Annotated in this window: 59 protein-coding genes (2 of these 59 cut by a window edge); 38 read left to right on the forward strand and 21 right to left on the reverse strand. The window is 69.4% G+C overall.

Annotated features, from left to right (window positions below; translation table 11 throughout):
* The 4 genes from ABAZ39_RS18595 to ABAZ39_RS18610 all read left to right on the forward strand — a co-directional run.
* Nucleotides 1-871: the 3' portion of a methyl-accepting chemotaxis protein gene (locus ABAZ39_RS18595; protein ID WP_040134324.1), read on the forward strand. The gene continues 806 nt to the left of window position 1, outside the view; only the last 871 of its 1,677 coding nucleotides appear in the window; the start codon falls outside the window, past its left edge; its stop codon occupies nt 869-871.
* 63 nt (nt 872-934) lie between these two features.
* Nucleotides 935-1,498, forward strand: coding sequence for a Holliday junction resolvase RuvX (gene ruvX, locus ABAZ39_RS18600; protein ID WP_040135529.1), 564 nt, complete (start codon nt 935-937; stop codon nt 1,496-1,498).
* Between the two features lie 7 nt (nt 1,499-1,505).
* Nucleotides 1,506-2,435, forward strand: coding sequence for an AEC family transporter (locus tag ABAZ39_RS18605; protein ID WP_040134325.1), 930 nt, complete (start codon nt 1,506-1,508; stop codon nt 2,433-2,435).
* Between the two features lie 81 nt (nt 2,436-2,516).
* Nucleotides 2,517-3,392 (forward strand): hypothetical protein, encoded by an 876-nt coding sequence (locus ABAZ39_RS18610; protein WP_144243593.1) that lies wholly within the window; start codon nt 2,517-2,519, stop codon nt 3,390-3,392.
* A 21-nt stretch (nt 3,393-3,413) separates the two neighbouring features.
* Here the strand turns inward: ABAZ39_RS18610 and ABAZ39_RS18615 are convergent, their stop codons facing one another.
* The 3 genes from ABAZ39_RS18615 to ABAZ39_RS18625 form a co-directional block, all read right to left on the reverse strand.
* Nucleotides 3,414-4,160 (reverse strand): SAM-dependent methyltransferase, encoded by a 747-nt coding sequence (locus tag ABAZ39_RS18615; RefSeq protein ID WP_040134327.1) that lies wholly within the window; start codon nt 4,158-4,160, stop codon nt 3,414-3,416.
* A 154-nt stretch (nt 4,161-4,314) separates the two neighbouring features.
* The gene (locus ABAZ39_RS18620; protein WP_040134328.1) at nt 4,315-4,731 is read right to left on the reverse strand and encodes a GFA family protein; all 417 of its coding nucleotides are present in this window, start codon (nt 4,729-4,731) and stop codon (nt 4,315-4,317) included.
* A 36-nt stretch (nt 4,732-4,767) separates the two neighbouring features.
* Nucleotides 4,768-5,013, reverse strand: a complete 246-nt coding sequence (locus ABAZ39_RS18625; RefSeq protein WP_040134329.1) for a DUF1127 domain-containing protein — start codon at nt 5,011-5,013, stop codon at nt 4,768-4,770.
* Nucleotides 5,014-5,180: 167 nt separating this feature from the next.
* Between ABAZ39_RS18625 and ABAZ39_RS18630 the strand changes: the two genes are divergently transcribed.
* Genes ABAZ39_RS18630 through plsY form a run of 6 tightly spaced genes read left to right on the forward strand, consistent with a single transcriptional unit; the run spans nt 5,181 to nt 9,967 of the window.
* A complete protein-coding gene (locus tag ABAZ39_RS18630) occupies nt 5,181-6,134 on the forward strand; it encodes a transcriptional regulator GcvA (RefSeq protein WP_040134330.1) in 954 nt (317 codons plus the stop codon).
* A gap of 30 nt (nt 6,135-6,164) precedes the next feature.
* Nucleotides 6,165-6,521: a DUF6152 family protein gene (locus ABAZ39_RS18635; RefSeq protein ID WP_014198415.1), complete on the forward strand. Its 357-nt coding sequence runs from the start codon at nt 6,165-6,167 to the stop codon at nt 6,519-6,521.
* A gap of 26 nt (nt 6,522-6,547) precedes the next feature.
* Nucleotides 6,548-7,054: a DUF6644 family protein gene (locus ABAZ39_RS18640; RefSeq protein ID WP_040134331.1), complete on the forward strand. Its 507-nt coding sequence runs from the start codon at nt 6,548-6,550 to the stop codon at nt 7,052-7,054.
* 55 nt (nt 7,055-7,109) lie between these two features.
* Nucleotides 7,110-8,072: an aspartate carbamoyltransferase catalytic subunit gene (locus ABAZ39_RS18645; protein WP_040134332.1), complete on the forward strand. Its 963-nt coding sequence runs from the start codon at nt 7,110-7,112 to the stop codon at nt 8,070-8,072.
* The gene (locus ABAZ39_RS18650) at nt 8,065-9,369 is read left to right on the forward strand and encodes a dihydroorotase (protein ID WP_040134333.1); all 1,305 of its coding nucleotides are present in this window, start codon (nt 8,065-8,067) and stop codon (nt 9,367-9,369) included. Before ABAZ39_RS18645 ends, ABAZ39_RS18650 begins: the two co-directional genes overlap by 8 nt.
* Nucleotides 9,359-9,967, forward strand: a complete 609-nt coding sequence (gene plsY / locus ABAZ39_RS18655; protein ID WP_040134334.1) for a glycerol-3-phosphate 1-O-acyltransferase PlsY — start codon at nt 9,359-9,361, stop codon at nt 9,965-9,967. The genes ABAZ39_RS18650 and plsY overlap by 11 nt, the downstream gene beginning before the upstream one ends.
* An 11-nt stretch (nt 9,968-9,978) precedes the next feature.
* Here plsY and ABAZ39_RS18660 read toward each other — a convergent pair whose 3' ends face one another.
* Nucleotides 9,979-10,362: a response regulator gene (locus ABAZ39_RS18660; RefSeq protein ID WP_081863153.1), complete on the reverse strand. Its 384-nt coding sequence runs from the start codon at nt 10,360-10,362 to the stop codon at nt 9,979-9,981.
* Between the two features lie 90 nt (nt 10,363-10,452).
* The gene (locus ABAZ39_RS18665) at nt 10,453-12,345 is read right to left on the reverse strand and encodes a DEAD/DEAH box helicase (protein ID WP_081863154.1); all 1,893 of its coding nucleotides are present in this window, start codon (nt 12,343-12,345) and stop codon (nt 10,453-10,455) included.
* Nucleotides 12,346-12,589: 244 nt separating this feature from the next.
* Between ABAZ39_RS18665 and ABAZ39_RS18670 the strand changes: the two genes are divergently transcribed.
* The 7 genes from ABAZ39_RS18670 to ABAZ39_RS18700 all read left to right on the forward strand — a co-directional run bounded on the left by ABAZ39_RS18670 (nt 12,590) and on the right by ABAZ39_RS18700 (nt 20,033).
* On the forward strand, nt 12,590-12,889 hold the full coding sequence (locus ABAZ39_RS18670) for a cupin domain-containing protein (RefSeq protein ID WP_040134335.1): 300 nt from the start codon (nt 12,590-12,592) through the stop codon (nt 12,887-12,889).
* A gap of 40 nt (nt 12,890-12,929) precedes the next feature.
* Nucleotides 12,930-13,349, forward strand: coding sequence for a hypothetical protein (locus ABAZ39_RS18675; RefSeq protein ID WP_014198408.1), 420 nt, complete (start codon nt 12,930-12,932; stop codon nt 13,347-13,349).
* Nucleotides 13,350-13,564: 215 nt separating this feature from the next.
* Nucleotides 13,565-14,218, forward strand: coding sequence for a metal-dependent hydrolase (locus ABAZ39_RS18680; RefSeq protein WP_014198407.1), 654 nt, complete (start codon nt 13,565-13,567; stop codon nt 14,216-14,218).
* 216 nt (nt 14,219-14,434) lie between these two features.
* The gene (locus ABAZ39_RS18685) at nt 14,435-16,048 is read left to right on the forward strand and encodes a hypothetical protein (protein ID WP_081863155.1); all 1,614 of its coding nucleotides are present in this window, start codon (nt 14,435-14,437) and stop codon (nt 16,046-16,048) included.
* Between the two features lie 180 nt (nt 16,049-16,228).
* Nucleotides 16,229-16,765, forward strand: coding sequence for a (2Fe-2S)-binding protein (locus ABAZ39_RS18690; protein ID WP_051658248.1), 537 nt, complete (start codon nt 16,229-16,231; stop codon nt 16,763-16,765).
* Nucleotides 16,762-17,760 carry an FAD binding domain-containing protein gene (locus ABAZ39_RS18695; RefSeq protein WP_040134337.1) on the forward strand — a complete coding sequence of 333 codons (999 nt, stop codon included), beginning with the start codon at nt 16,762-16,764 and terminating at the stop codon, nt 17,758-17,760. Before ABAZ39_RS18690 ends, ABAZ39_RS18695 begins: the two co-directional genes overlap by 4 nt.
* The gene (locus ABAZ39_RS18700; protein ID WP_144243594.1) at nt 17,757-20,033 is read left to right on the forward strand and encodes a xanthine dehydrogenase family protein molybdopterin-binding subunit; all 2,277 of its coding nucleotides are present in this window, start codon (nt 17,757-17,759) and stop codon (nt 20,031-20,033) included. The genes ABAZ39_RS18695 and ABAZ39_RS18700 overlap by 4 nt, the downstream gene beginning before the upstream one ends.
* A gap of 134 nt (nt 20,034-20,167) precedes the next feature.
* Here ABAZ39_RS18700 and ahpF read toward each other — a convergent pair whose 3' ends face one another.
* Both ahpF and ahpC read right to left on the reverse strand, forming a co-directional pair.
* On the reverse strand, nt 20,168-21,748 hold the full coding sequence (gene ahpF / locus ABAZ39_RS18705) for an alkyl hydroperoxide reductase subunit F (protein ID WP_040134338.1): 1,581 nt from the start codon (nt 21,746-21,748) through the stop codon (nt 20,168-20,170).
* 248 nt (nt 21,749-21,996) lie between these two features.
* Nucleotides 21,997-22,560, reverse strand: a complete 564-nt coding sequence (gene ahpC / locus ABAZ39_RS18710; RefSeq protein ID WP_014198402.1) for an alkyl hydroperoxide reductase subunit C — start codon at nt 22,558-22,560, stop codon at nt 21,997-21,999.
* A 234-nt stretch (nt 22,561-22,794) separates the two neighbouring features.
* On the opposite strand from ahpC, the gene ABAZ39_RS18715 reads away from it, so the two are divergent.
* On the forward strand, nt 22,795-23,751 hold the full coding sequence (locus tag ABAZ39_RS18715) for a hydrogen peroxide-inducible genes activator (RefSeq protein WP_040134339.1): 957 nt from the start codon (nt 22,795-22,797) through the stop codon (nt 23,749-23,751).
* A gap of 23 nt (nt 23,752-23,774) precedes the next feature.
* Here ABAZ39_RS18715 and ABAZ39_RS18720 read toward each other — a convergent pair whose 3' ends face one another.
* The 5 genes from ABAZ39_RS18720 to ABAZ39_RS18740 all read right to left on the reverse strand — a co-directional run bounded on the left by ABAZ39_RS18720 (nt 23,775) and on the right by ABAZ39_RS18740 (nt 28,843).
* Nucleotides 23,775-24,386: a helix-turn-helix domain-containing protein gene (locus ABAZ39_RS18720; protein WP_063922678.1), complete on the reverse strand. Its 612-nt coding sequence runs from the start codon at nt 24,384-24,386 to the stop codon at nt 23,775-23,777.
* A 47-nt stretch (nt 24,387-24,433) separates the two neighbouring features.
* A complete protein-coding gene (locus tag ABAZ39_RS18725; protein ID WP_040134340.1) occupies nt 24,434-25,450 on the reverse strand; it encodes a sulfate ABC transporter substrate-binding protein in 1,017 nt (338 codons plus the stop codon).
* Nucleotides 25,451-25,643: 193 nt separating this feature from the next.
* Nucleotides 25,644-26,549, reverse strand: a complete 906-nt coding sequence (locus tag ABAZ39_RS18730; protein ID WP_040134341.1) for a prephenate/arogenate dehydrogenase family protein — start codon at nt 26,547-26,549, stop codon at nt 25,644-25,646.
* A gap of 276 nt (nt 26,550-26,825) precedes the next feature.
* Nucleotides 26,826-27,920: a histidinol-phosphate transaminase gene (gene hisC / locus ABAZ39_RS18735; protein WP_040134342.1), complete on the reverse strand. Its 1,095-nt coding sequence runs from the start codon at nt 27,918-27,920 to the stop codon at nt 26,826-26,828.
* Between the two features lie 8 nt (nt 27,921-27,928).
* Entirely contained in the window at nt 27,929-28,843 is a 915-nt protein-coding gene (locus ABAZ39_RS18740) for a chorismate mutase (protein WP_040134343.1), read from the reverse strand.
* A gap of 145 nt (nt 28,844-28,988) precedes the next feature.
* Between ABAZ39_RS18740 and metX the strand changes: the two genes are divergently transcribed.
* The 3 genes from metX (at nt 28,989) to ABAZ39_RS18755 (ending at nt 31,533) form a co-directional block, all read left to right on the forward strand.
* On the forward strand, nt 28,989-30,188 hold the full coding sequence (gene metX / locus ABAZ39_RS18745) for a homoserine O-acetyltransferase MetX (RefSeq protein WP_040134344.1): 1,200 nt from the start codon (nt 28,989-28,991) through the stop codon (nt 30,186-30,188).
* Complete coding sequence (metW, locus tag ABAZ39_RS18750) at nt 30,185-30,835, forward strand: methionine biosynthesis protein MetW (protein ID WP_051658249.1); 651 nt, start codon at nt 30,185-30,187, stop codon at nt 30,833-30,835. Before metX ends, metW begins: the two co-directional genes overlap by 4 nt.
* A 98-nt stretch (nt 30,836-30,933) precedes the next feature.
* On the forward strand, nt 30,934-31,533 hold the full coding sequence (locus tag ABAZ39_RS18755; RefSeq protein ID WP_040134345.1) for a PRC-barrel domain-containing protein: 600 nt from the start codon (nt 30,934-30,936) through the stop codon (nt 31,531-31,533).
* Between the two features lie 4 nt (nt 31,534-31,537).
* Here ABAZ39_RS18755 and ABAZ39_RS18760 read toward each other — a convergent pair whose 3' ends face one another.
* Both ABAZ39_RS18760 and ABAZ39_RS18765 read right to left on the reverse strand, forming a co-directional pair.
* Nucleotides 31,538-32,101 (reverse strand): RBBP9/YdeN family alpha/beta hydrolase, encoded by a 564-nt coding sequence (locus tag ABAZ39_RS18760; protein WP_040134346.1) that lies wholly within the window; start codon nt 32,099-32,101, stop codon nt 31,538-31,540.
* Between the two features lie 61 nt (nt 32,102-32,162).
* Nucleotides 32,163-32,939, reverse strand: a complete 777-nt coding sequence (locus ABAZ39_RS18765) for a class I SAM-dependent methyltransferase (protein WP_040134347.1) — start codon at nt 32,937-32,939, stop codon at nt 32,163-32,165.
* 61 nt (nt 32,940-33,000) lie between these two features.
* Between ABAZ39_RS18765 and gloB the strand changes: the two genes are divergently transcribed.
* The 3 genes from gloB to ABAZ39_RS18780 are packed head-to-tail and all read left to right on the forward strand — an operon-like array spanning nt 33,001 to nt 34,877.
* A complete protein-coding gene (gloB, locus tag ABAZ39_RS18770; protein ID WP_040135545.1) occupies nt 33,001-33,762 on the forward strand; it encodes a hydroxyacylglutathione hydrolase in 762 nt (253 codons plus the stop codon).
* A gap of 54 nt (nt 33,763-33,816) precedes the next feature.
* Nucleotides 33,817-34,422 carry a glutathione S-transferase N-terminal domain-containing protein gene (locus tag ABAZ39_RS18775; protein ID WP_040134348.1) on the forward strand — a complete coding sequence of 202 codons (606 nt, stop codon included), beginning with the start codon at nt 33,817-33,819 and terminating at the stop codon, nt 34,420-34,422.
* 8 nt (nt 34,423-34,430) lie between these two features.
* A complete protein-coding gene (locus tag ABAZ39_RS18780; RefSeq protein ID WP_247874948.1) occupies nt 34,431-34,877 on the forward strand; it encodes a cupin domain-containing protein in 447 nt (148 codons plus the stop codon).
* Between the two features lie 95 nt (nt 34,878-34,972).
* Here the strand turns inward: ABAZ39_RS18780 and dcd are convergent, their stop codons facing one another.
* On the reverse strand, nt 34,973-35,557 hold the full coding sequence (dcd, locus tag ABAZ39_RS18785; protein ID WP_040134349.1) for a dCTP deaminase: 585 nt from the start codon (nt 35,555-35,557) through the stop codon (nt 34,973-34,975).
* A 158-nt stretch (nt 35,558-35,715) separates the two neighbouring features.
* Here dcd and ABAZ39_RS33155 point away from each other — a divergent pair, with 158 nt between their 5' ends.
* Nucleotides 35,716-36,591 carry a hypothetical protein gene (locus ABAZ39_RS33155; protein WP_051658250.1) on the forward strand — a complete coding sequence of 292 codons (876 nt, stop codon included), beginning with the start codon at nt 35,716-35,718 and terminating at the stop codon, nt 36,589-36,591.
* Nucleotides 36,592-36,601: 10 nt separating this feature from the next.
* Here the strand turns inward: ABAZ39_RS33155 and ABAZ39_RS18795 are convergent, their stop codons facing one another.
* Nucleotides 36,602-37,006 carry a four-helix bundle copper-binding protein gene (locus ABAZ39_RS18795; RefSeq protein ID WP_040134350.1) on the reverse strand — a complete coding sequence of 135 codons (405 nt, stop codon included), beginning with the start codon at nt 37,004-37,006 and terminating at the stop codon, nt 36,602-36,604.
* 159 nt (nt 37,007-37,165) lie between these two features.
* On the opposite strand from ABAZ39_RS18795, the gene ABAZ39_RS18800 reads away from it, so the two are divergent.
* Nucleotides 37,166-37,915 (forward strand): sulfite exporter TauE/SafE family protein, encoded by a 750-nt coding sequence (locus ABAZ39_RS18800; protein ID WP_040134351.1) that lies wholly within the window; start codon nt 37,166-37,168, stop codon nt 37,913-37,915.
* On the opposite strand, the gene ABAZ39_RS18805 is transcribed toward ABAZ39_RS18800, so the two are convergent.
* The gene (locus ABAZ39_RS18805) at nt 37,905-38,945 is read right to left on the reverse strand and encodes an SDR family oxidoreductase (protein ID WP_040134352.1); all 1,041 of its coding nucleotides are present in this window, start codon (nt 38,943-38,945) and stop codon (nt 37,905-37,907) included. The genes ABAZ39_RS18800 and ABAZ39_RS18805 overlap by 11 nt on opposite strands.
* 189 nt (nt 38,946-39,134) lie before the next feature.
* On the opposite strand from ABAZ39_RS18805, the gene ABAZ39_RS18810 reads away from it, so the two are divergent.
* From ABAZ39_RS18810 to ABAZ39_RS18820, 3 genes are read left to right on the forward strand one after another with little or no spacing between them, the layout of a single operon-like run.
* Nucleotides 39,135-39,371: a sulfurtransferase TusA family protein gene (locus ABAZ39_RS18810; RefSeq protein ID WP_040134353.1), complete on the forward strand. Its 237-nt coding sequence runs from the start codon at nt 39,135-39,137 to the stop codon at nt 39,369-39,371.
* Nucleotides 39,372-39,403: 32 nt separating this feature from the next.
* Nucleotides 39,404-40,642, forward strand: a complete 1,239-nt coding sequence (locus tag ABAZ39_RS18815) for a DUF2478 domain-containing protein (RefSeq protein ID WP_040134354.1) — start codon at nt 39,404-39,406, stop codon at nt 40,640-40,642.
* A gap of 11 nt (nt 40,643-40,653) precedes the next feature.
* Nucleotides 40,654-40,980, forward strand: coding sequence for a DUF1244 domain-containing protein (locus tag ABAZ39_RS18820; RefSeq protein WP_040134355.1), 327 nt, complete (start codon nt 40,654-40,656; stop codon nt 40,978-40,980).
* Between the two features lie 138 nt (nt 40,981-41,118).
* On the opposite strand, the gene ABAZ39_RS18825 is transcribed toward ABAZ39_RS18820, so the two are convergent.
* Together ABAZ39_RS18825 and ABAZ39_RS18830 are read right to left on the reverse strand one after the other, a co-directional pair.
* A complete protein-coding gene (locus ABAZ39_RS18825) occupies nt 41,119-41,487 on the reverse strand; it encodes a hypothetical protein (RefSeq protein ID WP_051658251.1) in 369 nt (122 codons plus the stop codon).
* Between the two features lie 181 nt (nt 41,488-41,668).
* The gene (locus ABAZ39_RS18830; RefSeq protein ID WP_040134357.1) at nt 41,669-42,922 is read right to left on the reverse strand and encodes a molybdopterin molybdotransferase MoeA; all 1,254 of its coding nucleotides are present in this window, start codon (nt 42,920-42,922) and stop codon (nt 41,669-41,671) included.
* A gap of 396 nt (nt 42,923-43,318) precedes the next feature.
* Between ABAZ39_RS18830 and ABAZ39_RS18835 the strand changes: the two genes are divergently transcribed.
* The 7 genes from ABAZ39_RS18835 to ABAZ39_RS18865 all read left to right on the forward strand — a co-directional run bounded on the left by ABAZ39_RS18835 (nt 43,319) and on the right by ABAZ39_RS18865 (nt 49,274).
* Nucleotides 43,319-43,993: an amino acid ABC transporter permease gene (locus tag ABAZ39_RS18835; protein WP_040134358.1), complete on the forward strand. Its 675-nt coding sequence runs from the start codon at nt 43,319-43,321 to the stop codon at nt 43,991-43,993.
* Between the two features lie 14 nt (nt 43,994-44,007).
* The gene (locus tag ABAZ39_RS18840) at nt 44,008-44,661 is read left to right on the forward strand and encodes an amino acid ABC transporter permease (RefSeq protein ID WP_144243596.1); all 654 of its coding nucleotides are present in this window, start codon (nt 44,008-44,010) and stop codon (nt 44,659-44,661) included.
* A gap of 35 nt (nt 44,662-44,696) precedes the next feature.
* Entirely contained in the window at nt 44,697-45,509 is an 813-nt protein-coding gene (locus ABAZ39_RS18845; RefSeq protein WP_040134359.1) for a transporter substrate-binding domain-containing protein, read from the forward strand.
* A gap of 155 nt (nt 45,510-45,664) precedes the next feature.
* Entirely contained in the window at nt 45,665-46,453 is a 789-nt protein-coding gene (locus ABAZ39_RS18850; protein WP_014197340.1) for an amino acid ABC transporter ATP-binding protein, read from the forward strand.
* Nucleotides 46,454-46,478: 25 nt separating this feature from the next.
* Nucleotides 46,479-47,417 (forward strand): 2-hydroxyacid dehydrogenase, encoded by a 939-nt coding sequence (locus ABAZ39_RS18855; RefSeq protein WP_040134360.1) that lies wholly within the window; start codon nt 46,479-46,481, stop codon nt 47,415-47,417.
* Nucleotides 47,418-47,429: 12 nt separating this feature from the next.
* Nucleotides 47,430-48,482: a LacI family DNA-binding transcriptional regulator gene (locus tag ABAZ39_RS18860; RefSeq protein WP_040134361.1), complete on the forward strand. Its 1,053-nt coding sequence runs from the start codon at nt 47,430-47,432 to the stop codon at nt 48,480-48,482.
* A 39-nt stretch (nt 48,483-48,521) separates the two neighbouring features.
* Nucleotides 48,522-49,274 carry a 2-keto-4-pentenoate hydratase gene (locus tag ABAZ39_RS18865; RefSeq protein WP_247874950.1) on the forward strand — a complete coding sequence of 251 codons (753 nt, stop codon included), beginning with the start codon at nt 48,522-48,524 and terminating at the stop codon, nt 49,272-49,274.
* Nucleotides 49,275-49,459: 185 nt separating this feature from the next.
* On the opposite strand, the gene edd is transcribed toward ABAZ39_RS18865, so the two are convergent.
* Both edd and ABAZ39_RS18875 read right to left on the reverse strand, forming a co-directional pair.
* Nucleotides 49,460-51,259 carry a phosphogluconate dehydratase gene (gene edd, locus ABAZ39_RS18870; protein ID WP_040135554.1) on the reverse strand — a complete coding sequence of 600 codons (1,800 nt, stop codon included), beginning with the start codon at nt 51,257-51,259 and terminating at the stop codon, nt 49,460-49,462.
* Nucleotides 51,260-51,290: 31 nt separating this feature from the next.
* Nucleotides 51,291-51,842, reverse strand: a complete 552-nt coding sequence (locus ABAZ39_RS18875; RefSeq protein WP_051658252.1) for a gluconokinase — start codon at nt 51,840-51,842, stop codon at nt 51,291-51,293.
* Nucleotides 51,843-51,960: 118 nt separating this feature from the next.
* Between ABAZ39_RS18875 and gntR the strand changes: the two genes are divergently transcribed.
* Both gntR and gnd read left to right on the forward strand, forming a co-directional pair.
* Nucleotides 51,961-53,019 (forward strand): HTH-type transcriptional regulator GntR, encoded by a 1,059-nt coding sequence (gntR, locus tag ABAZ39_RS18880; protein WP_505436644.1) that lies wholly within the window; start codon nt 51,961-51,963, stop codon nt 53,017-53,019.
* A 65-nt stretch (nt 53,020-53,084) separates the two neighbouring features.
* Nucleotides 53,085-53,710, forward strand: the 5' end (the start) of a protein-coding gene (gene gnd / locus ABAZ39_RS18885; protein ID WP_051658253.1) for an NADP-dependent phosphogluconate dehydrogenase. 817 nt of this gene lie beyond the right edge of the window; only the first 626 of its 1,443 coding nucleotides appear in the window; the start codon lies at nt 53,085-53,087; the stop codon falls past the right edge of the window.

A 53,710-nucleotide genomic window follows, 5' to 3' on the forward strand; every position in this document is an offset into this window, starting at 1 on the left:
CGACCAGCGGGCCGCGGCGGAGAAGCGGCGGCTGATGAACGAGCTGGCCGACTCCTTCCAGACCGGCGTTCAGGACTTGGTCAGCGCCGTTGCCGCGGCGGCGGGCCAGCTCCAGGGCAGCGCGCGCAGCATGACGGCCATCGCCGAACGGACGACGGCCCAGGCGTCGTCCGTCGCCACGGTGACCGAACAGGCGTCCGGCAACGTCCAGACCGTCGCCGCCGCCACCGAGGAGCTGAGCGGCTCGATCGCCGAGATCGGCCAGCAGGTGGACAGCGCCGCCCGCACCAGCCGGGCCGCACTCGAGGAGGCGCAGCGCACCAACGCCACGGTGGAAAGCCTGTCCGGCACGGCGGAGCGCATCGGCAGCGTGGTTCAGCTCATCCAGCAGATTGCCTCGCAGACCAACCTGCTGGCGCTGAACGCCACCATCGAGGCCGCCCGCGCCGGGGAGGCCGGCAAGGGCTTCGCCGTCGTCGCCAACGAGGTGAAGGGCCTCGCCAACCAGACCGCCCACGCCACCGAGGAGATCGCGGCCCAGATCCAGGCGATCCAGGAGGAAACCCAGGACGCCGTGTCGGCGATCCGCGACATCGCCGACACGGTGCGGCGGGTGAACGACATCGCCGGGGCCATCGCCCTGTCCGTGGAACGCCAGTCCGCGGCGACCGGGGCGATCTCGCGCAACGTCCAGCAGGCCGCCGAGGGCACTGCCGACGCCTCGCGCAGCATCCTGCAGGTGAACGACGCCTCTCGCGAGGCCGGGCAGGCGGCGGCGGATGTGCTGGGGGCCGCCAACAGCCTGGGCGACCACGCCCAGGCGATGCGCCGATCGGTGGACGAGTTCGTTCAGCGCATCCGCAACGCCTGAGGCGCCCGGCTCCCCGCGCCGCCGGGCTTGCCGTCCGGGCTTGCGGCTTCTATGGTTCGCGACATGATCCACACGCTTCCCGAACTGGCCGCCCGCCTGGGCCGTGGCCAGCGCCTGCTCGGCCTCGACGTCGGCACCAAGACCGTCGGCATGGCCGTGTCCGACCCGAACTTCGTCGTCGCCTCGCCGATCGGCACGCTGAAGCGCACGAAGTTCACCCAGGACGCCCGCGAGCTGTCGCGGACGCTGCGCGATTACGGGATCGGCGGGCTGGTGATCGGGCTGCCGCTGAACATGGACGGGTCGGAGGGGCCGCGCGCCGAGTCCACCCGCGCCTTCGCCAAGAACCTGATGGAGCGGTCCGACCTGCTGGGTTGGGACGCCGAGATCGCCTTCTGGGACGAGCGGCTGTCGACCTCCGCCGTCGAGCGTTTCATGATCGGCGAGGCCGACATGACCCGCAAGCGCCGCGACGAGGTGGTGGACAAGATGGCCGCCGCCTACATCCTGCAAGGCGCGCTTGACGCGCTGGCCCACATCCGCCGCATGGAGCGGGAGCAGCGGGAGCGCGACGAGTACGACAACGACATCGGCGGCGGCGATAGCGGCGGCGACGGGGACGCCTGACGGCGCCATGCTGCCCATCGCCGGGGCGCTGGCCCCGATCTTCCTGCTGATCCTGTTCGGCCAGGGGCTGCGCCGCCGCGCCGTGATCCCCGAATCCGCCTGGCCGTCGCTCGACCGGCTGACCTATCTTCTGTTCTTTCCCTGCCTGATCGTGGACGAGTTGACGCGCACCGACCTGCGCGCGCTGTCCATGGGTTCGATGGGCGGAACGATGGCGGCGGGGGTCTTCGCCGGCGCCGCCCTTGCGCTCGCCGTCCGGCGTCCGATCGGGTTGGACGGTCCGGCCTTCACCTCGGTCTTCCAGGGGGCGATCCGGCCCAACACCTATGTGGGTCTGGCGGGGGCCGGCGCGCTCTACGGGTCCGCCGGGCTGACGCTGACGGCGGTGGGCATCGCCGTGGTGGTGCCGCTGGTCAACCTGCTCTGCGTCACGGCGATGGTGCGCTATGGGCGGGTGGCGGACGGAGCGGCGCAGCGCAGCGGCGTCGGCGCGGTCGTCTCCGGCATTCTGCGCAACCCGATCATCATCGCCGTCGCCATCGGCGCCGCCCTGAATCTGAGCGGGATCGGCCGGATTCCGGTGATCGGCGACGTGGTGGGCATCCTGGCGCGGGCCGCCCTGCCCATGGGGCTGCTGTCGGTCGGCGCCGGGCTGGACCTCGCCGCGGCGCGCGGCGCCGGGTTCGGCGTGGCGCTGTCCAGCGTCCTGAAACTGCTGCTGGTGCCTGCCGCGACGGCGCTCGCTGGGCTGTGGCTGGGGGTGGACGGGCTGCCACTGACCATCGCAGTGCTGTTCAATGCCCTGCCCTGCTCGGCCAGTTCCTATGTCCTGGCCCGGCAGATGGGCGGCGACCACGCGCTCGTGGCCGGCATCATCACCGTCCAGACTCTCGCCTCCGCCGCCACGCTGCCGCTGGTCGTCGCCTTGGCGGGCTGACGGCCCGTCGCCATTCATAATTCGTTAGGCAATCCCCGCGAAAACTACCCTGGATAGTTCTTCATGGGGACTTGCACAGCCATGACCATCGCTCCCGCAACGGCCCACAGCCAAACACAGTCATCGGTGGCCCTGGGGAAAGCTGCAGGAAACACTTCGGTTGCAGCAGTCTCCACGGCAGCGGAGGCACCCGCTTCCGGACCCGTGGACACGGTCACCCTGTCGGCCGAGGCACAATTCATGATGAGCAGCCCGACCAAGCTATCCGTGACCGCCGAATCGCTGGCTCAAGCCGCGGCCGCCGCGAAGACGGTGCCGGGACTGGACGCCGACGCGGATCGCTTCACACCCGAAGCGATGGCGGCCCACGCCGAGTGGCGGAAGACGCACACGGACTACAGGAGCAAGGTGCGTGATCTCGTCAACCAGACCTTCGGTTTGGACGCGGAACGGAACGGCTGGGCGGCGGGCGGAGCCGCGCTGACCGCCATAAGGAACTTGGCGGAAAAGAATGGGCTGATCGAACCGGAGATGCCGCCGGCGGTGGCCAACATGCTGCAGACGACGGGTGAAAGCATGTGGAGCGGCAAAAGCGGCGGAAGCACCGGTATGTTCGACGTCACGTTCCTGCCGAATGGCGCGGAGAAAGGCGGAAACCTCCGCATCCTGTTCGACAGCGGCAGGAAACCCAGTGCCGACACGTCCCTGGTCGATTTGAAGAGGGGCGGCACGAACGCTCAAGCCGCCCTGTCCAACATCAGGGCCTCGGCGCTCGGTGCGTCGCTGGACAGCGTGGGCGGTTGGACTCCGGGCGATGCGGCCAACGCCTACGCCATCACGAACGGCAAGGACGGACACGGCGGCGTCGTTGGCATGGTCATCGTCAACGGTGTGGATGATGACGCCAAAGAACGCTCCGCAAACATACTGCGGACTCTTCAGGGCCTCATCCCGTAATCCAGAGCACGCGACAGCCCGTCAACGCCTCATCAGCGCGAACACGCCCCACCCCAGATGGTCACGCGTGTGGGTGGCGTAGCGCTCGGGCTCCGAGGTCAGCTTGTCCCGGACCTCCGGCGCAAGCTCGTCGTCGGGATTGGCTTCGAGCCACCGGCGCATGGTCAACCATTTGGCCGCCTCGTAGCGGTCCCAGCCGTCCTGATCGGCCAGCATCATTTCAACGACGTCGCAGCCAAGCTGGCGAAAGGACGCGAGCAGGCCCGGAAGCGTGAGGAAGTCGGAAACCGCCCGGGCAAGGCATCCCTTGGCGACGTCGTCCGTCGGCGGCAGGCGCCGCCAGTAGGGCTCCCCGATGAGGATGATCCCTCCGCGGCACAGGCTGCGCTCCAGCAGTTCCACCGTGCCGGCCACCCCGCCGCCGATCCAGGTGGCCCCGACGCAGGCCGCCACACCGACTTTCTCGGCCGAGACATAGCCCGCGGCATCGCCATGGATGAACGCGACCCGGTCGGCAACGCCGAGTTCCACGGCACGAAGCGTCGCCTGCTCCGTGAACAGCCGGCTCATGTCGACACCGGTGCCGACGATGCCGTGATCGCGCGCCCAGGTGCAGAGCATTTCCCCCGACCCGCTGCCGAGGTCGAGCACGCGGGTCCCGGCCTCCAGACGCAGCGCCGCGCCGAGTGTGGCGAGCTTCTCAGGGGTGATCGGGTTGTGGATGCGATGGGCGCTTTCCGTGATGTTGAATATCCGCGGAATGTCCATTGCCGGCTTCCCCCTCAATCAATAAGAACAACTTCCCCCACAATCCGAATATTCTTGTCAAAAATATTCGAACGGAATCAATCTATCATGACTCCGTTCTCAATAGCCGGGTTTCCGTGCTGGCACAATAATGTGCGACGACTTGTCCAGCAGCTTACGGCGGCTCGGGAGCGCCCCGGGGGAAACGCTCCAGTCCGTCGTCGATGGTGTAATAGTCCGCCTTGTCGGCAACATGAATGTGCCGCAGCGTGGCGAGGCCGGTCGGTTGGTCCAGGCTCCCGGCGGCGACGTCAAGCAGGTCGGACTCGTCGCCGTTCCAGAACAGCGACGACCCGCAGCGCGAACAGAATCCGCGCTGGGCCTTCGCCGAGGAGCGGTACCAGGACAGGGTGCCGTCCGAATCGGACACCGCCACCGTCTCGCGCGGGATGGTGATGTAGGCGCCGAAATGGCCGTGGAAGCGCCGGCACTGGCCGCAATGGCAGTTCACCACCCCCATGGGCCGCTCGACCACTTCGTACCGAACGGCGCCGCACAGACACCCGCCCGCCAGAACTCCGCCGTCGCTCATCGGTTCGCTCCCGTCCGTTTCCTCGATCGGAATAAGTCAGCCCTGCCAGAAGGGCTTGTCGGCCTCGGTCACCGCGTCGGCGCGGGACAGGCCGATATCCTGCAACAGATGATCGGGCAAAGCCTCCAGCGCGCGCCGCTGGCGCCGCCGCTCGTTCCAGGTCGCCACCGTGTCGAACAGGGCGACCACCGCACCTCCGATCCCATGATTGGCAATGCCCTGGCCGGGCCGCTCCCGCGCGTCGGTGCGGGTGTTCATGCCGTCATTCATGCTCTGGGCCATGACCGCGTCTCCTCTTGTGTCCGGTCGTCGTCGGTGCCTGTCGCCCGACGTTCCGAACTGTGTTCCGTGACTGGAGGATGGGCCACCCGGTCCTTGCGCACAAACGACGCTTTCTCATAGTTTGGATTAGGAAAACTAATCCGAATCCCGCCTCCCGGAGTCGCTCCATGGCCCGTCGCCTGCCGCCGCTGAACGCCCTGCGCGCCTTCGAATCCGCCGCCCGTCACCTGTCCTTCACCAGGGCGGCGGAGGAGCTTCACGTCACCCAGGCCGCCGTCAGCCACCAGATCAAGGGGCTGGAGGAATGGCTGGGCATGCCGCTGTTCCGCCGGATGAACCGCGCGCTGATCCTGACCGAGACCGGGCAATCCTACCTGCCGCCGGTGCGCGACGCGCTCGACACGCTGTCGCACGCGACGGAGCGGCTGTTCCGCATGGACGGGTCCGGCGCGCTGACCATTTCGACCATGCCCAGCTTCGCCGCGAAGTGGCTGGTCATGCGGCTGGGCCGCTTCCAGGCCCGCCATCCCGAGTTGGAAGTGCGGCTGCACACCACCCCGCAACTCGTGGATTTCACCCAGCAGGACGTCGACATCGGCATCCGCTTCGGCGCCGGCAACTGGCCCGGCCTGCGCTGCGAGCGGCTGATGACCGAGGACATCTACCCGGTGTGCAGCCCCTCGCTTCTCAACGGCCCCCGCCCGCTGTGCTGTCCGGAGGACCTGCGCCACCACACGCTGCTCCACGACGATTACTTCATCACCTGGGGCACCTGGGGCGAGGCCGCCGGGATCGCCGGGCTGGACCACGCCCGCGGCCCGCGCTTCGACGATTCGGCGCTGCTGCTCCAGGTCGCGGCGGAGGGCGGCGGCGTCGCTCTGGCCCGTGGCGTCCTGGTGGCGGACGATGTGGCCGCCGGGCGGCTGGTCCGGCTGTTCGACGTCCACCTGCCGGGCAACTACGCCTATTACGTGGCCGCCCCGCCCCATTACTTCTCGCGCCCAAAGGTGAAGGCGTTCCGCGACTGGCTGTTCGAGGAAGCCGCCGCCGATCCTGCGGACGCTCACAGCCGGACCTTGTCCGCGGCCGAGTCCGCCACAACCTCTTCCCCAGACGCCTGAACAGACGCCTGACCGGGGAAAGGTTGCGCCATGACGCCCGCACGCCCACTCGCCCTCGCCGCCCTGCTGTCCGCTTCGCTGGCTTGGCCCGCCGCCGCCCACCATGGCTGGGGCGGCTATGAGGCGGGCCAGGAGATGACGCTGACCGGCACCGTGCAGCAGATCGCCTTCAACAACCCGCACGCCATGCTGAACCTCCAGGCCGACGGCAAGGTCTGGCACGTCGTGCTCGCCCCGCCCAGCCGAATGAGCACGCGCGGCCTGCCCGCCGATTCGATCAAGCCCGGCCAGACCGTGACGGTGGTCGGCTATCCTGCCAAGTCCGATCCAGCGGAGCTGCGGGCGGAGCGCATCACCGCCGCCGACAAGACCATCGAGCTGCGCTGACGGCGGCCCCCGCGTCCGGTCGCACCATGGACCACGATCTCGCCCCCGCCGGCCCCGGCTGGCTTGTCGCGCTTGAGACGTCCGGGCTCGGCGAATCGCTGCGCCAGTCGGTCTGGCTCTACCCGCTGGTCGAGATCACCCACATCCTCGGATTCGCCCTGCTGGTCGGGTCCATCCTGGCCTTCGACCTGCGGCTGATCGGGGTCCGGGCGCCGCTGCTGCCGGCGGATGCGCTGGCACGGCTGCTCCTGCCGGTGGCGGTGACCGGCTTCGCGCTGGCGGTGCCGACCGGCCTCCTCCTCTTCACGACGGAGGCGACGGCGCTGGCCGGCAACCCGGCCTTCCTGGCGAAGCTGGCATTGATCGGGCTGGCCTTGCTGAACATCCTGGTCTTCCACGGCCTCGCCGGGCGCCGCATGGCGCGCTGGAGCCTTGCGGACCGGCCACCGCCGGGCGCCCGGTTCGCCGGCGCTGCCTCGCTCGCGCTGTGGGTCGGTGTCCTGGCCTGCGGGCGCCTCATCGCCTACCTTTAAAAAGGTCATAGGGCGCGCTTGCGGGCGTCCGGGACCGCTCCTATAGTCGCGGCCCATGACCGGATCGCCCCATTCCACGACGGTTTTCCCGCACCGCCACCTCCTTGGCATCGAGGGGCTGACGGCAGGCGAGATCACCACCATCCTCGACCTCGCCGACGGCTACGTCGAGCAGAACCGCCAGCCTTCGAAGAAGTCGTCGCTCCTCGACGGGCGGACGATCGTCAACCTGTTCTTCGAGAACTCGACCCGCACCCGCACCAGCTTCGAACTGGCCGGCAAGCGGCTCGGCGCCGATGTCATCAACATGTCGTCGGACGGCAGCTCGGTGAAGAAGGGCGAGACGCTGATCGACACGGCGATGACGCTGAACGCCATGCACCTCGACGCGCTGGTCGTTCGCCACGCTGATTCGGGGGCGGTGAAGCTGCTGGCCGACAAGGTCAACTGCTCGGTCATCAACGCGGGCGACGGCCACCATGAACACCCGACGCAGGGGCTCCTGGACGCGCTGGCGATCCGCCGCCGCCTGGGCCGCCTCGACGGGCTGATCGTGGCGATCTGCGGCGACATCCTGCACAGCCGCGTCGCGCGCTCCAACATCCATCTGCTGAACGCCATGGGTGCCCGCGTCCGCGTCGTGGCGCCGCCGACGCTGATCCCCTCGCAGATCGACCGGCTGGGCGTCGAGATCCACCACTCCATGGCGACCGGCCTGAAGGACGCCGACGTGGTGATGATGCTGCGCCTCCAGACGGAGCGGATGAGCGGCCAGTACGTCCCCTCGACCCGCGAATACTTCTACTTCTATGGCCTCGACTACGAGAAGCTGGCGGTGGCGAAGCCGCACGCGGTGGTGATGCACCCCGGCCCGATGAACCGCGGCGTCGAGATCGATTCGGAGGTCGCCGACGACCTCAAGCGCTCCATGATCCTCGATCAGGTGGAGCTGGGCGTGGCCGTCCGCATGGCCGTGCTCGACCTTCTCACCCGCGATCGCCGGGGGACCGATGTCTAATTCCGCCACGCGCGTCGCCTACCGCAACGCCCGCCTGCTCGACCCCGCCAGCGGCCTGGACCAGCGGGGCGACCTGCTGACCGAAGGCGCGAAGATCGCCGACTTCGGCCCGTCCCTGTTCGCCGACGGCGTACCGGAGGGGACAGAGGTCGTGGACCTCCAGGGCCAGTGCCTCGCCCCCGGCCTCGTCGACATGCGCGTCCTGATCGGCGAGCCCGGCGAGGAGGAAAAGGACACCATCAAGAGCGCGTCGCGCGCCGCGGTGGCCGGCGGCATCACCGCCGTGGTCCTGCTGCCCAACACCGACCCGGTGACCGACGAGGTGGCGAGCCTTGAGTTCATCGCCCGGCGCGCCCGCGAGGTGCGCTTGGTCAAGGTCTTCGCCTACGCCGCCGCCACCCGCGGGACGGACGGCAACGAGATCACCGAGATGGGCCTGCTGTCCCGCGCCGGGGCCGTGGCCTTCACCGACGGCACCAAGGCGATCGCCAGCGCCAAGGCGATGCGCCGCGCGCTCAGCTACGCCCGCACCTTCGACAAGCTGATCGTCCAGCATCCGGAGGAGCCGAGCCTTGCCAGCGGCGGCATGATGAATTCGGGCGAGCGCGCGACCCGCCTCGGCCTCGTCGGCATCCCGCGGGAGGCCGAGATCATCATGATCGAGCGCGACCTGCGCCTGCTCGAACTCTCCGGTGGCCGGCTGCACTTCGCCCACGTCTCGACGGGCGAGTCGGTGGACCTGATCCGCCGCGCCAAGGCGCGCGGTCTGAAGGTCACCTGCGACACCGCCCCGCATTACTTCGCCCTGACCGAGACGGACGTCGGCGACTACCGCACCTTCGCCAAGGTGTCCCCGCCGCTGCGCGGCGAGATGGACCGGCGCGCCATCGTGGAGGGTCTGGCCGACGGCACCATCGACGCCATCGCCTCCGACCACACGCCGCAGGACCAGGACCAGAAGCGCCTGCCCTTCGCCCAGGCCGCCTGCGGCGTGATCGGGCTGGAGACGCTGTTCCCGCTGACGCTGGAGTTGGTGCACAAGGGCGCCATGCCGCTGCTGAAGGCGCTGGCCTGCGTGACCGTGAAGCCGGCCGAACTCCTCGGCCTGCCGCTCGGCCGCATCGCCAAGGGCGCCCCCGCGGACCTGATCGCCTTCGACCTGGACGTGCCGTGGAAGGTGGACGTGGCCGCCTTCAAGTCGAAGTCGAAGAACAGCCCCTTCGAGGACCGCCCCGTCCAGGGCCGTCCGCTGCGCACCGTGGTGGACGGGCGCACCGTCTGGCAGTTTGAGGGCTGATGCGGTGACCCTGCTTGTCTCGGCCCTGCTGGGCTATCTGCTGGGCTCGATCCCCTTCGGGCTGGTGCTGACGCGGCTGGCCGGCCTGGGCGACATTCGCCAGATCGGCTCCGGCAACATCGGCGCCACCAACGTGCTGCGCACCGGCAACAAGCCGCTGGCCGCCGCCACCCTGATCCTGGACAGCGGCAAGGGCGCCATCGCCGCCCTGCTCGCCCTCGCCTGGGCGGGGCCGGAGGCGGCGGTCTTCGCGGCGGGCGGCGCCATGCTGGGCCACAGCTTCCCGGTCTGGCTCGGCTTCAAGGGCGGCAAGGGCGTGGCGACGGCGCTCGGCGTGCTGCTGGCGGTGTCCTGGCCGGTCGGCGTCATCGCCTGCGCGACGTGGCTGGCGATGGCCTTCCTGTTCAAAATCTCGTCGCTGTCGGCCCTGACCGCCCTCGGCCTCAGCCCGATCTTCGGCTGGATCTTCGGCGGGCCGCTGGTGGCGGGGCTCTGCCTGTTCATCGCCGTGCTGGTCGCCATCCGCCATTCCGCGAACATCACGCGCCTGCTGAAGGGCGAGGAACCGAAGATCAGCTTCGGCAAGAAGAAGGCCTGATCGCCCCCCGGTCAGGTCTTCAGGAACACCCGTTCCATCGCCGTCAGCAGCTCCCCCGCCAGGACGGGCTTCCTCAGGATCACCAGCGGTCCGCCCTCCCCGTCCTGCAGGCCGGGGATTCCGTCCTCGGGCGGAGAGGCCGACAGGACGACGATGGGCAGGTCGGGCCAGTCGAGGCGCAGCCGGCGGATCATCGCCTCGCCGCCCAGCCGGGGCATCACCAGATCGGTGATCAGCGCATCGAAGGAGCCAACGGCCAGCGCGTTCAAACCGGCTTCCCCATCCGTCACGGTGGTGACCGTGCAATGGGCCATCTCCAGCATGCGGGCCATTGCCATGGCGGTGAGCGAGTCATCCTCAACGAGAAGAATCTTGAGCGGCCTCGCGAAACGCACCGGTAACCTCCACGGGTGGCGAACGGGCCGACACTCTCCACGAAGGCCGATGGCTTCGCCGCTGCAAAAAAGTGTGGCCGGGGGCGTTATTTAGGACGCCGGCTTCACCGTACCATGGTGTGGCGTCCGGCGGGATGGTTTCGAGAAGGCCGTGACCGCCCCCGCCCCTCGGCCCTTGCGGCGGCTCGACCAGCGGTATTGCGGGTCATCGGCGATCAGGTGCAGGTGATCGGAGATGCGGTTGCGCTCCAGCCAGCCGAGGGCGGCCTCCAGCTCCGACAGCGTCATCTCCGACCGCGCCTTGTTCATGCAGCGCTTCAGCACGGCGTTGTAGGTGTGGTAGCTGACCGGCCCCTCGGCGACGAGGTTGTTGTCCTGGTCCTCGATCACCTGGGCCGCCACGATCTGGCCGATGCGCTGGCGCAGATGATGCTCCACGGCGCTGGGCACCTGCACCCCGTCCTTGGACGGGCGCTCGGCCGAGGGGCGGTCGGCGGAATCGCGCCCCGGCGGCGGGTTGCCGAAATCGGGGCCGGGCGCCACCACGGCGAAGCGCAGGGCCGTCGCGTTGGATTCCAGCGGAATGATCTCCGGCTCCGCCTCCACCGTGCGCTCGAAGGGCAGTTCGTGCTGGCGCCGGGTCTTGACCATGGCCCGCGTGCCCTGCTGGGTTTCCACCATCTGGCGGAACCGCTCGAACATCATGTCGGAGGGGTGGTAGATCACCGCCCGCTGCTGCTCGTAGGCGCCGGCGTGCGGGTCGACGCGGGTGGCCCGCGCGATGGCCTGCTCCAGCCAGGGGCGGGAACGGATGTGGGTCAGGCAGGCGACGTGCGAGATGGCCGGCGCGTCCAGCCCCTCATAGGCCATGGCGACGGAGACCAGAACGGCGGGTTCGGGGCGCAGGCGGAAGGCGGCCACCACCTCCTGCGCGTCGCGCCGTTCGGAAATGGCGATCTGCGCCATCCGCGCCGCTTGAGCGCCGGGCATCCAGCCGCGCAGCGTGTCGAGGTAGTTGCGGGCGGTCTCCTGGTCCGGCGCGATCACCAGCAGCTTGCCCAGCCCCGCGCCCTCATGCTCCGCCCCATTTGGACCGGTCGCCGCCGCGCGCCGCTTCGCCCGGTGCTCGCGGCAGGAGCGGTAGGCCTCGCGCAGCATGGCCTGGGCGAAGCCGGTGCGCAGCGCGGTGAACAGGGCGTCGCGGGTGTTCTCCCCGGCGCGGGACAGCGCATCGACGCTGCGCGTCGTCCGCTCCGCGTCCAGCCACGTCGCGGTGCCGTCCATCGCGCCGAAGGTCACCGGCAGGATGGCCTTCTCAGCCAGCGCCTGCCGTCGCGAATAGCCGACGATGGCCCAGCCCGGCGCCTTGAAGTCGATCTCACGCACCCGCCGCACCCCCTGGGGCGTGCGGTAGGGCAGCCAGAGGATGGGGCGCCCGTCCGCCCGTTCCAGCGTGCCGCTCATCAGCAGCCGGGCGGCGGCGCTTTCCAGAAGCGGCAGGATGGAGCGGCTCCAGGCGGTCTCGTCCTCCGCCGTGGTCGCCGTTCCGGTGTCGGCGACGGCGGGCAGGTGGTGCAGTTCGTCCACGGCCAGCAGGTACCGGTGGCGGCGGAACTCCTGAAGGTGCAGGTCCGGCGCCGCAGCGACCGCCTGATAGGTGGTGACGTAGCCCTGGAGGCCGCGGCAGGGATCGCGCCCGTTCTCCGCCGCCCGCAGCGCGATCCCGTGCCCCAACGCCTCGCGCCAGCGCGGATCGGCGAAGGCCTCTTCCGCCTGCCGGCGCAGGCTGTCGCGCGGCACGATCCAGCAGATGCGGTCGATCAGCCCGGCGCGCATCAGCGCCGCCCCCATGATCACCGGCAGCAGCGACTTGCCTCCACCCGGCGTCACCGCGGCCAGCACGTCCCGCACGTCCGTCTGCCGCTGCGCGATGGCCGCGGCGATGCCGGCGACCATGGTCTGGTGGCTCCTCAACGCTGGCATGCCGGCCTGACGCCCCTCCCTGACGGTTTCCGCGGTACGGACCGGCAAGGCTAAGCTGCGGGGAGTCATCGGGTCACGGATTCAATCGTAGGTAGACACCCCCCAAAGGAGGGGGGCGCTCGCCAAAGGAGTCCCAAGGAAAGGCGCCGGATGCGCTTCGGTCTGGGCGCGGCTCGGGCTTCGTGGTACACGAATTGTTCTTTTGAAAAGTCCCCAACGAGAAGAGCAAGGAGGGCACCAGGAGATGAGCACCCGTCCGCAGGCGGTTTCCACCCAGCATGTCGAGAACGAGCGCACCCGCGTCACCGAATGGCGTCTGGTGCCGGGGGCGGAGACCGGCGCCCATGTGCATGGCTACGACTATGTGATCGTTCCGGTGACGGCCGGCGCCTTCACCATCGTCGATCCGGACGGCAACGCCCGCCAATTCCCGCTGGAGCCGGGCCGCTCCTATTTCCGCAAGGCCGGCGTCAGCCACAACGTCATCAACGACGGCGCCAGCGACATCGTTTTCGTCGAGGTCGAATTCCTCCAGCCCGGCTGACCCCCCAAATCTGATCCCCCAGGCCCCATCCAACTGACCGATGCACCGCGGCTCCACCATGTTCGACTATGGCCAGGACGGCGACGAGCCGCTTCCCGACGCCGTCATCCGTTCCGGCGGGCCGCGGTCCGTCCAGCATTTGCTGCTCTCGCTATCGCCCGAGAATCCGCTCTACCTCTACGCCGACGCGGCGGACGCCGGGGGCGGCGCCTATTACCGGGACTCTCGCGAGGTCTGGCAGTCGCTCGCCGACGGGGAAGGCCAACGCTGGCGCTGGTTCGTCGGTAGCCAGGGCCGCGTCGTCGAGGCCGCCCCCGGCGACGTCCACGGCCTGCGCCGCGCCGCGCCGGTCGCCCTGACCATCACGTGGTACAGCCTGCCGGACCGCGAGAGCGTCGGGCGGGTGCGCAACGCCCTGCGTGCCATCGGCGCCACCTGCAGCCGCGGCCCGGCGGGCTGACGGCACCCCTGCCCCGCCGAAGCGGGCGTGAACGCATAGGCGCCATGTCATTTCGGAATCCCTCTTGATCAGGCCGTTATTGTGTGGGCGCGACTTCTGTCCTAATGTTAGGAACTAGGAATCCGGGAGCATCCGACAGAGTGGCCGTCACCCAGGCACAGCCTTCGCGCGTTCTGACGCCCTGTGCCTCATCGCTCGCCCTGCGGTGACCGGTCATGATGGCCTCTTCCCACATGATCGTCGGCGGGGCGGCGTGGTTCTACGCCTCGGCGCGCTTCGGCCTGCCCTTCGACGTAGTGGCGTTCGGGGCGGCGGTGATCGGGTCGCTGGCGCCGGACATCGACCATCCCAAATCGACGCTTGGCCAGCTGATGCGGCCCCTGTCGAACGTGATCTCCGCCGTCTTCGGGCATCGCGGCGTCACCCATTCCACACTGGCCATCGTGGGATGCCTGTGGGCTCTGCACGAGTACGCGGACTACTCGCACCTGATCCTGCCTTTCCTGATCGGCTATCTGACCCATCTGGCGGGCGACCTGCTGACCCCGGCGGGACTGCCGCTGCTGTGGCCGATCAAACGGCGGCGCAACTTCGCGCTGCCCATCCTGAAAACCGGCGGATTCTCGGAGCAGCTGGCGGTCACGCTGCTGGCCGGCTGGATGATCTCCGGCCTGTTTTCCGCGTCCTGGCCGGGTCTGCCCCTCGACCGCCTGCCCTTCGAGAACTGGATGGCGATCGACCGCCCATGGCGCTCCGCCGTCGTCGCGGCGCAAGGATTCCTTGGGGAGGAAGGGCGGGAACGCAGTGCGCCACCCATCCCCGCGCGCAAGCCTGCCGAGCCGGCGAAGACCCGCCCGTTGAAAGGCTGAGTCATGAGCGCCTGGATTGTGTTTTAAATGTAACGGTCAACGACTCATCTTGGCTTTCTGTTTCACCAACCTTGTTGCATTTCGTCATAGAGACCGTGAAAATCTGTCTTTGTCACCGCTTAGCGATTCGTTAGGCTTTTTAGGCGCATTCTAACGACCATATCCAATCGATCTTAGATTGAATTTCCACACGCTTCGATGCGGACGGATCCGACCATGGCAAAGCTCCGGATGTCGAAAGAGACGCAGGCGGCCGACGGCGTGCCGCCCGATGCGGCGACGGCGATTCCGCTCCACCTCGCCCTTCCCGACCTGCCCGGCGGACAGGACAAGAGCCTGAAGCGTGTGTCCGACGTGCTGGCGCCGCTGGACCATGGGCAGAAGCTGCAGCTCTACAAAATGATCCGCGACGGGTATCTGGAGGACATGGCCGAGCCGGTCGCCCAGATGCTGGTCACCATGCTGAACGGGCGGCGGTCCGAGCACGCACGCCGCGTCTGGACCGGCCTGTTCGACGCGCTGATCCTGCGCGACGATTCCCTGCTGACCAGCGGGGTCCGGCTGGCCGGCGCCCTGCATCTGGCGGACGTCAGCGCTTGGTGGTTCGCCCTGGCCCCGCGCATGGAACCGCTGGTCGGCCGCGTCCAGGAGACGGTGGCCCGGCTCGCCAAGGACCAGCCGCTCAACGAGATCTTCTCCTCCGCCGAGGCGCAGAGCTGGGCGGACGAGCTGCGCCAGCGCAGCCTCGCCGTGCTGGCCCGCCTGCGCGCGACGCCGGCGGAGGCGACCGCCTTCCTGGCCGAGGTGTCGGGCTTCCGCGCGCAGATGTTGAAACGCCACGGCGTGCGCCAGCGCGAAGGCGTCGCCCGTGCGGAGCTGGAGCGGATGGAAACCATCCTTCTGGCGGCCCCCGCCTGGGCGGACCAGCCCCTGCCGTCGATGCTGCACGGCGACCCGGTGCGTCTGGCGCGGGAGATGGTGCGCCGCGGCGACTGCACGCGCGAGGGGGCGGCCATGTTCGCGGTGGCCGGCCTGCACCGGCGCGACGACGCCGCTCTGGCGACCCGCCTGTTCGAAGCCTTCCCCGTCGCCGTGGCGAAGGACGCCATCATCGGCCGCCTTCTGGTCGCCGCGGAAGCGTTGAAGGCCACGCTGACCGGCAGCTTCCTCAGCAAGCCGGGCCTGCTGGTGGCGGACGCGGTGGACGACCGCGACCATCCCTCCGCCCAGCTCCAGCATTTCCTGGCTTGGTACGACGCCGTCCACGCGCTGGAGCTGGACACCACCGACCGCGAACGCAACATGGTCCATCAGGCGTTCCGCGAGCTGAGCAACGCCGTGCACGAGGACCTCGCCCCCGTCCTCGCCCGGCGGATCGAAGCGCTGACCATGCACAGCGTGCTCGACCCGCTGATGGAGCGCGTGCGCTTCGTCAACGAGTTCCAGGCACAGCTGGCGCGGCGCGGCATCGTGTCGTCGGGCAAGCCGTGGCGTGCCGAGGACGGCAACCACGTCGCCACGGTCTTCCGCCGCCTGTCCTCCACTGGCGCCGCGGAAGGGCTGCGGACGCTCGGCCAGCTTGCCGATCTGGCGGACATGCTGAGCTACCCCATCGAGATCACCGCGCTCGACATCGCGCTGGCCGGGGTGATCGAGGCGGCGTTGCGGCAGCAGAAGACGTTCGGCGCGGCCGAAACCCGCCTGATCGACCGCGTCATCGCCGTGTCCAGCGATGAGCGCAAGCGCTGCCGCTGGTGGGTCGCCCCGGAAGTCGTCACCCTGCTGGACGCCGCGGAGAAGTCCGGCATCGCCGGCACCGCAAAAAAGTAACGGCGAGCCGCAAGAACCCCAACTTTCCAGCCTGTGGCCGGGATGCGCATTCCGCCTTCCCGGCTCGTTCATTTCGACAGCGGAACGGCGGTGCCAACCTCCTGTTGTCCGGACATGTGAAGTCGGCGCAGCCCTTGATCGTGGCGGCGTCCGGCGCTCCCCCGCAGATCCGGAGTCTCCATGGCACAGCTCAACGCCAGCCTGCGCCCGGCCCCCGCCCCGCCGCCCGAACCGATTCCCGTCACGCTGAACGTCAACGGGGTGGAGCGGGCGCTTCATCTCGCGCCATGGACGACGCTGCTGGACGCGCTGCGCCTGCACCTCGACCTGACCGGCACCAAGAAAGGCTGCGACCACGGCCAGTGCGGGGCCTGCACCGTGCTTGTGGACGGGCGGCGCATCAACGCCTGCCTGACGCTGGCGGCGATGCAGGACGGCCGCAAGGTCACCACCATCGAGGGGCTGACCACCGGCGATGCGCTCCACCCGCTCCAGGACGCCTTCATCGAGCATGACGCCTTCCAGTGCGGCTACTGCACGCCGGGCCAGATCTGTTCCGCCGCCGGGCTGATCGCCGAAGGCAAGGCCACCACCGACGACGAGATCCGCGAACTGATGAGTGGCAACCTCTGCCGCTGCGGGGCCTATCCCAACATCGTCGCGGCGATCCGGCAGGCCATGACCATCACCGGCCCGAAGGCGGAGGGCGCGCCATGAGATCCTTCACCTACGCCCGCGCCGACAGCGCGGCGGACGCGATCGGGCGGGCCGGCGCCTCCGGGACGGCCTTCGTCGCCGGGGGGACCAATCTGCTGGACCTGATGAAGGCCGACGTGCTGCGTCCGGAAGGGCTGGTCGACATCTCCCGTCTGCCGCTGGACCGGATCGAGGAGACGGCGGAGGGCGGCCTGCGGCTGGGCGCGCTGGCCCGCAACGCCGACACCGCCTACGACGAGCGTGTGCAGACCCGCTACCCCATGCTGTCCAAGGCGATTCTCGCGGGGGCTTCTGCGCAGCTCCGCAACATGGCGACCAACGGCGGCAACCTGCTGCAGCGGACCCGCTGCTACTACTTCTACGACACGGCCACCCCCTGCAACAAACGGGAGCCGGGGTCGGGTTGCGGCGCGATCGGCGGGGTGAACCGCATCCACGCCATCCTGGGCGCCAGCGACCAGTGCATCGCCGTTCACCCATCCGACCTCTGCGTCGCTCTGGCGGCGCTCGACGCGGTGGTCCAGGTGACCGGGCCGGAGGGTGAGCGCAGCATCCCCTTCGCCGAGTTCCACCGCCTGCCCGGGGACCACCCGGAGATCGACACCACCTTGCAGCCGGGCGACCTCGTCACGGCCATCGACCTGCCGGCCAGGGGCTTCGCCGAACACTCCACCTATCTGAAGATTCGGGACCGCGCCTCCTACGCCTTCGCGCTGGTGTCGGTCGCGGCGGGGCTGGAGATGGATGGGGGCACCGTCCGCGAGGCCCGTCTGGCACTGGGCGGGGTTGCGCATAAGCCCTGGCGCGATCCGGAGGCGGAAGCGGCCCTCGTCGGGAAGCCCGCCACGCCCGACCAGTTCCGCGCCGCAGCGCGCGTGCTGCTGCGCGACGCCAAGGGGCACGAGCACAACAGCTTCAAGATTGAACTCGCCGAGCGCGCCATCGTCCGTGCCCTGACCGAAGCCGCCGAGCGCAAGGGAGCGCCCCGTCCATGATCGCCATTCCCAGCATTCCCGGCTTCCTGACGGAGCCCAACGGCCCCATCGGCAAGCCCGTCAACCGGGTGGACGGGCGCAAGAAGGTGACCGGCAACGCCCATTACGCCGCCGAGTTCACCTTGCCGGACCTCGCTCACGGCTACATCGTCTCCAGCGCCATCGCGCGCGGGCGGATCGCCCGCATCGACACGGCGGCGGCGCTGGCCCTGCCCGGCGTCATCCACATCTTCACCCACGAGAACCGGCCGAGCCTCGCCTGGTTCGACCGCAAATGGAAGGACGACGACGCGCCCAAGGGAGCGCCCTTCCGCCCGCTCTACGACGCGGAAATCCACCACGCGCTCCAGCCGGTGGCTCTGGTGATCGCCGAGAGCTTCGAGCTGGCCCGCTACGCCGCCCGCCTCGTCCACATCGAGTATGAGGCGGCGCCCCACCAGACCGACCTGCGCGCCAACCGCGCGAACAGCTTCACCCCCGGCAAGGACAAGGGCGGTTTCGAGCCCCCGCCGAAGCCCCGCGGCAACCCGGAGCAAGCCTTCCTGGACTCGCCCGTCCAAGTGGACGCGGAGTTCACCCAGGCGGCGGAATACCACAACCCGATGGAGATGCACGCCACCACCGTCCTGCACCACGACGACGGCACGCTGACCGTCCACGACAAGACCCAGGGCGCGCAGAACTGCCACACCTACGTCTGCAACGTCTTCGGCCTGTCCAAATCCGCCGTGCGGGTGATGTCGCCCTTCGTCGGCGGCGCCTTCGGCTCCGGCTTGCGGCCGCAGCATCAGCTCTTCATGGCCATGCTGGCGGCGACGCAGTTGAAACGCTCCGTCCGGGTGGAGCTGTCGCGCCCGCAGATGTTCAGCTTCGGCCACCGGCCCGAAACCATCCAGCGGGTGGCGCTGGGCGCCGACCGCGACGGCACGCTGCGGGCGCTGATCCATGAGGCGGTTCAGGAAAGCTCCCAAAACGAGAACTATGTGGAGGTCGTCGTCAACTGGTCGGGCCAGCAGTACGCCTGCGACAACGTCCGGCTGGACTATAAGCTGACGCGGCTGGACGTGCACACGCCGCTGGACCAGCGTGCGCCCGGTGCCGCGACCGGCGTCCCGGCGCTGGAGATCGCCATGGACGAGCTGGCCTGCAAGCTCGGCATGGACCCGGTGGAGCTTCGCCTGAAGAACTACGCGGAGACCGACCCCAACACCGGCAACCCCTTCTCCAGCAAGGAACTGCGCGCCTGCTTCCAGCACGGGGCGGAACGGTTCGGCTGGGCCAAGCGCAGCCCCGCGCCGCGCTCCATGCGCGACGGGCGGGAACTGATCGGCTGGGGGATGGCGGCGGGTGTGTGGGACGCCATGCAGGGGCAGGCCGCCGCCAAGGCGGTGCTGGGCGTCGACGGAAAGCTGGTGGTGTCCAGCGCCACCGCCGACATCGGCACCGGCACCTACACCGTCATGACGCAGATCGCCGCCGACGTGCTGGGCCTGCCGATCGAGGAGGTGACCTTCTGCCTGGGCGATTCCTCGCTTCCCACCGCCCCCATCGAGGGCGGGTCCTGGACCGTCTCCACCGTCGGGTCGGCGGTGAAGGCGGTGTGCGACCGGGTGCGCTCACAGCTGGTCACGTTGGCCGGCAAGCTTGAGGACAACCCGCTGAAGGGCGTGGCGGAGGCGGATGTGCTCTTTGCCGATGGCCATCTGATCGTCCGGGACGACCGGTCGCGGCGGCTGTCCATCACCGACGTGATGCGTGGCTCCGGCACCCTCAGCATCGAGGAGGAGGCGCGCGCCCTGCCCTATCTGCTGGCGCGGGCGCGGCACACCTTCGCCACCCATTCCGCCGTCTTCGTGGAGGTGCGGGTGGACGAGGATCTCGGCACCATCCGGGTGGCCCGCGTGGTCAGCGCCATCGCCGCCGGACGCATCATCAACCCCAAGACGGCGCGCAGCCAGATCCAGGGGGCCGTGGTCTGGGGCATCGGCATGGGGCTGGAGGAGGAGGCCTTCACCGACCACCGGCTGGGCCGGGTGATGAACCACGACTACGCGGAGTACCATGTCCCGGTGAACGCCGACGTGCCGGAGATCGACGTGCTGTTCGTCGAGGAGCACGACGACATGGTCAACGCGCTGGGCGCCAAGGGGGTGGGTGAGATTGGCATCGTCGGCGTTCCCGCCGCCATCGCCAACGCCATCCATCACGCGACCGGCGTGCGCGTGCGCGATTTCCCGATTACGCTGGACAAGGTGCTGGCAGGGCTGCGCTGACGTGGGCGGGGGCACGCGACGGGCCCCCACCCAACCCTCCCCCGCTTCGCAGGGGAGGGCTTTTCTCCTCCCCCTGCGAAGCGGGGGAGGTCGGGAGGGGGCCTTACGCAACCACCTTCCGTACCACGTCCCCCTTACGCCGCCGCGACGGCCTCGACCGGCGCCATGCGGATCAGGTAGTCGAAGGCCGACAGGGCGGCCTTCGAGCCCTCGCCCATGGCGATGATGATCTGCTTGTAGGGCACCGTCGTCGCGTCGCCCGCGGCGAAGACGCCGGGGATGGAGGTCTGGCCGCGGGCGTCCACCTCGATCTCACCGCGCGGGCTCAGCGCCACAGAGCCCTTCAGCCACTCGGTGTTGGGCACGAGGCCGATCTGCACGAAGATGCCTTCCAGATCGATCCGGTGCACCTCGCCGGTGTTGCGGTTCTTGTAGCTGAGGCCGGTCACCTTGGTGCCGTCGCCATGCACCTCGGTCGTCAGACCCGAGGTGATGACGCGCACGTTGGGCAGGCTGCGCAGCTTGCGCTGGAGCACCTCGTCGGCGCGGAGCTGGCTGTCGAACTCGATCAGCGTCACCTCGGCGACGATGCCGGCCAGATCGATGGCCGCTTCCACGCCGGAGTTGCCACCGCCGATGACCGACACGCGCTTGCCCTTGAACAGCGGGCCGTCGCAGTGCGGGCAATAGGCCACGCCCTTGTTGCGGTACTCGTCCTCGCCGGGGACACCCATCTGGCGCCAGCGGGCACCGGTGGACAGAATCACCGTCTTCGACTTCAGCGAGGCGCCGTTGGCGAGCTGGACCTCGATCAGGCCGCCCGGTCCCTCGGCGGGGATCAGCTTCTCCGCCCGCTGCAGGTTCATCACGTCGACCTCATACTCCTTGACGTGCTGCTCCAGCGCGGTGGCCAGCTTCGGACCCTCGGTGTGGGAGACGGAGATGAAGTTCTCGATGGCCATGGTGTCGAGCACCTGACCGCCGAAACGCTCCGCCGCGACGCCGGTGCGGATGCCCTTGCGGGCCGCGTAGATCGCCGCCGCGGCGCCGGCCGGGCCGCCGCCGATCACCAGCACGTCGAAGGCGTCCTTGGCCTTGATCTTCTCCGCGTCGCGCTGCGAGGCGCCGGTGTCGATCTTGGCGAGGATCTGCTCCAGCCCCATGCGGCCCTGGCCGAACGGCTCGCCATTCAGGAAGATGGACGGGACGGCCATGATCTTGCGCGAGTCGACCTCCTGCTGGAACAGCGCGCCGTCGATGGCGACATGCTTGATCCGCGGGTTCAGAACGCTCATCAGGTTCAGGGCCTGCACCACGTCGGGGCAGTTCTGGCAGGACAGCGAGAAGTAGGTCTCGAAGCGGTACTCACCCTCCAGCGCCTTCACCTGCTCGATGACCTCCGCCGACTCCTTGGAGGGGTGGCCGCCGACCTGCAGCAGGGCGAGGATGAGGGAATTGAATTCGTGGCCCATCGGCAGGCCGGCGAAGCGGACGCCGATGTCGGTGCCGGTGCGCTTGATCGCAAAGGAGGGCTTGCGCGCGTCGTCGTCGGTGCGGACGAAGGTGATCTTGTCCGACAGGGACGCGATGTCCTGCAGCAGAGCCTGCATGTCCTGCGACTTGGCGCCGTCGTCCAGGGAGGCGGCCAGTTCGATGGGCTGCGTGATCTTGTCGAAATAGGCCTTGAGCTGGCCTTTGACGTTGCTATCCAACACGGCGAGGGCTCCCGAAAGTGGTTTTTCGAAGCGAGCCCGGTGGCGCCAGGGCGGGTCCGGGCAGCAGAATTTCGTTGAAGCGTTTCTTGTCGAACGACAGATCTTGGTGAACAGATGAAGGCCACTCGTGATCCGGGCCCGGAATCGATCCGGGCCCGAAGCCGTGGCGCCGCGGCCGGCGTGGCCGCGGCCGAACCGTCCGGCCGCGGTTGCGGCCGGCGGTTCCCAGAGGATCAAGCCGGGGAGGCTTAGATCTTGCCGACGAGGTCGAGCGACGGGGCGAGCGTCTTCTCACCCTCTTCCCACTTGGCCGGGCAGACCTCACCCGGGTGCGAGGCGACGTACTGGGCGGCCTTCACCTTGCGGAGCAGCTCGCGGGCGTCGCGGCCGATGCCGCCGGCGGTGATCTCGATGATCTGGATCTTGCCGTCCGGGTCGACGACGAAGGTGCCGCGGTCGGCGAGGCCCTTCTCCTCGATCAGGATCTCGAAGTTGCGGCAGATCGTGCCGGTCGGGTCGCCGACCATGGTGTAGGCGATCTTGCCGATGGCCGGCGAGGTGTCGTGCCAAGCCTTGTGGCAGAAGTGGGTGTCGGTCGAAACGCTGTAGATCTCAACGCCGAGCTTCTGGAACTCGCTGTAGTTATCGGCCAGGTCTTCCAGCTCGGTCGGGCACACGAAGGTGAAGTCCGCCGGGTAGAAGAAGACGACCGACCACTTGCCCTTCAGGTCGGCGTCGCTGACGTCGATGAACTTGCCGCCCTTGAAAGCGGTCGCCTTGAACGGCTTAATCTCGGTGTTGATCAAGGACATGATTTCTCCATCAGTCTGAATGATTGGAGCAAGCGTCACTCCGGTGTCCTGCCAGCCTGGCGCCGTTTCCCATATGGTGTCCCATATGGGCGGGCGGTGCCGCGGCATCCCTGCCGGAAGTCTGCTCCCCCCTTGTTGGTCGCTTGACACCAGGGAAGTTAGGGGCAATGGGTCAGCGATGGAAGCGAAAAATACCAATCGCTTTGATCGATAAAACCGATTATTGTGCAGTGCATGAAGCCCCTCCCCACCTTGCGTCAGCTCCACTACCTCGTCGCCGTCGTCGATCGCTGCCATTTCGGCAAGGCGGCAGAGGCGTGTCTTGTCAGCCAGTCCACGCTCAGCGCCGGCATCCAGGAATTGGAGAATCTGCTGGGCGCCCCGCTTCTGGAGCGCACGCGGCGCACCGTCCTGCCGACCCCGCTGGGCCGCGAGATCGCCGACCGCGCACGCCTCGTCCTGAAGGGGGCAGAGGAGCTGGTGGACATGGCCCGCTCGGTGGAGGACCCGATGTCCGGGCCGCTCCATCTGGGCGTGATCCCGACCATCGGCCCCTTCCTGATCCCCCGCGTGATGCCGGCGCTGCGCGACAGCTTCCCCAAGCTGAAGCTGTTCCTGCGCGAGGACCAGACCGCCCGGCTGCTCGACCGGCTGGAGTCGGGGGAGCTGGACGCGGCCATCCTCGCCCTGCCCTATCCGTCCGGCGACGTGGAATCGATCGACATCGCCGAAGACCGCTTTTCCGTGGTCTGCACGCCCGAGCACCGGCTGAGCGACGTCACGACGCCCCGCCCGTCCGACGTCGCGCTGGACGATCTGCTGCTGCTGGAGGACGGGCACTGCCTGCGCGACCACGCACTGGCCGCCTGCTCGATGGAGGGGGCGCGGCAAAGCGCCGCGTTCCAGGGCACCAGCCTGCACACGCTGGTCCAGATGGTCGCCAACGGGCTGGGGGTGACGCTGCTGCCGCAGATGGCGCTCGACTCAGGGATTCTGCGCGGTTTGGATGTGGTGGTCCGCCCGCTGGGCGGGGAGCGGCCGTACCGCCGGATCGGGCTGGTCTGGCGCCGCACCTCCGGCCGCAAGGAGACCTTCCGGCAGCTCGCCGCCGCCCTGAAGACGGAGATGTCCCGTGACAGCGGACCGCAGGCCCCCGCCAACGGCGACGCCAGCGTGCGGACCGCCGCCTGATCCAGGGCCAGAGAACGCCGGAATCAGAAGACGTAGGTCATCACGAGATACAGCAGCGCCTCGCCGTCACCCACGTTGCGGTAGGCGTGGGGGGCGTCGGCGTCGAACTGGATCGTGTCGCCCTCCTCCAGCCGGTGGGTGCCGTCGCCGGTCTCGATCTCGACCACGCCGCGCCCGACCAGGATGTTCTCCACGGTGCCGATGGTGTGGGCGTCAGCCCGCTCATCGGTGCCGGGAGCGAGGCGCAGCTCGTAGAACTCCACCTGCCGCTCGCCGTGGAAGGGGAACAGCGCCCGCGAGCTGAAGCGTCCGTTGCGCGAGGCCAACGGCCGGCTGTCCGCCCGCCGGATCACCGTGGTCCCGCCGCTGCCTCCGCTGCTGAGCAGGCTGGAAAAGGGCACGTCGAGCGCGCGGGCGATGGTCCACAGGAAGTCGATGCTGGACGGTCCCCGCCCGGCTTCGACCGCCGTCAGCTCGGCACGGCTGTTGCCCGACAGCTTGGCGAGCGCGTCGACGGACAGCCCCTGGCGGAGCCGGAAGCTGCGGATGTTCTCGGCGATCACGCCGGTCAGCGGATTGGCGTCGCCATCCGTGCTCCGGGGGTCCGTGCTCCGGGGGGTCGATGTCGTGCTCATGGTGTTTGGCCCTCCCGCTCCATCACTGCGTACTCATGTCCTGGGATTCAGCGGGGCGCCGACTGGATCTGGTCGAACAGGGCACCCTCCGCGAAATGGGTCGCCTGGGCCTTGCGCCAGCCGCCGAAGACGTCGTCCACGGTCACCAGCGCCACCGGGGAGAAGCGCCCGGCATATTGCCGCGCCAGCTCGGGATGGCGGGGCCGGTAGAAATTCCGCGCGGCGATCTCCTGCCCCTCGCGGGTGTAGAGATACTGCACATAGGCTTCTGCCACCTTGCGGGTGCCCTTGCGGTCGACCACGCTGTCCACCACGGACACCGGCGGCTCGGTCAGGATGGACAGGGACGGCACAACGATCTCGAACTGGTCGGCCCCGAACTCCTGGAGCGACAGGAAGGCCTCGTTCTCCCAGGCCAACAGCACGTCGCCGACGCCCTTGCGGGTGAAGGTCAGGGCGGCCCCGCGGGCGCCGCTGTCCAGCACCGGGACGTGTTTGTAAAGGTCGGCGACGAATTGCCTGGCTTTCGCCTCGTCGTTGCCGTTGGTCTTCAGCGCATAGGCCCAGGCAGCAAGGTAATTCCAGCGCGCCCCGCCCGAGGTCTTCGGGTTCGGCGTGACCACCTCAACGTCCGGCTTCACCAGATCGTCCCAGTCCTTGATCTGCTTCGGGTTGCCCTTGCGGACCAGGAAGACGATCGTCGAGGTGTAGGGGGAGCTGTTGTTCGGCAGGCGCGTCCGCCAATCCTTCGCGATCAGCCCGGCGTCGGCAATCGCATCCACGTCGTAGCCCAGAGCCAGCGTCACCACGTCGGCGTCCAGCCCATCGATGACCGAGCGCGCCTGCGCGCCCGATCCGCCGTGCGACTGGTGGATGACCACCGTCTCCCCCGACGCGTCCGCCCAGGTGCGGGCAAAGGCCGGATTGAACTCCTCGTACAGTTCCCGCGTCGGGTCGTAGGAGACGTTCAAGATCGTACTGCGGCTCGCGGCGCTGGCGGTCGCCAGGGCGGCCAAGGTCACCAGCCCGACGGCGATGAGGCTCTGGCTGAAGCGCGACGGCATGAACGGTGTTCCCCAGGCTGACGGTCGATGGCGCGGTGCCGGGGATTATTGAACACGGACGATCCCTATCAGGCAAGTCGTCTTTTGCGGACTTGTGTGTAATTCACATATGCTCAATTCACATTTATCAAAATTTATATGTGAAAATAGGGGATCGAAAGGCGCTGCCAGCCGAACGGCGCAACCGGACCGGTCAGGCCTGCTTGGCGTCGATGATGCCGCGGCGGATGGCGCGGGTCTTGGTGAAATGGTCCTGCAACTGCTCCCCCTCGCCCCAGCGGATGGCGCGCTGGAGGGCGGTCAGGTCCTCGGTGAAGCGCTGGAGGATTTCCAGGACCGCTTCCCGGTTGTTCAGGAACACGTCGCGCCACATCACCGGATCGCTGGCGGCGATGCGGGTGAAGTCGCGGAAACCGCCGGCCGAGAACTTGATGACCTCGGACTTGGTGTCGTCCTCCAGGTCGGACGCCGTGCCGACGATGGTGTAGGCGATCAGGTGCGGCAGGTGCGAGGTGATGGCCAGCACGCGGTCATGATGGTTGGCGTCCATCAGTTCCACTGTGGAACCGATGCGGCGCCACATCGTCACCACCTTGTCCACCGCGGCCTCGTTGGCGCCGGGCGGCGGGGTGACGATGCACCAGCGGCCCTGGAACAGGGTGGCGAAGCCGGCCTCCGGCCCCGAATGCTCGGTGCCCGCCACCGGGTGGCCGGGGATCAGATGCACGCCGTCCGGAATGTGCGGTCCGACGTCGCGCAGCACCGCCTGCTTCACCGAGCCGACGTCCGTTACGATCATGCCGGGGCGCAGCAGCGGCCCGAGCTGCTCCCCCACCTCGGCGAAGGCGCCGACGGGAGTCGCCAGGACCACCACGTCGGCACCCTCCAGCGCTTCCGCCAAATCGGTGGTGGCGCGCTCGACGATGCCCAGTTCCATCGCCTTGGCGCAATGCTCCGGGCTGCGGTCCGCGCAGACGACCTGACGAGCCACCCCGTAATGCGTGAGCGCCCGCGCCAGGGACGAACCGATCAGACCCACGCCGACGATGGCGACGCGGTCGAACAGGGGGGCGGCCAAGGGGGCTGCGGTCTCGCTCATGATCTCAAGGCACCGGCTGCGGATGGGTTGCAGAACGCCCCGCTATAAAGCACCAAGGCGCCCTGTGACCAAGGGAAAGTTTGCCCGGCCGCCTCGTGAGGAAACGCGCGCAACGGCGCGATCCCCTCTCCCGTCCCGGGAGAGGGTGGCCCGAAGGGCCGGGTGAGGGTCGCGCAAGGATCAAGGCGCTGATTCTTGTCTATACCCTCACCCTCCCACCGCTTCGCGGCGGGCCCCTCCCTCTCCCGGGGCGGGAGAGGGAAAACCACTCCGGCCTTACGCCGCCAGGAAGTCTTTCAGCGCCTGCACCACCTCGCGCATTTCGGCCTCCGTGCCGATGGTGACGCGCAGGCAGCTCGGCAGGCCGTAGGCGGGCATCTGGCGGACCAGGATGCCGCGGCCCTTCAGGAACAGGCGCGCCGCCTCGGCGTCGTCCTTGCCAGCGGTCTGGCCGGCGAAATCGACCAGAACGAAGTTCGTCACGCTGGGATGGGTCTTCAGGCCAAGGCCATGGACCTGCTGGACGAACCACTCCCGCCATTCGATGTTGTGGCTGCGCGAGCGCTCCAGGAACGCGGTGTCCTCCAGCGCCGCCACCCCGGCGATCTGCGCCGCGGAGGAGACGTTGAAGGGACCCCGCACGCGGTTCAGCACGTCGGCGATCCCCGCCGGGCAATAGGCCCAGCCGAGCCGGACCGAGCCCAGCGCGAAGATCTTCGAGAAGGTGCGGGTCATCACCACGTTGGGGAAGCGGTCAACCAGCTCCTGCCCCGCCGAATAGTCGTTGTGGTTCATGTACTCGGCGTAGGCCGCGTCGATGACCAGGATGGCGTTCTCCGGCAGGCCGGCGTGCAGGCGGGCCATCTCGTCGGCGGTGATGTAGGTGCCGGTCGGGTTGTTCGGGTTGGCGACGAAGACCAGCCGGGTGCGCGGCGTGACGTGGGCCAGCAGCGAATCCACATCGGTGGTCAGGTTCGTCTCCGGCGCCTGGACCGGCGTGGCGCCGACCGACTTGGCGCCGATCGGGTACATCAGGAAGCCGTGCTGCGAGTACAGCACCTCATCCCCCGGCCCGGCATAGGCGCGGATCAGCAGGGCGATCAGCTCGTCGGAGCCGGCGCCGCAGACCACGCGGTCGGCGTCCAGGCCGAAGCGCTCCGCGATGGCCTTGCGCAGCTTGGCGGAGCCGCCGTCCGGGTAGCGGTGCAGCTCGCCCGCGGCGGCCTTGTAGGCCTCCACGGCGCGCGGGCTCGGGCCGAGCGCGCCTTCGTTGGAGGCGAGGCGGATGTGCCCCGCATGCTCGCCACCGACGTAGGGGGCGATGTCGAGAATCCCCGGGCGGGGCGCCGGGCCGTTGTTCGGCTGGGTCATGTCAGGTCTCAGACCTTGCGGGCGTCGTGGGAGAAATGAAGCGGGACGGCGTAGCCGCCCACGATGTTGATCCGCACCGGGATCTCGCCCAGCCGGCCGGCGAAGGCAGCCAGGCGCGGGTCGGTGTGGTCGACGAAGTCGGCGACCTCGACCAGATGGATCGACGGGCCGGACGGGTCGCGGGCGTGCCAGGTGCAGAAATAGGTCGGGGCGAGGCCACTCGTCTCCAGATGGTCCTTGAGCCGGCCGCGGCTGAGGTCATGCCCCAGCTCGATCCCCAGGAGGGTGCGGTCGTCACCGGTCGGCTCGTGCGGGACCAGCGCGATGGCCAGCGCGTCGCGGTCCTCGCCGCGGGCGTTGCCGCGCCCGGCGAAGGGCAGCCGCGCCACCACCCGCGGCGTGCGCGCGTCGGACGACACCAGGAAGCGCCACCAGGGGTCCGCGTCGTCCTCCGCCGGGTAGGGAACGACGCCGACGGTGGCCGTGCCCTCCGACACCGCGCGGATGGCCGCGGCGGGGGAGTTGACGGCGGTCATCGGGACGACGCTGCCGAAATGGTCGCGGGCCACGTCCCAAAATCCACGACGGTCCTCCGGCGCGTAGACCGCGACGGCGAAGGGGCCCTGGAGCCGGGTGAAGGCGGTGATCATCTCCCGCCACATGCGGGTAACGGCCATCGCCGGGAAGGAGCCGGCGTGGCGCGCCATCAGGCGGCGCAGGATGACCGCCTCGCGCGCCGGGCGCAGATAGATCGGGGTCTGGGGATTCCCGCTGACCTGACCTTCCGCGGCCTCGATCTGGCCTTTGACGACGCCGACGCGCTCCACCACCGCGGCGCGGCGCATCAGCAGGTCGTGGATCGTATCGTCGATGTGATCGATCTCGCGGCGCAGATCGTCGAGCGGGGACTTGGGCGGAGGCATGGGGCGGGAAACCGTCAAATCCAGGGCGAATCCAAAGCCGGATAGTAGTAGTCCGCAAGCGACGCGAAATCAAAGAAAACGTTGACACTCCCAACCGACGATCCGTAGCTATACCGTCCCGTTTTCCGGAGGCCACCGACCCGTCATGTCCGCGCCGAACCCCGCCGCCGCCGTGCCTGCCGAGCCCGCGACGATGCCCGGCCACCGGGTCACGCTCGGGGTGGACCGGCCCATGCGGCTGGACAGCGGTGCGGAGCTGGGTCCCTTCGAGGTCGCCTACCAGACCTACGGCACGCTGAACGCGGACCGGTCGAACGCCATCCTGATCTGCCACGCCCTGACCGGCGACCATTACGTGCTCGACCAGCATCCGGTGACCGGCAAGCCCGGCTGGTGGGAGATGCTGGTCGGTCCGGGCAAGCCGGTCGACACCGCCCGCTACTTCGTCATCTGCTCCAACGTCATCGGCGGCTGCATGGGCTCCACCGGCCCGAAGGAGACCGACCCGGCGACCGGCAAGCCCTATGGCCTCGGTTTCCCCGTCATCACCATCGGCGACATGGTCCGCGCGCAGAAGCTGCTGGTGGAGCATCTCGGGATCGACCAGTTGTTCTGCGTGATCGGCGGCTCCATGGGCGGCATGCAGGTTCTGCAATGGGCCGTCGCCTATCCGGAGTCGGTGTTCGCCGCGGTGCCGATCGCCACGGCGGCCCGCCACTCGGCGCAGAACATCGCCTTCCACGAGGTCGGCCGGCAGGCGATCATGGCGGACCCGGACTGGGCCGGCGGCAACTACCTTCTGGAGGGCACCCGCCCCCACCGCGGGCTGGCGGTGGCGCGCATGGCCGCGCACATCACCTACCTGTCGGAACCGGCGCTGCACCGCAAGTTCGGGCGCAACCTGCAGAACCGCCAGACCGTCACCTACGGCTTCGACGCCGATTTCCAGGTGGAAAGCTATCTGCGCCACCAGGGCATCACCTTCGTGGAGCGGTTCGACGCCAACTCCTACCTCTACATCACGCGGGCGATGGACTATTTCGACCTCGCCGCGGATTACGGGGGCGGCACCCTGTCCAACGCCTTCCGCAAGGACGGCAAGGGCACGCCGGTGCGCTTCTGCCTCGCCAGCTTCTCCAGCGACTGGCTGTTCCCGACCTCCGAATCGCGGGCCATCGTGCACGCGCTGAACGCGGTGGCGGCCAACGTCAGCTTCGTGGAGATCCGCACCGACAAGGGCCACGACTCCTTCCTGCTCGACGAGCCGGAATTCCATCAGGTGATCCGCGGCTTCCTGGACGGCTGCGCCGAACACCGGGGTCTGACTCGGGCGTCCCGGCCATGAGCCCCCTCGACGAGAATCAATCCGCCGCCCGCACCGCTTCCGGCAACGGCATCCGCACCGACCTGAAGCTGATCGCGGAGATGGTGGAGCCGGGCAGCCGCGTGCTCGACGTCGGCTGCGGCGATGGCGCCCTGCTCGCCTTCCTGTCCCGCCAGAAGGGGGTGGACGCGCGCGGGATCGAGCTGTCGATGGACGGCGTGCACCAGTGCGTGGCCCAGGGCCTGTCGGTCATCCAGGGCGACGCCGAGACCGACCTGAAGGACTACCCGCCGGGCGCCTTCGATTACGTGATCCTCAGCCAGACCCTCCAGGCGATGCGGGAGCCGCGGACGGTGCTGGAGACGATGACCCGCATCGGGCGGCGGGCCATCGTGTCGGTGCCCAACTTCGGCTACTGGCGCATCCGCGTGCAGCTCCTGCTGACCGGGCGCATGCCGGTGACGGAGAAGCTGGGCTACCAGTGGTGGGAAACGCCCAACATCCATTTCTGCACGATCAAGGACTTCGTCGTCCTGGCGGAGGAGATGGGCATCCGCATCGAACGCTGCATGATCGTGGACCGTGCCGGCCGGGTCACCGGCCACGCCCATTCCGGGCTCGCCAACCTGCTGGGCGAGCAGGGCGTCTTCCTGCTGCGCCGGGACTGACCGGAGGGCCGCCGGTTCCCGGCGATGCAACCCCTGCCCCGCTGGCGCTGTTGATAGGCAAAGTCCGTTCAACAACAGACCAGCGGGAGCCACGCACCATGCGCCTCGTCCCCTCCTCCATCCTGGCCGCATCGGCCGCGGCCCTGCTGCTGTCCGGCGCCGCATCAGCGCAAACATCGGAGGCCCAAACATCGCAGGTCCAGGCCCCGCAGGCGTCACCGGACGCCGCGCGGCCCCCGCTGATGACGGCACCGCGCCCGGACGACACCCCGGCCACCCCGCCCGCCGCCTCGCCGGAGGGACTCGGCGGAGACGCGCCCTCCGACGAGATGCAGCGCGCGGCCCCCTCCGTCGCCGCGATCCCCCATCTGCTGACCCCGGAGGAGGCGCGGACCCTGATCGGCAAGGAGGTGCGGACCCGCGACGGCCAGCCCGGCGGCTCCATCAAGGATTTCACGCTGGACGGCAGCGCCGCCGCGATCGAACGGATCGTGCTGGCCCCTGCCGAGGGCAGCGGGGCGGACGGGAAGCTGCGGTCCCTGCCGGTCAGCATGCTGCGCACCGACATCGCGGGTGCGGCCGCCAGCAGCGACGGCTCCACGCCGCCGACTTTGGACCTGCCGGCGGCCGAACTCGCGCGGGCGCCGGAATTCACCTACGGCGAGGGCGTGAAGACGGTGAGCGGCCAGCCGCAGTGACGGCTCAAACGCCGCTGTCCACCGCGCGCAGCAGATCGAGAACAAGCCGCTCGCCGTCCGGCCAGGGACCGTAGCCGGCGGCGGTGTTGATGTGGCCGAGATCGCCCGCATCGATGAAGTCGGCACCCCACCCCACCGCGAAGGCACAGGAACGCTCGATCGCGGCGTAAGGGTCGTTGCGGCTGGCCAGCACCAGCGCGCGGAAGGGCAGCGGATCGGTGGGCACCGGGGCGAAGCCGTGGACCTCCGGCGGCGTGTGCTCCGCCGATTCGACGTCGGGCGGAGCGACCAGCAGGGCGGCGGCGACGTTGCCGACCGACGAGCCGCCCCGCACGGCCCAATGGGCCACCGTCATGCAGCCCAGGCTGTGGGCGACCAGCACCACCGGGGCGGCCGCGGCGGCCACGGCCTGTTCCAGCGACCACACCCAGTCCTCCAGGGCCGGCGCGTCCCAGTCGGCCTGCTCGACCCGCGTGAAGGACGGGTGGCGCTGCTGCAACCAGCTCTGCCAGTGGTCCGGGCCGGAATTGCCGAGTCCGGGGACGATGAGAACGCTCGCCTTCGTCATGGGGTCCGATCCGCTGCGGTGACCAGGAAAGTTACAAACCGCAACGCCCCCGGAGCAAGGCTTACGGTTCCTCCGACACCCGCCACGCGCCGGACCCCGCCGGGCGGCGGGCCGGAGCCGCCCCGCCGGGAAGCGGAACGATCAAACGGCGCTTGGCCGGCTGCTGGGTCTTGCGCGACACCCCGGCGAAGATCTGCTTGGACGCCTCGATCATCGTGACCCCGGCGAAGGCCTTGAACCAGCGTCCGCCGACCTCCTCCCAGGCCGGGGCGGTCTTCATCAGGAAGCGGGAGCGCAGAGGCGGCAGGAACAGGGCGTGGCCGGTGCGCTCCGGCACGAACATGGTGTCGCGAAGCACCTGCTTCAGTTGAGAGGCCGAATAGGGAAAGCCATGGCCGAAGGGCGTCCAGTCGGCCCGCGCCCACAGGCCGCGGCGGTTCGGCACCACCACCAGCACGCGCCCGCCGCCGGCCAGCACGCGCCAAATCTCCCTCATCATCGGGCGGAGCTGCTCCGTCCCCTCCAGCCCGTGGACGAGCAGCACGCGGTCCACCGACATGTCGGCGAGCGGCAGGTCCGCCTCGTCGCCCAGCGCGACCAGCCCCGGCCCGCCCGGCGGCCAGAAGGTCACGCCCTGGGTCGCCGGCATGATGGAGAACACCCGCTCCGCCTCGTCGCGGAAGGGTTGCAGGTACGGCGTCGTGTAGCCGACCCCCAGCACGATCTGCCCGCGCAGGTCGGGCCAGATGGTGCGGATGCGCCGGCGGATCATCCGCCGCGCCGCCTGACCAAGCCCGGACTCGTAGAATTCACGAAGATCGACGATATCGGTGTACATGGTCATCCCAGGCTATCACGTTTCGATCAAACGTCCATTCATGCGGGAGGGGCCCAAGGCCATGGACATCCACCTGATTCCGGCGTTCGCCGACAACTACATCTACCTCCTGCGCGACCCGGCCAGCGGCGCCGTGGGTGTCGTCGATCCCGGCGACGCGCAGCCTGTGCTGGCGGAACTGGAGCGGCGCAACTGGACGCTGACGCACATCTTCAACACCCACCATCACAACGACCACATCGGCGGCAACCACGCGCTGAAGGCGCGCTATGGCGCCGACGTGATCGGCCCGCGCGCCGACGTCGCCCGCATTCCCGATATGGAGACGTGTCTGGGCGAAGGCGAGACCATTTCGTTCGGATCGCTCACCGCACACGTGTTTTTTGTCCCCGGCCACACCTCCGGTCACATCGCCTTCTGGTTTCCGGAGGCCAAAGTGCTGTTCAGCGGCGACACGCTGTTCGCGCTCGGCTGCGGGCGGCTGTTCGAGGGCACGCCCGCCCAGATGTGGGCCTCGCTGGTCAAGCTGCGCGGCCTGCCGGACGACACGCGCGTCTATTGCGGCCATGAATACACCCTGTCCAACGCCCGCTTCGCCGTGACGGTTGAGCCGGACAACGCCGCCCTGAAGGCCCGCGCGGCGGACATAGCCGCGCAACGCGAGCGCGGGGAGCCGACCATCCCCTCCATCCTGGGCGTCGAGAAGGCCACCAACCCCTTCCTGCGCGCCGATGTGCCGGAGGTCCAGTCCGCCCTCGGCATGGCCGGGGCCGACCCGGTGGCGGTCTTCGCCGAGATCCGCGGCCGCAAGGACCGCTTTTAAGACGGCGCGTCCTCGCGCTACGCTGACGCCCACAGACCGGGAGGAGAGATTTTGATGAAGCTGCGCTGGAGCCCGACCTCGCCCTACGTCCGCAAGGTCGCGATGGTCCTCATCGAATGCGGGCTGGAGTCGGCGGTCGAGAAGCAGGTGACCAACGCCTGGGCGCCGGACACCGACCTGCCGGCGGACAACCCGCTGGGCAAGGTGCCGGCCCTGATCCTGGACGACGGCTCGGCGCTCTACGACAGCCCGGTGATCGCCGAGTATCTGGACTCGCTGCACGACGGCCCGCGCCTGTTCCCGGCCGCCGGCCCGGCGCGCTGGACGGCACTGCGCCAGCAGGCGCTGGCCGACGGCATCTGCGACGCCGCCATCCTGCGCCGCCTGGAGCTTCAGCGTCCGGACGGCGAGCGCTCCGACTCCTGGTCGGACCGCCAGCGCCGCGCCGTTGCCCGCGCGCTCGACGTGCTGGAGGCGGAGGCGCCGGCCCTCGACGGCACGCTGACCATCGGCACGCTGTCCATCCTGGTGGCGCTCGCCTACCTCGACTTCCGCTTCGGGCACGAGGACTGGCGGGTGGGCCGTCCGGAACTGGCGGCGTGGTTCGCCTCCGCCTCCGACCTCGACAGTTTCCGCCGCACCGCGCCGCCGCCGGCGTGAGGGCAGGGATGGGAAAGGACGACGCCATGGAGGCCCTGACGCCCGAGCGCATCATCGCGACGCTGGGCATGCAGCCCCATCCGGAAGGCGGCTTCTATGTGGAGACCTACCGGGACGCCCCGCCGGGCGGCGGGCGTGGGGTCAAGACCGGCATCCACTACCTGCTTCAGGCGGGCGAGCGTTCCCATTGGCACCGGGTGGACGCGGTCGAGATGTGGCACTGGCACGCCGGCGGACCGCTGGAGCTGGCCATCTCCACCGATGGACGGTCGGTGGAGCGGGCGGTGCTGGGGATGGATCTTGCGGGCGGCCAGCGCCCGCAGGGGGTCGTTCCGGCGCACGCGTGGCAGGCGGCACGGCCGCTGGCGGGCTGGGTTCTGGTGGGCTGCACCGTGTCCCCCGCCTTCGAATTCGCCGGTTTCGAGATGGCGCCGGACGGGTGGGAACCCGGATGAGACATCCGGGCGGATGACCAGCCACACACCGGCACAGAAAAAAGGCGCCCCGGAAACGGGGCGCCTTTTCCTTATCGACCATCGGAAATCAGCCGTCAGGGCTGTTCCAGGTTGATCCGGCTCGGCAGCGGGTCGAGCTGGTCGCGGTACTTGGCGTCAGGGCGCGCGGCGTAGGGCTTGGAGGTCGGCGACATCAGCGTTTCGAAGCTGAGGGCGCAGATCCGCATGCCCGGGCGCAGCGCCAGCGGCAGCCGTCCGCAGTTGAAGAATTCCAGCGTGATGCGGCCGTTCCAGCCCGGATCGATGGTGTGCGCGGTGGCGTGCACCATCAGCCCGAGGCGGGCGAGGCTGCTGCGGCCGTCCAGGCGGCCGGCGATGTCGTTGGGCAGGCCGATGCGCTGCACGGTGATGCCGAGCACCAGCTCCCCCGGATGCAGGAAGAACGGTTCGCCGACGGGAACCTCGACGCGGTCCATCAGCTTGTCGGGAACCTGGCTGGGATGGCCCTCCGGCGGGGCGAGGTCGACGAAGGCCGCCTTGCCCGGCGGGAAGACCTGGAAGGCGCTCCCGAGCTGGAGGTCGACCGACATGGCGCCGATCTGGCTCTCCGCCGGCAACGGGTCGATCTCGATGCGTCCTTCGGCGAGGTATCGGCGAATATCGACGTCTGACAGCTTCATTCCTTCCGAACCTCCTGGCGAACCCGCAATCGGCGCGGCTCCGGTCGCGTCCCTGGCGCACTCTATAGCCGGATCGACGCCTCTCGACAACACAATCACCAGTCCCTTAGATGGCACCAGTCCCTTCGATGGGGCCGCTTTGCAAAAGGGGTGTGGGAATGGCGGTATCCTCGATCGACGCGTCGGCAACCGACAATGATGCCGAATTGCGCCACCTGTCCGTCATACTGGGCGATGTCCCGCCCGTGGACGCCCGGCCCGATGCGGTTTCGCTGTTTCGGACCCGCGTCGCCGAGCATGGCGAACGGGTCCGCGCTCTTCGAGACTCCGTATCGCCGCTGTTCGTCGTGAACGGCGATCTGACCGCTTACAGCGCCGACGGTGGACCGCTGCCGGAACTCATCCTGGTCGGCGACAATCCGGGGCGGCGAGAGTTCGAGCAGTCCGTCTATCTCTGTGTCCAGGGGCGCGCCGGGGCCATGGCGCACAGCTTCTTCGACGGCATCTTCGGCGCCGCGTCCTTCCGCAGCAAGGTGATGGTGCTGAACAAAAGCTCCTTCCACACGCCGCGCACGGTGGGACTGACCGAGGCGATGCGCGGCGATCCGGCGCTCGCCGAAGCCATCCGGCGCGACCAGGAGGAGAACGCCCGCCTGATCGCCGACTCGGTGGCCCTGCTCGGCGTTCCGGTCGTCACCATCGGCATGGAGAGCGGCGGAACGACCTTCCAGAGTTTCCGCAAGACGCTGGAAACCCGCTATCGCGCGCTCGGCAACCCGCCGGCCGTCTTCCAGGGGAAGCGCCTCGCCAGTCCCTTCCGCAAGGTGCCGCATTTCTCGCTGTCGAAGATCTTCTGCCGCAACGCCGATCCCGCCTGGAACGCCGGGCTGGACGACTTCCTCACGCGCCACGCAGCGGTTCCGGGCCTGCGGACGGAGAACGGCAACGTCTCGTCCAAGCTGCTGCTCGGACTGGGCGATGGCCCTCTGCTCGCCGATTACCTGGACCGGGTGATCCTCGGCAACGGCGGATAAACCGCCGCCGTCAGTGGCTCAGGGTCTGCCGGGCCTTGCGGCAGGCGTCCTCGCAGGTCCGGCAGGCTTCGGCGCAGATGCGGCAATGCTGGTGCATGCCGGCGTGGCGCTCGCACTCCTCGGCGCACAGGCGGCAGGCGGTGGCGCAGGCGTCGAGCATGGCGCGGATCACCGCCTCGTTGGAGCCGCTGCGCCGGGTGGCGACGGAGCCGGTCGCCGTGCAGACGTCGGCGCAATCCATGTTCAGGCGGATGCACTGGACCAGCTCGGCCACCTGATCCTCGCCCAGGCAGGCGTCGGCGCAGGTGGTGCAGGTCTGGGCACAATCGTAGCAGGCCTCGATGCAGCGGATGAGCGCGTCGTTGGTGTTGCCGCGGACCTGGGGGTGCGTGCTGATCATCGCGCGGGCGTGCATGGGCAAACTCCGAGGGACAGAGGTGGGGGTATGGGCGTCGGCGCCTCCTTCCGCCAACAGCGCCACGCCGCCATGGTTCGGAAAATCTCCGCCCTTTCCCTGGCCCCGCCCGCGCGCGCCGGTTTACAAGCGACCGGCACGGCTTGAAGGGAAACGCGGGTGTTCAACGAGACGGTCGGTCTGACGGCGCTGATCCTGGCCGTCGCCACGCTGTACGCCGCGGTCGGACAGGCCGGAGCCTCCGGCTACCTCGCCGTCATGGGCATCGTCGGGCTCGACCCGGCGACGATGAAGCCGACGGCGCTCGCCCTCAACCTCCTGGTGGCGGCCATCGGCACCGTGCGCTTCGCCCGCGCCGGGCTGTTCACGTGGCGGGCCTTCTACCCGTTCGGCGTGCTGGGGATGCCCTTCTCGTTCCTCGGCGGCACGATGCACCTGCCGCCCCGTCTCTACTACCCGCTGGTCGGGGCGATCCTCCTGCTGGCGGCGCTGGAACTGGCGCGTTCCACCTGGGCGACCCGCGGAACGCCCGAACGGGCGGACGCAACCACCCCGCCCTTCCTGCCGGCGCTCGCCGCCGGGGCCGCCGTGGGCTTCCTGTCCGGGATGACCGGCACCGGCGGCGGCATCTTCCTCGCGCCGCTGATCCTGCTCATGGGCTGGGTCGCGACGCGACGCGCCGCCGCCGTCTCGGCCGCCTACAACCTGCTGAACTCGGCGGCGGCGCTGGCCGGCACCTGGACGACCGCGACGACCCTGCCGGCGGCCCTGCCCTGGTGGCTGGCCGCCGCCGGGGTCGGCGGGGCGGTCGGCGCCTGGCTGGGCAGCCGCCATCTGCCGACCGCGGCGCTGCGCTATCTTTTGGCGGCGATCCTCGCTTTGTCCGGCCTCAAGATGCTCACGGCCTGACCCTCGACCCCTCCCACGCCCGCCGCTCCCAGACATGGGCGGGCAGACGACTCATCAGGCCGATGGGCAGCAAAAACAGGGCGACGTTGGTCCAGCACAAGGCGCGGCGTCCTTCCACCCGGCTTTGGGGTGCCTGCGCAGCCGCGCGCTCCATCCAGCCGCCGCTCGCCTCGCGATAGTCCGGCATAGCCTCCAGAACGCCGCCGGAGGTGTCGTGGGCCGGGCGGTTGTCGAACATGTCGCGGTCCATCCGGTGGGCCAGCATGCGGTCCGCCAGCGCCGGCGCCACCACATGCGGCAGGGCGGCGGAGCGTCCCGCGGCGCCGACGAACAGCTCCGGCCTAGGATTTTCGGCCAGGCGCAGGATGGCCTCGGCCACCTCCTCCGGCGGGCGCAGTGGGTTCATCGCCTTGACGGCGCGGCCGGTGTAGTTCGCCCCATGCTGCCACAGCGGCGTGTCGATGGGACCGGGCAGCACGGTGCAGACCTGGATGCCGGGATCCTCCACCAGCTCCTGCCGCAGCGTCTCGGAGAAGCCGCGCACCGCGAACTTGCTGGCGGCGTAGGCGGCGGCGTAGCGCTGCCCGACGAGGGAGGCCAGCGAGGCGACGTTGATGACGGTGCCCTCCCCCCGCTCCAGGAAGTGCGGCAGAACGGCCCGGCAGCCGTTGGCGGTGCCGAAGAAATTGGTGCGCATCACCTCCTCGAACACATCCTGCGGAGTCTCCTCGAAGCGCCCGAAGGCGATGACGCCCGCGTTGTTCACCCAGACGTCGATCCCGCCGAACACCTCGATGGCGCGCTCGGCCAGCCGGTTCATTTGCTCCTGGTCGCGCACGTCGGTGGGCACGACCATCGCCCGCCCCCCGGCCTCGATGCAGTCCTCCGCGACCTCGTGCAGGGCGGCGTGGCGCCGCGCCGCCAGGACCACCGCGGCGCCGTGGCGTGCGAATTCCAGGGCGGTCGCCCGGCCGATCCCGCTGGACGCCCCGGTGATGACCACCACCTTGTCGAAATGCCGACCGGCCATAAGCGTTGCTCCCGCATTGTTCGTTCGAATCCGTTTCCCTGGCTAACATCCCAGCCCGGCAAAGGTGCCCTGGGCCTCCGGACCGCCAAACTGTCCGGAACGCCAAATCTATGGGAACGGTGGAGACGGCGGCGGGAACCCGCTACAGTCGCGGCGTCCGGTGACGATGCAGAAGAAGAGGTTACGTCCGTGGCGGCCAAGGAACTCGACGTGAAGGGTCTGCACTGCCCGCTGCCCATCCTGCGGACGCGCGCCCTGCTGGACAAAATGGCCGAGGGGGAGGAGGTGATCGTCTATGCCACCGACCCGGCGTCGATCATCGACTTCAAGCATTTCTGCAACACGACCGACAACGTGCTGCTGGCGCACGAGACGCGCGGGGAGGTGTTCGTGTACCACATCCGCCGCGGCGCCGCTGCCGCCTGACGTTCCTCTCCATTCCTGAAGGAGTCCGCCCCATGCCGACCCTGCGCCCCGCGGTCCCGCCCCCGCTGCGTCCTGGTGCGGTGGTCCATGGCCCCGGCTCCATCGCCGTCGACGCGATGATCGACCGCTTCGTGATGGAGCTGAGGCGGCGCGGCTTCCGTGTCGGCGGCGTGATCCAGCGCAACACCGGCGCGCCCGGCGACTGCGCCGACCTGATGGAGCTGGTGGACGTCGCCACCGGCCAAGCTTACGACATCTCCCAGCATCTCGGCCGCGAATCGCAGTCCTGCCGCGTCGATCCCCAGGGGGTGGCCGAGGCCAGCCAGGCGCTGCGCCGCGCCATCGCGGAGCGCGCCGACCTGCTGGTGGTCAACAAGTTCGCCGGGCTGGAGGCGCATGGCGAGGGGCTGGCGGACGAGCTGCTGGCCGGCATCGCCGAGGGCATTCCGGTGCTGACCAGCGTCGGCAGCCGCTTCCTCAACGAATGGCAGAGCTTCACCGGCGGCTTCACCTCCCTGATCTCGCCGCACGAGGACGCGCTGTGGCGCTGGTGGGGAACGCACCGGCTCTACGACGACCTGCTGCACGGCGTGGAGGACGCCGAGGTCCACGCCATCACCATCGGCGCCAAATGGATCATGGTCGAGACGGACGGTGCCGGGGGACCCGGCATCGGCTTGGCCGCCCGCCCGCAGTCGGCGCCGCCGCCCGACCCGGCGCGCTGGGCCGGCGTCGGCCTCGCCGAACTGGCCGCCCACGCCGCCCGCTCCTGGGACCCGCAGGAAACCGCGGTCGGCATGGCCGCGCTGAACGCCCATTACAACCGGCCCGACCTGACCGGCTCCGCGGCCAACGGTCTCGACCTGTTCACTGGCATGGAGGGGCGCGTCGTCGTCTTCGGGGCCTTCCCGCAGATTGCCCGTCGCCTGCCCAACGCCCATGTGGTCGAAATGAACCCCAGCGACGGGGAGTATCCGGAAGCCGCCGGGGAATGGCTGCTGCCGGGGGCGGAGGGGGCGGCGATCACCGCCTCCACCCTGACCAACCGCACCCTGCCCCGCCTGCTGTCGGTGGCCGAGGGAACCCGCGTCGCGCTGGTCGGGCCGGGGACGCCGCTGACCCCGCGGCTGTTCCGCTACGGCGTCGCCGCGCTGGCCGGCTTCGTGGTGGAGGACCGCGACGCCGTGGCCGAGGCGATCCTGGCCGGGGGCTCGTCCCAGAGCTTCCACCGCCATGGCCGCTTCGTCACGCTGCACAACGAACAGAATTGAGAGGGATTGGAATGGACGAGAAGACCCGCACCGAGCTGGAAGCCGCCGCGTTCCGCGGTCTGGTCGCGCATCTCCAGAAGCGCACCGACGTGCAGAACATCGACCTGATGAATCTCGCCGGCTTCTGCCGCAACTGCCTGTCCAAATGGTACGCCGCCGCCGCCCGGGAGCGGAACGTGCCGCTGACCGACGAGGAGGCCCGCATCGCCGTCTACGGCATGCCCTATTCGGAATGGAAGGCGAAGCACCAGAAGGAAGCCACCGCCGAGCAGCAGAAGGCTTTCGAGGACACCAAGCCCCTGCACGCCGAGATCAGCGGCCACATGCCGAAGACGTAAGCGCCGCCGGCGCAACGCGGTGCCGCACCGCACACCGTCACTCCCCGGGAGCGCAGGCCCGATCCGATGGGCCGCGCGCCTCCGGGGAATGGCGTTCCGGCGCCGGTTGCGGGGCCGGCGTGAGTTCGGCGAATGGCGCTAACGGTTGCGGTTGTCCCGCACCGTGTATCCCTCGCCGAACGTTTTCTTCTCGATGCTCTGGACCTTCCGGCCCGCGTCGTCGCGCACGGTGAATCCGTCGCCGAACGTGTTCTTCTCGATGGTCTGGACCTTCCGGCCCGCGTCGTCGCGCACCGTGTAGCCGTTGCCGAACGTGTTCTTCTCGATGCTCTGGACCTTCCGGCCCGCGTCGTCGCGCACCGTGTAGCCGTTGCCGAACGTGTTCTTCTCAATTGTCTGGACCTTCCGGCCCGCGTCGTCGCGCACGATGTACCCGTCGCCGAACAGGTTCTTCTCAATGGTCTCGGCCGCCGCCGGAACGACGGCCCAAACCAGCAGGCTGCCCATAACCGAAACCACAACAGATCGCATGCCGGCATCTCCCGTTTCACGGCTGTTTCTCCAGCCACTCGATGAACAGGAACGGGTAGCGTTTTAATCCGAAAGTTCCGGCGCAGGGCTTCGGGTTTTTGACGAAAGCGGCCGCCGTCATGCGAGGCGGGGTTGTGCGACGCGACAGCCTGGAAACTCAGGCGAACAGGCCGGTGAAGGGCAGGAACTCCACCATGTCCCCGTCGCGGATCGTCGTGGCGTCCGCCGGCATGTCGACCAGCCCGTCGGCCTCGACCATCGAGGTCAGGACGCCGGAGCTGTCGCTGGGGAACTTGTGGGCGATCGGGCGGCCATCGGGTCCCGTCGCCAGACGGGCGCGCAGGAACTCGCGGCGGCCCGGCTTCTTCCTGAACTCGAAACCGGCGACGACGAGGCAGCGGGGGGCCGGCGCGCTCTCCGCCCCCGACAGGCGCAGCACCAGCGGGCGGCCCACCAGCATGAAGGTCACCATGGCCGACACCGGGTTGCCCGGCAGGCCGAGGAACGGCGTGGTCCCGATGCGCCCGAGCGCCAGCGGCTTGCCCGGCTTCAGCGCGAGCTTCCACAGATCGACCGAACCCAGCTCGCCGACCACCCTTTTGACATGGTCCTCTTCACCCACCGACGCGCCGCCGGAGGTGACGACGAGGTCGGCGGTCGCCGCGGCGTCGGCCAGGGCGGCGCGGGTCACGTCCGGCTTGTCCGGCAGGATGCCGAGGTCGCGCACATCCGCCCCGAGCGCGTCGAGCTGGGCGGCCAGCGTGTAGCGGTTGGCGTCGTAGATCGCGCCCTCCGGCTTCTCCGTCCCCGGCTCGCGCAGCTCGTCGCCGGTGGAGAACAGGACGACGCGCAGACGCTTGCGCACCGACAGGCTCGACCGCCCGACCGCGGCGGCCAGACCGATCTCCTGGGCGCGCAGCCGCAGGCCGGGAGTCAGCACAACCGACCCGGCCGTCATGTCCTCCCCGGCGTCGCGGATGTTGGCGCCGCGCTTCAGGCCGGCGGGCACCAGCACCGCGCCGTCCTCGGCCCGGCAGTCCTCCTGCATGGCGACGGTGTCCACCCCCGCCGGGATCGGCGCGCCGGTGAAGATGCGCACCACCTCGCCCGGTCCGACCGTTCCGGGAAAGACGGACCCGGCGGGCACGCGCCCGACCACGGCCAGCCGCAGAACCTCGCCGTCCGCCCCCACGGCGTCCGCCTTGCCGTATCCCCAGCCGTCCATCGCCGAGACGGCGACCGGCGGCACGTTGACCGTCGCCGTCACCGGTTCCGCCAGGATGCGGCCGAGCGCGGCGCGCAGCGGCACCTCCTCCGGCTCCGTCACCGCGCCGTAGGCACGCTGCACACGGGCCAGCGCCTCGTCCAGCGGCAGGGGGGCGGAGGGGGCGGGAGCGGCGAAGCAGTCCATGCGACAATCCTTCTCCATTGGGCCACCCGCAAGGGGGGCGGCATCGCGTCGTATCACCCCGGATAGTCCGGTGGGCGGCCGCGTTCGACCTTGATCATCGTCAAGACGCGGCGCCGCGCAAGCGTCCGTTCGTGGACGCACCATTGCGGTTTAACATCACCGCGGCGAATGCGCGGGATGATTGTTGGCTGCACGTATTAATTTTCGCAGCGCTGCGTTTTCCGTCTTGCGCATTTGGATCGATCCAAATAGGCTCCCCCAAACATCCGGCACCGGAGGCATCGCCACGGCGACCGGACGATGAAAGGCCGACAACGAGAATCCCGCACAAGGGACCGTTCACCGAACGCGCGCAGCGGTTCGGATGCGGCCGGCCCGGATGCGGAGGGAAAGCCCGTGAACTACACCTTCGATTTCAAGGCGGTCATCGATTCCTGGGACTATCTGCTCCAGGGTGCCTGGCTGACCGTGCAATTGTCGATCGGCGCCATGGTTCTCGGCCTGATCGTCGCGATTCTCTGCGCGCTGGGCAAGACGTCCGGGCCGAAGCCGGTCCGCTGGGTGATCAACGCCTACATCGAGGTGGTGCGCAACACACCCTTCCTGGTGCAGATCTTCCTGATCTTCTTCGGCCTGCCGACCATGGGCATCCGCCTGTCGCCCGACCTCGCCGCGCTGATCGCCATGGTGGTCAATGTCGGCGCCTACGCGACGGAGATCATCCGGGCCGGCATCGAATCGATCCAAAAAGGCCAGATCGAAGCCGGGCTGGCGCTGGGGCTGAAGCCGTTGCAGGTCTTCCGCTACATCGTCATCAAGCCGGCGCTGCGCACCGTCTACCCCGCGCTGACCAGCCAGTTCATCCTGCTGATGCTCAGCTCCAGCGTGGTCTCGGCGATCTCGGCGGACGAGCTGACCTCGGTCGCCAACAACATCCAGTCGCAGACCTTCCGCAGCTTCGAAATCTACATCGTGGTCACCGGCATATACCTGGCGCTGGCGATGATGTTCTCCGCGCTGTTCGCCGGCATCTACAAGCTGGCCTTCGCCTACGACACCGACCGGCGCTGAGGGAGGGCCGAACCATGATCCGCGCCTTCAGTTACAACGAATTCCTCTTCCTCGTCAGCGCCATGCAGTGGACGCTGGCGCTGTCGGCCATCGCCTTCGTCGGCGGGGCCACGGTCGGGCTGGTCATCGCGCTGGCCCGCACCTCGGACATCAAGGCGGTGCGGCTGGCCGCCACCGGCTACATCCAGCTGTTCCAGGGCACGCCGCTGCTGATGCAGCTCTTCCTGGTGTTCTTCGGCGCCACGGTGCTGGGCCTCGACCTCAACCCCTGGGCCGCCGCGGCGCTGGGCCTGACGCTGAACGCCAGCGCCTTCCTCGGCGAGATCTGGCGCGGCTGCATCCAGGCGGTGCCGCGCGGCCAGTGGGAGGCCGCCTCGGCGCTCGGCCTGCGCTATCCGGGGCTGATGCGCTACGTGATCCTGCCGCAGGCGGTGAAGGTCGCGGTGCCGCCGACCGTGGGCTTCCTGGTGCAGCTCATCAAGAGCACGTCGCTGGCCGCCATCATCGGCTTCACCGAGCTGACCCGCGCCGGGCAGATCGTCAACAACGCCACCTTCCAGCCCTTCCTGGTGTTCGGGATCGTGGCGGTTCTCTACTTCCTGATGTGCTGGCCGCTGTCGCTGCTCAGCGCCCGTCTGGAGCGGCGCTACGCCCTGGCCACCCGCTGATCGTCTCCTTTCATAAGAACCGTGAGGAAACCCCAATGACCCTGTCGATCACCCGCCGCCTCGCCGTCGCCGGCGCCATGATGGCCGCCGCCACCGTTGGCGCCGTCGCCCTGGCCAGTCCGGCCGCCGCCCAGTCCGTCGACGAGATCAAGTCGAAGGGCAAGCTGACCATCGGCATGCTGGTGGACTTCCCGCCCTTCGGCATCACCACCGCCGACGGCAAGCCGGACGGCTACGACGCCGACGTCGCCAATCTGCTGGGCAAGCACATGGGCGTCCCGGTGGAGATCGTTCCGGTCACCGGCCCGAACCGCATCCCCTATCTACTGACCAACAAGGTCGACCTGCTGGTCGCCTCGCTGGGCATCACCCCGGCCCGCGCCGAGCAGGTGCAGTTCTCCGAGCCCTACGCCGCCATCGAGATCGGTCTGGTCGCCCCGGCCAACACCAAGATCAAGGAGGCCGCGGAGCTGTCGGGCAAGCGCATCGGCGTCGCCCGCGCCAGCACCCAGGACAACGCCCTGACCGCTGTCGCCCCGAAGGACGCGCGCATCATGCGCTTCGACGACGACGCCAGCGCCGTGCAGGCCATGCTGTCCGGTCAGGTGGACGCTCTGGGCCTCAGCAACGTGGTCACCAAGGAGATCAAGAAGCTGGCCCCGCAGGCCAACTACGAGATGAAATTCGTGCTGAACCGTCAGGTCCAGGGCATCGCCATGCGCAAGGGCCAGGACGCCCTGCTGAAGTGGGTCAACGAGTTCATCGAGACCGCGAAGGCGAACGGTGAGCTGAACGAGGTCCACAAGAAGTGGCTCGGCACCGACCTGCCCCCGCTGACCAAGTCGTAACGTCCCACAAACCCTCTCCCCTCTGGGGAGAGGGTCCCGCAAAGCGGGCGGGTGAGGGGGATGAGCTTTTGCCGGACGCTCCGACAGGCGCATCCCCCTCACCCTCCCCTCTTCCCAGAGGGGAGAGGGTTTAAATAGATTAGGAGGAGTCCCCCATGGCCTCGGCTTACGATACCACGGACGTCCCCGCGCCGCGGCCGGTCAGCGGCGAGGTCGTCATCCGGATGGCCGGCGTCCAGAAATGGTACGACAGCTTCCATGTGCTGAAGGACATCGAGCTGGAGGTCCACAAGGGCGAGCGGATCGTCATCTGCGGCCCCTCGGGCTCCGGCAAGTCCACGCTGATCCGCTGCATCAACCAGCTTGAGAAGCATCAGAAGGGCACGATCACCGTCAACGGCGTCACGATCGACGCCCACCACCGCCACCTCGATCAGGTGCGGCGCGACGTCGGGATGGTGTTCCAGCAGTTCAACCTGTTCCCCCACCTGACCGTGGTCGAGAACTGCATGCTGGCGCCCATGCGGGTGCGCGGCACCTCCAAGCAGGAGGCGCGCGACATCGCCATGAAGTATCTGGCCCGCGTGCGCATCCCGGAGCAGGCGGACAAATATCCCGGCCAGCTCTCCGGCGGGCAGCAGCAGCGCGTCGCCATCGCGCGGTCGCTGTGCATGAACCCCAAGGTCATGCTGTTCGACGAGCCGACATCCGCCCTCGACCCCGAGATGGTCAAGGAGGTTCTCGACACCATGATCGGGCTGGCCGAGGACGGCATGACCATGCTGTGCGTCACCCACGAGATGGGCTTCGCCAAGTCGGTCGCCGACCGCGTCATCTTCATGGACCGCGGCGAGATCGTCGAGCAGGCCACCCCCGCCGAGTTCTTCACGAACCCGAAGTCCGAGCGGACCCGCAACTTCCTCGGCCAGATCCTCACCCACTGAGCCCACCCCACGAAGGACGCTTTTGATGAAGCCGGAGATCCTCCTCGTCGAATCCATGATGCCGGACATCGAGGCGGCGCTGGACGCGGGCTACACCGTCCACCGCCTCGCCGGGGCGCCCGACCGCGACCGGCTGGTCGCCGAGGTGGGGCCGCGAGTCCGCGCCGTCGTCACCGGCGGCGGCACGGGCGTCAGCAACGCGGTCATGGACGCCTGCGCCAACCTGGGGATCGTCGCGATCAACGGCGTCGGCACCGACGCGGTGGACCTGAAGCACGCGGCCAGCCGCGGCGTCCGCGTCACCAACACGCCCGACGTGCTGACCGACGACGTGGCCGATCTCGCCATCGGGCTGATGATCGCCGGGTCGCGCCGCATGATGGTCGGCGACCGCTTCGTGCGCGCCGGGCGCTGGCCGGGCGGCGGCCTGCCGCTGGCCCGCAAGGTGACCGGCAAGCGGCTGGGCATCCTGGGGCTGGGCCGCATCGGGATGGCCATCGCCCAGCGCGCCGCCGGCTTCGGCATGGACATCGCCTACACCAACCGCAAGCCGCGCGCCGACGTGTCCTACCGCTTCGTCGCCTCACCGGTCGATCTGGCGCGGGAGAGCGACATCCTGATCGTCGCCGCCTCGGCCGGGCCGGACGCCCGCAACATGGTCAACCGCGCGGTGATCGAAGCGCTGGGGCCGGACGGGCTGCTGGTCAACGTCGCCCGCGGCGCCGTGGTGGACGAGCCGGAACTGGTCGCCGCCCTGGCCGAGGGGCGTCTCGGCGGGGCCGCGCTGGACGTCTTCGCCAACGAGCCGCACGCGCCGGAGGCCCTGTTCGGCCTGGACAATGTCGTGCTTCAGCCGCATCAGGCGAGCGCCACGGTGGAGACGCGCATGGCCATGGGCAATCTGGTGCTGGCGAACCTGTCCGCCTTCTTCGCCGGCCAGCCGCTGCCGACCGCCGTTGTCTGAATGGCGGCGTGAATGACCATCCTCGACGAGCGCGGCGGACCGGCCCGCATCACCCTGACGGAGGTGGCGCACCACGCCGGGGTGTCGCGGTCCACCGTCTCGCTCGTCCTGCGCGGCAGCCCGCTGGTCGCCGCCGAGACGCGGGAGCGCGTGCAGGCCGCCATCGAAGCCTTGGGCTATGTCTACAACCGCGGCGCCGCGACCCTGCGCGCCGCCCGCACCGACACGGTCGGGCTGCTCGTCTGCGAGATCAACAACTCTTTCTATGGCGAGCTGACCGCCGGGGTGGATGACGTCCTGGGTGAACAGGGGGTCGTCGCCTTCCTCGCCAACACCGCGGAGTCGGGGGAGCGGCAGGACCGCTACCTCCAGCGCATGCGCGAACAGAATGTGGACGGGGTGATCATCTGCCCCGCCGCCGGCACGTCGCCGGCGCTGCTGGACCGGCTGCGCCAGTGGCAGCTTCCCGTCGTCCAGGCGCTGCGCTTCCTCTCCGCCCGCGAAGGCGATTACGCCGGGGTGGATTACGAGTTCGGCATGGAGATGGTGACCGAGCATCTGCTGCGGATCGGCCATCGCCGCATCGCCTTCGTCGGCGGCAACCTGTCCCACTCCGCCTTCGCCGGACGCCGCGTCGGCTTCACCGCGGCGCTGCGCCGCCACGGCCTGACCCCGGACCTCGTCGTGCGCTGCCCGGCCACCCGCCGCGGCGGGCTGGATGCGGTGGGGCCGCTGATGGACCTTGCCGACCCGCCCACCGCGATGCTTTGTTACAACGATCTGGTCGCGTTCGGCGTGATGCTGGGGCTGGAGGCCCGCGGTCTCAGGGCCGGGCGCGACGTCGCCGTGACAGGGTTCGACGATATGGCCGAAGCGGCGATGAGCCGTCCCGCCCTCACCACCGTCGCAACCTCCGCCCGCCAGATCGGGCAGGAGGCCGCCCGCCTGCTGCTGCGCCGCATCGCCGACCCGCAGGGCGCACCGGAGCGCGTGATCCTGCCCGCCCGGCTGGTCGTCCGCGAGTCCTGCGGCGCCATGAGAGCCCAACCCGACAAGCACCAATAACCGAAGAAAAGCGAAGGCCCGAAGACGATGCCCGATGAGATGAACAACGCCGCATTCAACGATTCCGTCGACGCCCTGATCCAGGCGCGGAAAAGCCGCGACTGGCTGTCCGCCCTGCCCACCCGCCCCACTAGCGAAGCCGACGCCTACGCCATCCAGGACGCCGTGGCCCGCCGCCTCGGTCCGGTCGTCGCTTGGAAGGTCGGCGCCCGCACGCCGGAGTCCGAGCCGTTCCGCGCGCCCATCCACGCCGACACGCTGTTCTTCGACACCACGGTGCTTCCCGCGGCGGACTATCAGGTCATCGGCATGGAGGCAGAGATCGCCTACAAATTCGCCAAGGACCTGCCGCCCCGCGCCGAGCCCTACAGCCGCGAGGAGGTCCTCGACGCCGTCGAGTCCGTCCATCCCGCCTTCGAGATCGTCGACACGCGCTTCGCCGGCTTCGGCTCGCAGGAGTGGTTCAGCCACATGGCCGACCAGTTCAACCACGGTGCCCTGGTCGTCGGCCCGGCCATCGCCGACTGGCGCTCGCTGGAGCCGCTGAAGGAGCGGGTCGCCCTGGTCGTCGATGGCGAGACGAAGGCCGACACGGTCGCTGGCAATTCCGCGGGCGAGCCGGTGCGGCTTCTGGTGTGGATGGCCAACACCGGCGCGGTCAGCCTGGGCGGCCTCAAGGCCGGCGACGTGGTGACCACCGGCTCGCACGTCGGCACCGTCATGGTCCCGGCGGGCAGCACGTCGGTCGCCGTGTACGGGACGATGGGGACGTATGAGCTGACGGTGAAGTGATCGAGTTCCCCTTGGCCACACAAGGGTAGTCGCCTCTGGCCTTTATAGCCCTCTCCCCCTGGGGAGAGGGTGGCCCGGAGGGCCGGTGAGGGGGTTACGCATGGCGGTACGTCCGGCACACGCACAACCCCCTCACCCTAACCCTCTCCCCGGAGGGGAGAGGGAACCTGCAATAGGATCGCCCCTCACCCGAACACCGACGCCCCGGCTTCCGCGCTGCCGACCGCCCGGCGGAACACACCGAACAGCTCCCGCCCGCAGCCGACACCCGCATCGGCCGGCGCGTCCGCCAGCGGGCGGGCGGTCCATTCCGCGTCGTCGACCAGAACCTCAAGCGTGCCGTGCTCGGTGTCCAACCGCAGCATGTCGCCATCCCGCACCCGGCCCAGCGGCCCGCCCGCCGCGGCCTCCGGCGTGACGTGGATCGCCGCCGGCACCTTGCCCGACGCCCCCGACATCCGCCCGTCCGTGACCAGCGCCACCCGGTAGCCGATATCCTGAAGCACGCCCAGCGGCGGCGTCAGCTTGTGCAGTTCCGGCATGCCGTTGGCCTTCGGCCCCTGGAAGCGCACGACCACCACCACGTCGCGGTGCAACTCGCCGCGGCGGAACGCCGCCTGCACCGACTCCTGGTCGGTGAAGACGCGGGCTGGCGCCTCAATGACACGATGGTCCGGCTTCACGGCGGAGACCTTCACCACCGCGCGGCCCAGCGGCCCGCTCAGCACGCGCAGCCCGCCCTCCGCCGCCATGGGCGACGCGACCGCCGCCAGCACGGCGGGGTCGGCGCTCTCCCGAACCGCCGCGCCGCGCACCAGTTCGCCCCCCTCCAGCCGCAGCGGACGGCAATAGGCGGCGATGGTGTCATTCTCCCAAACGGTGGCGGCGTCGCCGTGCAGAAGCCCAGCGTCGGCCAGTTCCCCGATCAGGAAGGCCATGCCGCCCGCCGCCTCGAAATGGTTCACGTCGGCGCTGCCGTTCGGGTAAACGCGGGCGAGCAGCGGCACCACCGCCGACAGCTCGGCGAAATCCTCCCAGGTCAAGGCGATCCCCGCCGCCGCCGCGATGGCCGGCAGATGCAGCGTGTGGTTGGTCGAGCCGCCCGTCGCCAGCAGCCCGACCACGGCGTTGACGATGGCGCGCTCGTCGACGATCTCGCCGATGGGCGTGCGCAGAGCGACCACCCGCCGCGCCGCCGCGTCGGTCAGCGCGTCGCGCAGCGCCGTGCCGGGGTTCGCGAAGCTCGCCCCTGGCAGGTGCAGCCCCATCATCTCGACCAGCATCTGGTTCGAGTTGGCGGTGCCGTAGAAGGTGCAGGTGCCCGGCGCGTGGTAGGACGCGGCCTCGGCCTCCAGCAGCGCGTCCTTGTCCAGCTTGCCTTCCGCGTAAAGCTGGCGGATGCGCCCCTTCTCCTTGTTGGGCAGGCCGGAAGGCATCGGGCCGGCGGGCACAAAGACGGTGGGCAGATGGCCGAAGGACAGCGCGCCGATCAGCAGCCCCGGAACGATCTTGTCGCAGACGCCGAGGCACAGCACCCCGTCGAAGGTGCCGTGCGACAGGGCGACCGCCGTCCCCATGGCAATGACCTCGCGCGAGAACAGCGACAGCTCCATCCCCGGCTCGCCCTGGGTGACGCCGTCGCACATGGCCGGCACGCCGCCCGCCACCTGGGCCACGCCGCCCGCCGCGCGCACCGCCGCCTTGAGACGCTCCGGGTAGTCGCCGTAGGGCTGATGGGCGGACAGCATGTCGTTGTAGGAGGTGACGATGCCGATGGCCGGGGTCGAGCCGCCACGCAGCGCCGCTTTGTCCTCCGCGGCGGTGCAGCCGGCGAAGCCGTGCGCCCGGTTGGCGCAGCCCAGCGCCAGACGGCGCGGCCCCTGCGCCGCCGCGGCGCGCAGCCGCTCCAGATAGGCGGTGCGGGTGGGCTGGCTGCGCTCCCGGATGCGGCGGGTGACGGCGTCGAGGACGGGATGAAGACTCATCATGGCGCGGTCCTTCCAGACGGCGGATTGTTCAGGCGGCGCGAGCGATCCGGGAGGACACGCGGGCGGCGATCTCCGCCGGGCTGGCGTCGATGTCGCAGACGATGCCGAGTTCTCCGGCCTCCAGCGGCTCCAGAGCGGCGAACTGGCTGTCGAGCAGGGTGGTCGGCATGAAATGGCCGGCGCGCAGCGCCATGCGGGCGTGGATGGTGTCCCGGCTGCCGTCGAGATGAACGAACAGGACGCGCGTCCCGCCGGCGCTCAGCCGCTCGCGGTAGCGCCGCTTCAGCGCGGAGCAGGACACGACGACCGGCGCCTTCGCCTCCTTCGCCAGGACGATGTGGGCGGCGATGGTGTCCAGCCAGCCCCAGCGGTCCTCGTCCTGGAGCGGGATGCCCGCGGACATCTTCGCGATGTTCTCCGGCGGGTGGAAACCGTCGCCTTCCAGGAACTGCCAGCCGAGCCGCCGGGCCAACTCCTCCCCCACCGAGGTCTTGCCGCAGCCCGCCACGCCCATCACCACGATCGCATCCACGGCCCCGCTTATGTTAGCGGTAACATCAGGAGACGGAAGAGCGCTCATGCCGGTCGGTCCTCGAATCAAAATGGCTGGGGAGAGATGCGCATGTTACCGCTAACAAATGAGGCTTGTAAAGCCCAATCCGGCGCGGGATAATGGCCGCCGCACAATTGGAACGCTGATGGCCGCCACCCCCCGCAAACCCCGATCCTCGCGCAGCGGACGCGCCACAATGGCCGACGTCGCCGCCGCCGCCGGGGTCAGCGCCATGACCGTGTCCCGCGCCCTGCGCCGGCCCGACACGGTCAGCGAGGAGGTGCGCGCCCGCGTCGAGGAGGCGAGCCGCCGCCTGGGCTTCGTGCCCAGCCGCGTGGCCTCGGCGCTGGCCTCGGCGCGGACGATGACAGTGGCGGTGCTGATCCCCTCCCTGACCAACGCCGTCTTCATCGACCTGCTGGCCGGCGTGCAGGAGACGCTGAGCCCGCAGGGCTACCAGCCGCTGGTCGGCATCACCGGCTACGGCGCGGAGGCGGAGGAGCGCGTCCTGCGCACGCAGCTCGCCCACGATCCGGACGGGGTGATCCTGAGCGGGCTCGACCACACGCCGGGCACCTGGGACCTGCTGCGCAGCCTCACGATCCCGGTCGTCCACACCATGGATCTGATCGCCGAAGGCGAGCACGACGATTGTCCGGTGCAGACGGTCGGCTTCTCGCAGTTCGATGCCGGCTACGCCGTCGGCGCGCATCTGGCCGCGCGCGGGCGGCGGCGGATCGGGTTGATCGCCGGGCAGCTCGACCCGCGGACGCGCCAGCGCTGCGACGGCTGGCGGCAGGCGCTGCACGACGCCGGACGGCACGACCCCGCCTTGGAGCTGATGGTGCCAGACCCCACCTCCGTCGCGCTGGGCGCGGAGCTGCTGGAACGCACGCTGGCCACCCACCCCGACACCGACGCGCTGTTCCTGTGCAACGACGATCTGGCGCAGGGCGCGCTGTTCCAATGCGCGCGGCTCGGCATTCCGGTGCCGGAGCGGCTGGCCGTCGCCGGCTTCAACGATCTGGCCGGGGCGGCCTGGACCGTCCCGCCGCTGACCACCATCGCCACCCCCCGCCGCGCCATCGGCGTGGAGGCGGCCCGCCTGCTGATCGCGGGCATGGCGGAACGGACGCCGAAAAGCCGGGAAAATCCGCGCCGCGTGGATCTGGGCTTTCGCCTGATGGTCCGCGAGACCACTTGAGAGACCGCAACCGACCCCCGCGCCGCGGGGTTGTCATTAAAGAGAATGTACGGGAGTTCGTTGTGATGGTGCAGGGCAACTCGACCAGGACCGGGGCGGAAACCACCGCCGTCGGCTCGGCCGACATCGCCGTCCTCGGCCTGGGTGTGATGGGGCGCAACCTCGCCGCCAATCTGGCCGACCACGGGGCCGTGGTGGCGGGCTACGACCTGGACGAGGGGCGCCGCGGCGCCTTCGCCGCCCAGGTGGGCAACGCCGTCCCCTGCGCGTCGGTGGAGGAACTGCTGGGCGCGCTCAAGGCGCCGCGCACGATCCTGATGATGGTGCCCGCCGGCGCCCCGGTGGACGAGCTGACGGCCGCCCTGCTGCCCCGCCTGTCGCCGGGCGACGTGCTGATCGATGGCGGCAACTCCCACTTCCGCGACACCAACCGCCGCGCGGCACTCGCCGCCGCGGCGGGCGTGCGCTTCGTCGGGCTGGGCGTGTCGGGCGGCGAGGAAGGGGCGCGCCGCGGCCCGGCCCTGATGGCCGGCGGCGACGCCGAGGCGCTGGCCCCCGTCGCCCCGCTGCTGGCCGCCATCGCCGCCCGCGCCCCGGACGGCGAGTCCTGCTTCGCCCGCGTCGGGCCGGAGGGGGCGGGTCATTTCGTGAAGATGATCCACAACGGCATCGAATACGCCGACATGCAGTT

This window comes from Azospirillum argentinense (assembly GCF_000632475.1).
GTDB classification, from domain to species: Bacteria; Pseudomonadota; Alphaproteobacteria; order Azospirillales; family Azospirillaceae; genus Azospirillum; species Azospirillum baldaniorum.

Coding starts and splice junctions, on each gene's coding strand:
- edd (WP_040135554.1), bottom strand. CDS start 51,259: ATGAGTCTTCATCCCGTCCTCGACGCCGTCACCCGCCGCATCCGGGAG.
- ABAZ39_RS18875 (WP_051658252.1), bottom strand. CDS start 51,842: ATGAGCGCTCTTCCGTCTCCTGATGTTACCGCTAACATAAGCGGGGCC.
- ABAZ39_RS18765 (WP_040134347.1), bottom strand. CDS start 32,939: ATGTACACCGATATCGTCGATCTTCGTGAATTCTACGAGTCCGGGCTT.
- ABAZ39_RS18640 (WP_040134331.1), top strand. CDS start 6,548: ATGGACCACGATCTCGCCCCCGCCGGCCCCGGCTGGCTTGTCGCGCTT.
- ABAZ39_RS18830 (WP_040134357.1), bottom strand. CDS start 42,922: ATGGACTGCTTCGCCGCTCCCGCCCCCTCCGCCCCCCTGCCGCTGGAC.
- ABAZ39_RS18820 (WP_040134355.1), top strand. CDS start 40,654: ATGGACGAGAAGACCCGCACCGAGCTGGAAGCCGCCGCGTTCCGCGGT.
- gloB (WP_040135545.1), top strand. CDS start 33,001: ATGGACATCCACCTGATTCCGGCGTTCGCCGACAACTACATCTACCTC.
- dcd (WP_040134349.1), bottom strand. CDS start 35,557: ATGAAGCTGTCAGACGTCGATATTCGCCGATACCTCGCCGAAGGACGC.
- ABAZ39_RS18760 (WP_040134346.1), bottom strand. CDS start 32,101: ATGACGAAGGCGAGCGTTCTCATCGTCCCCGGACTCGGCAATTCCGGC.
- ABAZ39_RS18685 (WP_081863155.1), top strand. CDS start 14,435: ATGGCAAAGCTCCGGATGTCGAAAGAGACGCAGGCGGCCGACGGCGTG.
- gntR (WP_505436644.1), top strand. CDS start 51,961: ATGGCCGCCACCCCCCGCAAACCCCGATCCTCGCGCAGCGGACGCGCC.
- ABAZ39_RS18715 (WP_040134339.1), top strand. CDS start 22,795: ATGAAGCCCCTCCCCACCTTGCGTCAGCTCCACTACCTCGTCGCCGTC.
- ABAZ39_RS18725 (WP_040134340.1), bottom strand. CDS start 25,450: ATGCCGTCGCGCTTCAGCCAGAGCCTCATCGCCGTCGGGCTGGTGACC.
- ABAZ39_RS18690 (WP_051658248.1), top strand. CDS start 16,229: ATGGCACAGCTCAACGCCAGCCTGCGCCCGGCCCCCGCCCCGCCGCCC.
- ABAZ39_RS18665 (WP_081863154.1), bottom strand. CDS start 12,345: ATGCCAGCGTTGAGGAGCCACCAGACCATGGTCGCCGGCATCGCCGCG.
- ABAZ39_RS18675 (WP_014198408.1), top strand. CDS start 12,930: ATGCACCGCGGCTCCACCATGTTCGACTATGGCCAGGACGGCGACGAG.
- ABAZ39_RS33155 (WP_051658250.1), top strand. CDS start 35,716: ATGGCGGTATCCTCGATCGACGCGTCGGCAACCGACAATGATGCCGAA.
- ABAZ39_RS18780 (WP_247874948.1), top strand. CDS start 34,431: ATGGGAAAGGACGACGCCATGGAGGCCCTGACGCCCGAGCGCATCATC.
- ABAZ39_RS18635 (WP_014198415.1), top strand. CDS start 6,165: ATGACGCCCGCACGCCCACTCGCCCTCGCCGCCCTGCTGTCCGCTTCG.
- ABAZ39_RS18645 (WP_040134332.1), top strand. CDS start 7,110: ATGACCGGATCGCCCCATTCCACGACGGTTTTCCCGCACCGCCACCTC.
- hisC (WP_040134342.1), bottom strand. CDS start 27,920: ATGACCCAGCCGAACAACGGCCCGGCGCCCCGCCCGGGGATTCTCGAC.
- ABAZ39_RS18840 (WP_144243596.1), top strand. CDS start 44,008: ATGATCCGCGCCTTCAGTTACAACGAATTCCTCTTCCTCGTCAGCGCC.
- ABAZ39_RS18845 (WP_040134359.1), top strand. CDS start 44,697: ATGACCCTGTCGATCACCCGCCGCCTCGCCGTCGCCGGCGCCATGATG.
- ABAZ39_RS18850 (WP_014197340.1), top strand. CDS start 45,665: ATGGCCTCGGCTTACGATACCACGGACGTCCCCGCGCCGCGGCCGGTC.
- ABAZ39_RS18720 (WP_063922678.1), bottom strand. CDS start 24,386: ATGAGCACGACATCGACCCCCCGGAGCACGGACCCCCGGAGCACGGAT.
- metX (WP_040134344.1), top strand. CDS start 28,989: ATGTCCGCGCCGAACCCCGCCGCCGCCGTGCCTGCCGAGCCCGCGACG.
- ABAZ39_RS18625 (WP_040134329.1), bottom strand. CDS start 5,013: ATGGCCCAGAGCATGAATGACGGCATGAACACCCGCACCGACGCGCGG.
- ABAZ39_RS18815 (WP_040134354.1), top strand. CDS start 39,404: ATGCCGACCCTGCGCCCCGCGGTCCCGCCCCCGCTGCGTCCTGGTGCG.
- ahpC (WP_014198402.1), bottom strand. CDS start 22,560: ATGTCCTTGATCAACACCGAGATTAAGCCGTTCAAGGCGACCGCTTTC.
- ABAZ39_RS18775 (WP_040134348.1), top strand. CDS start 33,817: ATGAAGCTGCGCTGGAGCCCGACCTCGCCCTACGTCCGCAAGGTCGCG.
- ABAZ39_RS18855 (WP_040134360.1), top strand. CDS start 46,479: ATGAAGCCGGAGATCCTCCTCGTCGAATCCATGATGCCGGACATCGAG.
- ruvX (WP_040135529.1), top strand. CDS start 935: ATGATCCACACGCTTCCCGAACTGGCCGCCCGCCTGGGCCGTGGCCAG.
- ABAZ39_RS18795 (WP_040134350.1), bottom strand. CDS start 37,006: ATGCACGCCCGCGCGATGATCAGCACGCACCCCCAGGTCCGCGGCAAC.
- ABAZ39_RS18755 (WP_040134345.1), top strand. CDS start 30,934: ATGCGCCTCGTCCCCTCCTCCATCCTGGCCGCATCGGCCGCGGCCCTG.
- ABAZ39_RS18620 (WP_040134328.1), bottom strand. CDS start 4,731: ATGAGCGACGGCGGAGTTCTGGCGGGCGGGTGTCTGTGCGGCGCCGTT.
- ABAZ39_RS18615 (WP_040134327.1), bottom strand. CDS start 4,160: ATGGACATTCCGCGGATATTCAACATCACGGAAAGCGCCCATCGCATC.
- ABAZ39_RS18805 (WP_040134352.1), bottom strand. CDS start 38,945: ATGGCCGGTCGGCATTTCGACAAGGTGGTGGTCATCACCGGGGCGTCC.
- ABAZ39_RS18695 (WP_040134337.1), top strand. CDS start 16,762: ATGAGATCCTTCACCTACGCCCGCGCCGACAGCGCGGCGGACGCGATC.
- metW (WP_051658249.1), top strand. CDS start 30,185: ATGAGCCCCCTCGACGAGAATCAATCCGCCGCCCGCACCGCTTCCGGC.
- ABAZ39_RS18650 (WP_040134333.1), top strand. CDS start 8,065: ATGTCTAATTCCGCCACGCGCGTCGCCTACCGCAACGCCCGCCTGCTC.
- ABAZ39_RS18605 (WP_040134325.1), top strand. CDS start 1,506: ATGCTGCCCATCGCCGGGGCGCTGGCCCCGATCTTCCTGCTGATCCTG.
- ABAZ39_RS18860 (WP_040134361.1), top strand. CDS start 47,430: ATGACCATCCTCGACGAGCGCGGCGGACCGGCCCGCATCACCCTGACG.
- ABAZ39_RS18670 (WP_040134335.1), top strand. CDS start 12,590: ATGAGCACCCGTCCGCAGGCGGTTTCCACCCAGCATGTCGAGAACGAG.
- ABAZ39_RS18680 (WP_014198407.1), top strand. CDS start 13,565: ATGATGGCCTCTTCCCACATGATCGTCGGCGGGGCGGCGTGGTTCTAC.
- ABAZ39_RS18610 (WP_144243593.1), top strand. CDS start 2,517: ATGACCATCGCTCCCGCAACGGCCCACAGCCAAACACAGTCATCGGTG.
- ABAZ39_RS18700 (WP_144243594.1), top strand. CDS start 17,757: ATGATCGCCATTCCCAGCATTCCCGGCTTCCTGACGGAGCCCAACGGC.
- ABAZ39_RS18740 (WP_040134343.1), bottom strand. CDS start 28,843: ATGCCTCCGCCCAAGTCCCCGCTCGACGATCTGCGCCGCGAGATCGAT.
- ABAZ39_RS18730 (WP_040134341.1), bottom strand. CDS start 26,549: ATGAGCGAGACCGCAGCCCCCTTGGCCGCCCCCCTGTTCGACCGCGTC.
- ABAZ39_RS18825 (WP_051658251.1), bottom strand. CDS start 41,487: ATGGGCAGCCTGCTGGTTTGGGCCGTCGTTCCGGCGGCGGCCGAGACC.
- ABAZ39_RS18865 (WP_247874950.1), top strand. CDS start 48,522: ATGAACAACGCCGCATTCAACGATTCCGTCGACGCCCTGATCCAGGCG.
- ABAZ39_RS18630 (WP_040134330.1), top strand. CDS start 5,181: ATGGCCCGTCGCCTGCCGCCGCTGAACGCCCTGCGCGCCTTCGAATCC.